Annotated in this window: 50 protein-coding genes, 1 tRNA gene and 1 riboswitch (1 of these 52 only partly in view); of the genes, 26 read left to right on the top strand and 25 right to left on the bottom strand. The window is 63.2% G+C overall.

What is annotated here, in order from left to right:
• The 8 genes from QQL79_RS14630 to cysG all read left to right on the top strand — a co-directional run.
• Positions 1–1,036, top strand: the 3' portion of a protein-coding gene (locus tag QQL79_RS14630; protein ID WP_284392085.1) for a CmpA/NrtA family ABC transporter substrate-binding protein. Its footprint begins 179 nt before the window's first position; 1,036 of the gene's 1,215 nt are visible here — the last part of the coding sequence; the start codon falls outside the window, past its left edge; it ends in the stop codon at positions 1,034–1,036.
• Positions 1,037–1,368: 332 nt separating this feature from the next.
• Positions 1,369–2,655, top strand: coding sequence for a CmpA/NrtA family ABC transporter substrate-binding protein (locus tag QQL79_RS14625; protein ID WP_284392084.1), 1,287 nt, complete (start codon positions 1,369–1,371; stop codon positions 2,653–2,655).
• A gap of 67 nt (positions 2,656–2,722) precedes the next feature.
• Positions 2,723–3,616, top strand: a complete 894-nt coding sequence (gene ntrB, locus QQL79_RS14620; protein WP_284392082.1) for a nitrate ABC transporter permease — start codon at positions 2,723–2,725, stop codon at positions 3,614–3,616.
• Positions 3,617–3,626: 10 nt separating this feature from the next.
• Positions 3,627–4,418 (top strand): ABC transporter ATP-binding protein, encoded by a 792-nt coding sequence (locus QQL79_RS14615; protein ID WP_284392081.1) that lies wholly within the window; start codon positions 3,627–3,629, stop codon positions 4,416–4,418.
• The gene (nirB, locus tag QQL79_RS14610) at positions 4,419–6,869 is read left to right on the top strand and encodes a nitrite reductase large subunit NirB (RefSeq protein WP_284392079.1); all 2,451 of its coding nucleotides are present in this window, start codon (positions 4,419–4,421) and stop codon (positions 6,867–6,869) included.
• 5 nt (positions 6,870–6,874) lie between these two features.
• Positions 6,875–7,207 (top strand): nitrite reductase small subunit NirD, encoded by a 333-nt coding sequence (nirD, locus tag QQL79_RS14605; RefSeq protein WP_284392077.1) that lies wholly within the window; start codon positions 6,875–6,877, stop codon positions 7,205–7,207.
• A gap of 8 nt (positions 7,208–7,215) precedes the next feature.
• Positions 7,216–9,840 (top strand): nitrate reductase, encoded by a 2,625-nt coding sequence (locus QQL79_RS14600; protein ID WP_284392075.1) that lies wholly within the window; start codon positions 7,216–7,218, stop codon positions 9,838–9,840.
• Complete coding sequence (gene cysG / locus QQL79_RS14595; RefSeq protein ID WP_284392074.1) at positions 9,812–11,320, top strand: siroheme synthase CysG; 1,509 nt, start codon at positions 9,812–9,814, stop codon at positions 11,318–11,320. Before QQL79_RS14600 ends, cysG begins: the two co-directional genes overlap by 29 nt.
• Here cysG and QQL79_RS14590 read toward each other — a convergent pair.
• Entirely contained in the window at positions 11,213–12,244 is a 1,032-nt protein-coding gene (locus tag QQL79_RS14590; RefSeq protein ID WP_284392072.1) for a LacI family DNA-binding transcriptional regulator, read from the bottom strand. The genes cysG and QQL79_RS14590 overlap by 108 nt on opposite strands.
• A gap of 145 nt (positions 12,245–12,389) precedes the next feature.
• Between QQL79_RS14590 and QQL79_RS14585 the strand changes: the two genes are divergently transcribed.
• The 5 genes from QQL79_RS14585 (at position 12,390) to QQL79_RS14565 (ending at position 19,007) form a co-directional block, all read left to right on the top strand.
• Positions 12,390–14,756, top strand: coding sequence for an alpha-L-rhamnosidase (locus QQL79_RS14585; protein ID WP_284392071.1), 2,367 nt, complete (start codon positions 12,390–12,392; stop codon positions 14,754–14,756).
• Positions 14,757–14,816: 60 nt separating this feature from the next.
• Positions 14,817–16,112, top strand: coding sequence for an ABC transporter substrate-binding protein (locus QQL79_RS14580; protein ID WP_284392069.1), 1,296 nt, complete (start codon positions 14,817–14,819; stop codon positions 16,110–16,112).
• 68 nt (positions 16,113–16,180) lie between these two features.
• Positions 16,181–17,092: a carbohydrate ABC transporter permease gene (locus QQL79_RS14575; protein WP_284392067.1), complete on the top strand. Its 912-nt coding sequence runs from the start codon at positions 16,181–16,183 to the stop codon at positions 17,090–17,092.
• Positions 17,089–17,916 carry a carbohydrate ABC transporter permease gene (locus tag QQL79_RS14570; RefSeq protein WP_284392065.1) on the top strand — a complete coding sequence of 276 codons (828 nt, stop codon included), beginning with the start codon at positions 17,089–17,091 and terminating at the stop codon, positions 17,914–17,916. The genes QQL79_RS14575 and QQL79_RS14570 overlap by 4 nt, the downstream gene beginning before the upstream one ends.
• A gap of 5 nt (positions 17,917–17,921) precedes the next feature.
• The gene (locus QQL79_RS14565; protein ID WP_284392063.1) at positions 17,922–19,007 is read left to right on the top strand and encodes an ABC transporter ATP-binding protein; all 1,086 of its coding nucleotides are present in this window, start codon (positions 17,922–17,924) and stop codon (positions 19,005–19,007) included.
• A 43-nt stretch (positions 19,008–19,050) separates the two neighbouring features.
• Here QQL79_RS14565 and QQL79_RS14560 read toward each other — a convergent pair whose 3' ends face one another.
• Complete coding sequence (locus QQL79_RS14560; RefSeq protein WP_284392062.1) at positions 19,051–19,302, bottom strand: YMGG-like glycine zipper-containing protein; 252 nt, start codon at positions 19,300–19,302, stop codon at positions 19,051–19,053.
• 240 nt (positions 19,303–19,542) lie between these two features.
• On the opposite strand from QQL79_RS14560, the gene QQL79_RS14555 reads away from it, so the two are divergent.
• Entirely contained in the window at positions 19,543–20,217 is a 675-nt protein-coding gene (locus QQL79_RS14555) for a response regulator transcription factor (protein WP_284392060.1), read from the top strand.
• On the top strand, positions 20,214–21,611 hold the full coding sequence (locus tag QQL79_RS14550) for a sensor histidine kinase (protein ID WP_284392058.1): 1,398 nt from the start codon (positions 20,214–20,216) through the stop codon (positions 21,609–21,611). Before QQL79_RS14555 ends, QQL79_RS14550 begins: the two co-directional genes overlap by 4 nt.
• 24 nt (positions 21,612–21,635) lie before the next feature.
• On the opposite strand, the gene QQL79_RS14545 is transcribed toward QQL79_RS14550, so the two are convergent.
• A tRNA-Gly gene (locus tag QQL79_RS14545) sits at positions 21,636–21,709 on the bottom strand.
• Positions 21,710–21,830: 121 nt separating this feature from the next.
• Between QQL79_RS14545 and QQL79_RS14540 the strand changes: the two genes are divergently transcribed.
• Positions 21,831–22,094: a DUF2934 domain-containing protein gene (locus QQL79_RS14540; RefSeq protein WP_284392056.1), complete on the top strand. Its 264-nt coding sequence runs from the start codon at positions 21,831–21,833 to the stop codon at positions 22,092–22,094.
• A gap of 40 nt (positions 22,095–22,134) precedes the next feature.
• Here the strand turns inward: QQL79_RS14540 and QQL79_RS14535 are convergent, their stop codons facing one another.
• The 4 genes from QQL79_RS14535 to QQL79_RS14520 all read right to left on the bottom strand — a co-directional run bounded on the left by QQL79_RS14535 (position 22,135) and on the right by QQL79_RS14520 (position 26,817).
• Positions 22,135–23,184, bottom strand: a complete 1,050-nt coding sequence (locus tag QQL79_RS14535) for an HlyD family secretion protein (protein ID WP_284392054.1) — start codon at positions 23,182–23,184, stop codon at positions 22,135–22,137.
• A gap of 18 nt (positions 23,185–23,202) precedes the next feature.
• Positions 23,203–24,873 carry an MFS transporter gene (locus QQL79_RS14530; RefSeq protein WP_284392052.1) on the bottom strand — a complete coding sequence of 557 codons (1,671 nt, stop codon included), beginning with the start codon at positions 24,871–24,873 and terminating at the stop codon, positions 23,203–23,205.
• Positions 24,870–25,340: a MarR family winged helix-turn-helix transcriptional regulator gene (locus QQL79_RS14525; RefSeq protein WP_284392050.1), complete on the bottom strand. Its 471-nt coding sequence runs from the start codon at positions 25,338–25,340 to the stop codon at positions 24,870–24,872. The genes QQL79_RS14530 and QQL79_RS14525 overlap by 4 nt, the downstream gene beginning before the upstream one ends.
• A 364-nt stretch (positions 25,341–25,704) precedes the next feature.
• On the bottom strand, positions 25,705–26,817 hold the full coding sequence (locus QQL79_RS14520) for a 2'-deoxycytidine 5'-triphosphate deaminase (RefSeq protein WP_284392048.1): 1,113 nt from the start codon (positions 26,815–26,817) through the stop codon (positions 25,705–25,707).
• A gap of 77 nt (positions 26,818–26,894) precedes the next feature.
• Positions 26,895–26,970: riboswitch (SAM riboswitch) on the top strand.
• A gap of 36 nt (positions 26,971–27,006) precedes the next feature.
• On the opposite strand from QQL79_RS14520, the gene metZ reads away from it, so the two are divergent.
• Both metZ and QQL79_RS14510 read left to right on the top strand, forming a co-directional pair.
• On the top strand, positions 27,007–28,215 hold the full coding sequence (gene metZ / locus QQL79_RS14515; protein WP_284392046.1) for an O-succinylhomoserine sulfhydrylase: 1,209 nt from the start codon (positions 27,007–27,009) through the stop codon (positions 28,213–28,215).
• A 74-nt stretch (positions 28,216–28,289) separates the two neighbouring features.
• Positions 28,290–29,189, top strand: a complete 900-nt coding sequence (locus tag QQL79_RS14510) for a transporter substrate-binding domain-containing protein (protein ID WP_284392044.1) — start codon at positions 28,290–28,292, stop codon at positions 29,187–29,189.
• Here the strand turns inward: QQL79_RS14510 and QQL79_RS14505 are convergent.
• Positions 29,186–29,599: a tellurite resistance TerB family protein gene (locus QQL79_RS14505; protein ID WP_284392042.1), complete on the bottom strand. Its 414-nt coding sequence runs from the start codon at positions 29,597–29,599 to the stop codon at positions 29,186–29,188. The two genes, QQL79_RS14510 and QQL79_RS14505, sit on opposite strands and share 4 nt — an antisense overlap.
• 150 nt (positions 29,600–29,749) lie before the next feature.
• On the opposite strand from QQL79_RS14505, the gene QQL79_RS14500 reads away from it, so the two are divergent.
• Positions 29,750–31,363, top strand: a complete 1,614-nt coding sequence (locus tag QQL79_RS14500; protein ID WP_284392040.1) for a lysine--tRNA ligase — start codon at positions 29,750–29,752, stop codon at positions 31,361–31,363.
• Positions 31,364–31,472: 109 nt separating this feature from the next.
• Here the strand turns inward: QQL79_RS14500 and QQL79_RS14495 are convergent, their stop codons facing one another.
• The 6 genes from QQL79_RS14495 to QQL79_RS14470 all read right to left on the bottom strand — a co-directional run bounded on the left by QQL79_RS14495 (position 31,473) and on the right by QQL79_RS14470 (position 35,746).
• On the bottom strand, positions 31,473–31,820 hold the full coding sequence (locus QQL79_RS14495) for a DUF2087 domain-containing protein (protein WP_284392038.1): 348 nt from the start codon (positions 31,818–31,820) through the stop codon (positions 31,473–31,475).
• A complete protein-coding gene (gene aac(6'), locus QQL79_RS14490) occupies positions 31,817–32,269 on the bottom strand; it encodes an aminoglycoside 6'-N-acetyltransferase (RefSeq protein WP_284392036.1) in 453 nt (150 codons plus the stop codon). The genes QQL79_RS14495 and aac(6') overlap by 4 nt, the downstream gene beginning before the upstream one ends.
• A complete protein-coding gene (locus QQL79_RS14485; RefSeq protein WP_284392034.1) occupies positions 32,266–32,907 on the bottom strand; it encodes a S24 family peptidase in 642 nt (213 codons plus the stop codon). Before QQL79_RS14485 ends, aac(6') begins: the two co-directional genes overlap by 4 nt.
• Before the next feature lie 142 nt (positions 32,908–33,049).
• Complete coding sequence (locus QQL79_RS14480; protein WP_284392032.1) at positions 33,050–34,066, bottom strand: zinc-dependent alcohol dehydrogenase family protein; 1,017 nt, start codon at positions 34,064–34,066, stop codon at positions 33,050–33,052.
• A 28-nt stretch (positions 34,067–34,094) separates the two neighbouring features.
• Positions 34,095–34,559 (bottom strand): cyclophilin-like fold protein, encoded by a 465-nt coding sequence (locus QQL79_RS14475; protein ID WP_284392028.1) that lies wholly within the window; start codon positions 34,557–34,559, stop codon positions 34,095–34,097.
• Positions 34,556–35,746: an MFS transporter gene (locus QQL79_RS14470; RefSeq protein WP_284392027.1), complete on the bottom strand. Its 1,191-nt coding sequence runs from the start codon at positions 35,744–35,746 to the stop codon at positions 34,556–34,558. The genes QQL79_RS14475 and QQL79_RS14470 overlap by 4 nt, the downstream gene beginning before the upstream one ends.
• A 161-nt stretch (positions 35,747–35,907) precedes the next feature.
• Between QQL79_RS14470 and QQL79_RS14465 the strand changes: the two genes are divergently transcribed.
• Positions 35,908–36,804 (top strand): LysR family transcriptional regulator, encoded by an 897-nt coding sequence (locus tag QQL79_RS14465; protein ID WP_284392025.1) that lies wholly within the window; start codon positions 35,908–35,910, stop codon positions 36,802–36,804.
• A 63-nt stretch (positions 36,805–36,867) separates the two neighbouring features.
• Here QQL79_RS14465 and QQL79_RS14460 read toward each other — a convergent pair whose 3' ends face one another.
• The 3 genes from QQL79_RS14460 to QQL79_RS14450 all read right to left on the bottom strand — a co-directional run bounded on the left by QQL79_RS14460 (position 36,868) and on the right by QQL79_RS14450 (position 40,170).
• A complete protein-coding gene (locus QQL79_RS14460; RefSeq protein ID WP_284392023.1) occupies positions 36,868–38,094 on the bottom strand; it encodes a hypothetical protein in 1,227 nt (408 codons plus the stop codon).
• 175 nt (positions 38,095–38,269) lie between these two features.
• Positions 38,270–38,701, bottom strand: coding sequence for a GtrA family protein (locus QQL79_RS14455; RefSeq protein WP_284392022.1), 432 nt, complete (start codon positions 38,699–38,701; stop codon positions 38,270–38,272).
• Complete coding sequence (locus tag QQL79_RS14450; RefSeq protein WP_284392021.1) at positions 38,701–40,170, bottom strand: UbiA family prenyltransferase; 1,470 nt, start codon at positions 40,168–40,170, stop codon at positions 38,701–38,703. Before QQL79_RS14450 ends, QQL79_RS14455 begins: the two co-directional genes overlap by 1 nt.
• 338 nt (positions 40,171–40,508) lie before the next feature.
• Between QQL79_RS14450 and QQL79_RS14445 the strand changes: the two genes are divergently transcribed.
• Positions 40,509–40,865, top strand: coding sequence for a DUF952 domain-containing protein (locus QQL79_RS14445; RefSeq protein ID WP_284392020.1), 357 nt, complete (start codon positions 40,509–40,511; stop codon positions 40,863–40,865).
• Complete coding sequence (locus QQL79_RS14440; RefSeq protein WP_284392018.1) at positions 40,862–41,971, top strand: quinone-dependent dihydroorotate dehydrogenase; 1,110 nt, start codon at positions 40,862–40,864, stop codon at positions 41,969–41,971. The genes QQL79_RS14445 and QQL79_RS14440 overlap by 4 nt, the downstream gene beginning before the upstream one ends.
• A 147-nt stretch (positions 41,972–42,118) precedes the next feature.
• Here QQL79_RS14440 and QQL79_RS14435 read toward each other — a convergent pair whose 3' ends face one another.
• From QQL79_RS14435 to QQL79_RS14425, 3 genes are read right to left on the bottom strand one after another with little or no spacing between them, the layout of a single operon-like run.
• On the bottom strand, positions 42,119–42,328 hold the full coding sequence (locus QQL79_RS14435) for a hypothetical protein (protein ID WP_284392015.1): 210 nt from the start codon (positions 42,326–42,328) through the stop codon (positions 42,119–42,121).
• A 2-nt stretch (positions 42,329–42,330) separates the two neighbouring features.
• Entirely contained in the window at positions 42,331–43,002 is a 672-nt protein-coding gene (locus tag QQL79_RS14430; RefSeq protein ID WP_284392013.1) for a nucleoside/nucleotide kinase family protein, read from the bottom strand.
• Entirely contained in the window at positions 43,002–43,295 is a 294-nt protein-coding gene (locus QQL79_RS14425; RefSeq protein ID WP_284392011.1) for a DUF6460 domain-containing protein, read from the bottom strand. Before QQL79_RS14425 ends, QQL79_RS14430 begins: the two co-directional genes overlap by 1 nt.
• A 318-nt stretch (positions 43,296–43,613) precedes the next feature.
• On the opposite strand from QQL79_RS14425, the gene QQL79_RS14420 reads away from it, so the two are divergent.
• On the top strand, positions 43,614–46,100 hold the full coding sequence (locus QQL79_RS14420) for a ligase-associated DNA damage response DEXH box helicase (RefSeq protein ID WP_284392009.1): 2,487 nt from the start codon (positions 43,614–43,616) through the stop codon (positions 46,098–46,100).
• Between the two features lie 38 nt (positions 46,101–46,138).
• A complete protein-coding gene (gene pdeM / locus QQL79_RS14415) occupies positions 46,139–46,804 on the top strand; it encodes a ligase-associated DNA damage response endonuclease PdeM (protein ID WP_284392007.1) in 666 nt (221 codons plus the stop codon).
• 17 nt (positions 46,805–46,821) lie between these two features.
• Here pdeM and QQL79_RS14410 read toward each other — a convergent pair whose 3' ends face one another.
• The 4 genes from QQL79_RS14410 to QQL79_RS14395 all read right to left on the bottom strand — a co-directional run bounded on the left by QQL79_RS14410 (position 46,822) and on the right by QQL79_RS14395 (position 53,584).
• The gene (locus QQL79_RS14410) at positions 46,822–48,114 is read right to left on the bottom strand and encodes a rhodanese-like domain-containing protein (protein ID WP_284392006.1); all 1,293 of its coding nucleotides are present in this window, start codon (positions 48,112–48,114) and stop codon (positions 46,822–46,824) included.
• A 124-nt stretch (positions 48,115–48,238) separates the two neighbouring features.
• The gene (locus QQL79_RS14405) at positions 48,239–48,997 is read right to left on the bottom strand and encodes a TIGR02186 family protein (protein ID WP_284392004.1); all 759 of its coding nucleotides are present in this window, start codon (positions 48,995–48,997) and stop codon (positions 48,239–48,241) included.
• Positions 48,994–49,920 carry a sulfite exporter TauE/SafE family protein gene (locus QQL79_RS14400; RefSeq protein ID WP_262169752.1) on the bottom strand — a complete coding sequence of 309 codons (927 nt, stop codon included), beginning with the start codon at positions 49,918–49,920 and terminating at the stop codon, positions 48,994–48,996. Before QQL79_RS14400 ends, QQL79_RS14405 begins: the two co-directional genes overlap by 4 nt.
• A gap of 136 nt (positions 49,921–50,056) precedes the next feature.
• The gene (locus tag QQL79_RS14395; RefSeq protein ID WP_284391995.1) at positions 50,057–53,584 is read right to left on the bottom strand and encodes a peptidoglycan-binding protein; all 3,528 of its coding nucleotides are present in this window, start codon (positions 53,582–53,584) and stop codon (positions 50,057–50,059) included.
• Between the two features lie 205 nt (positions 53,585–53,789).
• Here QQL79_RS14395 and QQL79_RS14390 point away from each other — a divergent pair, with 205 nt between their 5' ends.
• Positions 53,790–54,461, top strand: coding sequence for a response regulator (locus tag QQL79_RS14390; protein ID WP_284391993.1), 672 nt, complete (start codon positions 53,790–53,792; stop codon positions 54,459–54,461).
• 13 nt (positions 54,462–54,474) lie between these two features.
• Here the strand turns inward: QQL79_RS14390 and QQL79_RS14385 are convergent, their stop codons facing one another.
• Positions 54,475–56,097 carry an ATP-binding response regulator gene (locus QQL79_RS14385; RefSeq protein ID WP_284391991.1) on the bottom strand — a complete coding sequence of 541 codons (1,623 nt, stop codon included), beginning with the start codon at positions 56,095–56,097 and terminating at the stop codon, positions 54,475–54,477.
• 175 nt (positions 56,098–56,272) lie between these two features.
• Here QQL79_RS14385 and mscL point away from each other — a divergent pair, with 175 nt between their 5' ends.
• Positions 56,273–56,707 carry a large conductance mechanosensitive channel protein MscL gene (gene mscL, locus QQL79_RS14380; RefSeq protein ID WP_284391988.1) on the top strand — a complete coding sequence of 145 codons (435 nt, stop codon included), beginning with the start codon at positions 56,273–56,275 and terminating at the stop codon, positions 56,705–56,707.
• Positions 56,708–56,967 lie beyond the last annotated feature (260 nt).

The following is a 56,967-nucleotide window of genomic DNA, read 5'->3' as shown; positions in this document are numbered from 1 at the left end:
GCTGGCGCCCATGCCCCTGGCGTCAAGCCTGGGGCTCACTCCGCTCGCCACCCCGATGATCGCGCCCATCGTGCTGGGTCTGGGCAATAATGCCATTACCGTCAGCGGCGCCCTCTGGCAGGCCATGGCGGGGCAGGGCGCCCCGGGCAATCTTGACCCCACCCCGACCGGCGCGGCCCTGGCCAAAGTGGTCAAGGCCTCGCCGCGCAAGCTGCGGTTTGGGGTCGTGCACCAGACCTCCTCGCACAATTACGAATTGCGCTACTGGCTCTCGGCCAGTGGCATCATGCCCGATCGCGATATCGAAATCGTCGTCCTGCCGCCCCCGCTTCTGCCCGATGCCCTGGGCAGTGGCGGCATCGATGGCTATTGCGTGGGCGAGCCCTGGAACAGTGTCGGCGTCGCCACCAGGGGCGGTCACATCGCCACCGTCAAGGCGCTGATCTGGCAATCGAGCCCCGATAAGGTCCTGGGCATGCGTGAGGCCTGGGCCGATGCGCATCCCGATCTCGTCGCCTCGGCCATCCGTGCCGTTTATCGTGCCGGCCTCTGGTGCGCCGATCCGGCCAACCACCCCGAAGCCGCCGCCATCATGTCCGGGGCCGCTTACCTTAATCAGCCGCCCGCGATTGTCGGGCGCGCCCTGACCGGCATGCTCGATATCGGCAATGGCGTACTGCAACAGGTGCCCGGCTACTATATTCCCCATGCCAGCGCGGCCAACTTCCCCTGGAAAAGCCACGCCCTCTGGTACTATTCGCAGATGGTGCGCTGGGGCGAGGTTACTGCCAGCGAGAGCCATGCCGCCATCGCCGCCGCCTGCTTCCGTCCCGATCTCTATCGGCAGGCGCTCGCCCCTCTGGCCGCGCCGCTCCCGTTGGCCGATTTCAAGACCGATGGCGAGCATGCCCGGACGCACAACATCCTGGCCGAAAACGGTCCCCTGTCGATGGGCCCGGATCGCTTCTTCGATGGCGCGATTTTCGATCCCGAGGCGCTGGACCGCTACATTGCCAGCCAGTTGGCGCAGCGCTGACTCTATTTTCATCACTGCATACTAGTGCGCATATTTTAGGCGAGTTGGCGTCGAATTGACCCATGCCTGCCCCGGGCCGGTTTTGCGGTCCTGGCTTCAAGTTTCGCCAATATACTGAAACTGCAAGGAAAATAGCGCCACAACGCACTTGGCACGCTTCATGCAATGTCATTGGCGAAGCAGCACGTTTCCCCCAAAGCGTGCGCACATATCAGCGTCCAACGATGGGCGTTACAGGCAAAGCTGCCAACAGGTCTCGCTCCCGGTCCCCCTCCGACCGCGCGCCGCCCGTTGGCAGCTTTTTTGTTTTTCTCTTGCAGCTGGAGAATTCGATGACGCTAAAGACCACCCGCCGCTCCTTCCTCAAGGGTGCCACGGCTACGACCGCCACCCTGCTTGCGGCCAGGGCCCTGTTCCCCTCGGGCGCCTTCGCGCAAGGCGCGGGCCCCGAGGTCACCAGCGCCAAGCTGGGCTTTATCGCGCTCACCGATGCGGCGCCCCTGATCATCGCACTCGAGAAGGGGCTTTTCGCTAAGCATGGCGTTCCCGATGTCCAGGTTCAGAAGCAGGCATCCTGGGGTGCCACGCGCGACAATCTCGTGCTGGGTGGTGCTGCCAACGGCATCGATGGCGCCCATATTCTTACGCCAATGCCCTATCTGATGAGCCTGGGCACCGTAACCAATGGCGTGCCGGTGCCGATGTCGATCATCGCTCGCCTCAACTATGACAGCCAGGGCATCTCGGTGTCGCAGGAATACAAGGATGCTGGCGCCGGGCTCGACAGCGCGCCGCTCAAGGCGGTTTTTGCCGAGCGCAAGGCCGGCGGTAAGGAGGTCAATATCGCCATGACCTTCCCCGGTGGCACCCATGATCTGTGGATTCGCTATTGGCTGGCCGCGGGCGGCATCGACCCCAATAGCGAGGTATCGGTCATCACCGTGCCGCCTCCGCAAATGGTCGCCAATATGAAGGTTGGCACCATGGATGCCTTCTGCGTCGGCGAGCCCTGGAATGAGCAATTGGTCAATCAGGGCATCGGCTTCACGGCCACAACGACGGGTGAATTGTGGAAGCACCACCCCGAAAAGGCGCTGGGCCTGCGCAGCGATTTCGTCGAGGCCAATCCCGTGGCCACCCAGGCCATGCTCATGGCCGTTATGGAAGCCCAGCAATGGTGCGATGCCATGGAAAACAAGGATGAGATGGCCACGATCCTGGGCAAGCGCAGCTGGTTTAATGTCCCGCCGGTCGACGTCGCAGGGCGTCTCAAGGGCGACATCAATTACGGCAATGGGCGCGTCGAAACCGCCACCGGCCTCGAAATGAAGTTCTGGAAGGACCACGCCTCCTATCCCTTCAAGAGTCACGACGCCTGGTTCCTCACCGAAAATATCCGTTGGGGTTATCTGCCCGGCTCCACCGACATCAATGCCTCGGTCGATGCCGTCAACCGCGAAGACATCTGGCGCTCCGCCGCCGCCGCCCTGGGCGTGGCCGCCGCCGACATCCCCGAAGGCACCTCGCGCGGCGTCGAAACCTTCTTCGACGGCAAGGTCTTCGACCCCGCCAACCCCAGCGCCTATCTCGACAGCCTCGCCATCAAGGCAATGGTCTGACCCCAATTGATGGTGCGGGGTGTGTCCCCGCACCCTTTCCCGGCATCGCCCCGAAAGGACCAAATCCATGTCCGCCACCGTCCAGCGCCTCGCCCCAGCCTCCGCCCCGCAGCCCGCGGCCGCAGCCGAAGTCTTCGCCCTGCCCATGCCCGCTGCCCGCCCCGGCGCCTGGTCGAAAACCCTCGCCAACATCGCCGCCAACGTTGTGCCGCCGCTCGTCGTTATCGCGCTGATCCTGGTGGTCTGGCAGATCATCTGCGGCTCGCCCGGCGCCTCGCTCCCTGCGCCCAGCCAGGTCTGGACCGATGCGGGCGAACTGATCGTCAGCCCATTCTTCGACTACGGCCAGGGCGATATCGGGCTGGGCCTGCGCGTGCTGACCTCGCTGCAACGCGTCGCCATCGGCTTCGGCATTGCCGCCGTGGTGGGCGTGGCGGTCGGCGCGGTTATCGGCCAATCCATCTGGGCCATGCGCGGGCTCGATCCGATCTTTCAAATCCTGCGCACCGTGCCGCCGCTCGCCTGGCTGCCGCTCTCGCTCGCCGCCTTCATGGATTCCGCGCCCTCGGCCATTTTCGTGATCTTCATCACCTCGGTCTGGCCGGTGGTCATCAATACCGCCGTGGGCGTGCGCAACATCCCCCAGGATTACCGCAACGTGGCGCGCATCCTCCAGCTCAACCAGGCCGAGTTCTTCTTCAAGATCATGATCCCGGCCGCCGCCCCCTACATTTTCACCGGCCTGCGGATCGGCGTCGGCCTGTCCTGGCTCGCCATCGTCGCCGCCGAAATGCTGACTGGCGGCGTGGGCATCGGTTTCTTCATCTGGGACGCGTGGAACAGCTCGCGCCTCTCCGACATCATCGTGGCGCTGGTCTATATCGGGGTCGTGGGGTTCATCCTCGACCGGCTGGTAGCGGCCGTCGGCGCCTTCGTCACCCGCGGCACAGCTGCGAACTGAGGAGCTTTTCATGACCTATCTCAGCATTGAAAACGTCGACAAGCATTTCGACCGTGGCGGGGTCCGCTCCGAGGTCCTCAAGGATGTCAGCCTCGATATCGCCCAGGGCGAAGTGATCTCGATCATCGGCCATTCCGGTTGCGGCAAGTCCACCCTGCTCAACCTGATTGCAGGCCTGACCGAAGTGTCCTCCGGCGGCATCCAGCTCGAAGGCCGCGAGGTCAATGGCCCCGGCCCCGAACGCGCCGTGGTGTTCCAGAACCATTCGCTGCTGCCCTGGCTCACCGTCTATGAAAACGTCAACCTGGCCGTCGCCAAGGTGTTCGGCCGCACCAAGACCGGCGCCGAACGCCATGACTGGATCATGCACAACCTTGATCTGGTGCAGATGAGCCACGCCAAGGATAAGCGCCCCACCGAGATTTCGGGCGGCATGAAGCAGCGCGTCGGCATTGCCCGGGCGCTGGCCATGCAGCCCAAAATCCTGCTGCTCGACGAGCCCTTCGGCGCGCTGGACGCCCTCACCCGCGCCCATCTGCAGGATGCCGTCATGGATATCCAGAAGCGGCTCGGCAACACCATGATCATGATCACCCATGACGTGGACGAGGCCGTGCTGCTCTCCGACCGCATCGTCATGATGACCAATGGCCCCGCCGCCCGTATCGGGGAAATCCTCCCCGTCCCGCTGGAGCGTCCGCGCAACCGCATCGAGCTGGCTGGCGATCGCACCTATCTCAAATGCCGCGAGGCAGTGCTCAAATTCCTCTACGAGCGCCATCGTTTTGTGGAAGCCGCGTAAATGACCGAAAAACTCGTCATCATCGGCAATGGCATGGCGCCGGGCCGCGCCCTCGAAAAGCTCTTCGAGACCGATCCCGGCCGCTACAGCGTCACCATTTTCAACGCCGAACCGCGCGTCAATTACGACCGCATCATGCTCTCGCCAGTGCTCTCGGGTGAAAAGACCTTCGAGGACATCATCATCCATGGCGACCACTGGTATATCGAAAACGAAATCCTGCTCTACAAAGGGCACAAGGTCACCGAAATCGACCGCGAAAACCGGATCGTCCGCTCCGAACAGGGCGCGTCAGCCGAATATGACAGACTGATCATCGCCACTGGCTCGGTGCCCTTCATCATCCCGGTGCCCGGCCACAAACTGCCCGGCGTGCTCTCCTATCGCGATCTCGACGACGTCCACGCCATGATGCTGGCCGCCAAATCGCGCGGCCATGCCGTGGTCATCGGCGGGGGCCTGCTCGGCCTCGAAGCCGCTGCGGGCCTGATCAATCAGGGCATGAGTGTCACGGTCCTGCACATCTCGCCCACCCTGATGGAGCGCCAGCTCGATCCGGCCGCCGGCTATCTGCTGCAAAAGGAGCTGGAGCGTCGCGGCATCCAGGTCATCACCAAGGCCAATACCAAGGAAATTCTCGGCGAAAACCGCGTCGAAGCCGTGCTGCTCGACGATGGCACGACCATCAAGGCCGACCTCGTCATCATGGCCGTGGGCATCCGCCCCAATGCTGCGCTCGCCAAGGAAGCTGGCATTGCCGTCAATCGCGGCATCGTCGTCAACGATCAGATGCAGACCTCCGACCCCGCCATCTACGCGCTGGGCGAATGCGCTGAAGTCGGCGGCACCTGCTATGGCCTCGTCGCCCCGCTCTATCAGCAGGCCAATATCGTGGCGGCGCATCTGGGCGGCGATCATGGCGCGACCTTCGTGCCGCAATATACCGCCACCCGCCTCAAGGTCACCGGCATCGATCTCTATTCGGTCGGCGATTTCGGGGAGGGCGAAGACCGCGAGGAAATCGTGCTGCGCGACGCCAATGCCGGCGTCTACAAGCGCCTGATCCTGCGCGACGAAAAGATCATCGGCGCCGTGCTCTATGGCGAAACAGCAGACGGCCCCTGGTTCTTCGATATGCTCAAGAACCAGACCGACACAAGCGAAATGCGCGATACATTGATCTTCGGCCAGGCCTATCAGGGGGGCTCCCCCCTGGACCCTATGGCGGCCGTTGCAGCCTTGCCGGATGAGGCAGAGATCTGTGGCTGTAACGGCATTTGCAAAGGCAAGATCACCGGCGCCATCACCGCCAAGGGCCTGACGACCCTCGACGGCGTGCGCGCCCACACCAAGGCCTCGGCCTCCTGCGGTTCCTGCACCGGCCTGGTCGAACAGCTGCTGCACGCCACCCTGGGCGATGCCTATAATCCCGCGGCCGTACAGCCCATGTGCCCCTGCACCGAACTGGGCCATGATGACGTGCGTCGCCTGATCATCGCCAAGTCGCTCAAATCCATCCCTGCCGTGATGCAGGAATTGGAATGGAAAACCTCCTGCGGCTGCGCCAAGTGCCGCCCGGCGCTCAATTACTATCTCGTGGCCGATTGGCCCGGCGAATATGAGGATGATGGCCAGTCCCGCTTCATTAATGAACGGGTCCACGCCAATATTCAGAAAGACGGCACCTATTCGGTCGTCCCCCGCATGTGGGGCGGCATGACCAATCCCAAGGAATTGCGCGCCATTGCCGATGTGGCCGACAAATTCCACATCCCCGCCGTCAAAGTCACCGGCGGCCAGCGCATCGACCTGCTCGGCGTCAAAAAGGAAGACCTGCCCGGCGTCTGGGCTGATCTGAATGCCGCTGGCATGGTCTCGGGCGCCGCCTATGCCAAGGGTCTTCGTACGGTCAAAACCTGCGTCGGCTCCGACTGGTGCCGCTTCGGCACGCAGGATTCTACGGGCCTGGGCATCCGCATCGAAAAGTTCATGTGGGGCGCCTGGACCCCGGCCAAGCTCAAACTCGCCGTCTCCGGCTGCCCGCGCAATTGCGCTGAGGCCACCTGCAAGGATATCGGCGTGGTCTGCGTCGATTCTGGATACGACATCCACTTCGCCGGCGCCGCGGGCCTCGATATCAAGGGCACCGAATTGCTCTGCCACGCCGACAGCGAGGACGAGGCCCTCGAAATCATCGTCGCGCTGACCCAGCTTTATCGCGAACAGGCCCGCTATCTCGAGCGCATCTACAAATGGGCCAAGCGCGTCGGCACGCCTTCGATCCTGGCCAATGTCGTCACCGACCACGACAAGCGCCGCGCCTATTACGAGCGCTTCGTCTATTCGCAGACTTTTGCCCAGATCGACCCCTGGGAAGAACGCGTCAACGGCAAGGACGCCCACGAATTCGCCGCCATGGCCGAATTCGGCATGCCGGTCGCAGCGGAGTGAAGGCCATGACCAACTGGATCGAAATCGGCGATATCAACGCCATCCCCCGCCGCGGCGCCCGCTGCGTCAACACGCCAAACGGCAAGATCGCCGTCTTCCGCACCCAGGAAGACCAGATATTCGCCATCGAAAACCGCTGCCCCCACAAGCACGGCCCGCTCAGCGAAGGCATCGTCCACGGCGCCTCGGTCACCTGTCCACTGCATAACTGGGTGTTCGACCTCGCCACCGGCGAGGCTCAGGGCGCCGACGAAGGCTCGGTTCGGACCTACCCAATCGACGTGGTCGACGGCCGCATCTTCATGGCCGCCGATCTGGCAATGGTGGCGGCGGAGTAGGGGATGGCATGACGACCACCCGCACCACCTGCCCCTATTGCGGCGTCGGCTGCGGCGTCCTCGCCACCCCGAACCCGGACGGCACCACCGCAATCGCCGGTGACCCCGACCACCCAGCCAATTTCGGCCGCCTCTGCTCCAAGGGCTCCGCGCTAGGCGAAACCCTTTCCCTCGATGGTCGCCTGCTTCACCCTGAAATCAACGGCGCCCGCGTTAGCTGGGACGACGCGCTGAACCTCGTCGCCACCACATTCCAAACCACCATCGCGGAACACGGCCCCAACTCCGTCGCCATCTACGGCTCCGGCCAACTCCTCACCGAGGATTATTACGTCGCCAACAAGCTGATGAAGGGCTTTATCGGCTCGGGCAATATCGACACCAATTCGCGCCTCTGCATGGCCTCCTCCGTCGCCGGCCACAAACGCGCCTTCGGCTCCGACACCGTCCCCGGCAATTATCAGGATCTCGAACTGGCCGATCTCATCGTGCTGGTCGGCTCCAACCTCGGCTGGTGCCACCCCGTGCTCTACCAGCGCATCGTCGCCGCCAAAGCAAATCGCCCCGATATGCGCGTCGTGCTGATCGATCCCCGCCGCACCGTCACCGCTGACATTGCCGACCTACACCTGCCCGTCCAATCCGATGGCGATAGCGCGCTTTTCGTTGGCCTCCTCGCCCATCTCTCCCGCAACGGCATCGCCGCGCCCGATTTCGTGGCCGATCACACCTCTGGCGCCGAAGCCGCGCTGCTGGTGGCCGAGGATTGGCCCATCACCCGCGTCGCTGCTGCTACCGGCGTCTCCGAACACGCCATTACCTTGTTCTATGACTGGTTCGCCCGCACCGAAAAAACCGTCACCGTCTATTCCCAGGGCGTCAATCAATCCGCCTCCGGCAGTGACAAGGTCAACGCCATTATCAATTGCCACCTACTCACCGGCCGCATCGGCCGGCCGGGCATGGGCCCGTTCTCGGTCACCGGCCAGCCCAATGCCATGGGCGGCCGCGAGGTCGGGGGGCTGGCCAATATGCTCGCCGCCCATATGGATTTCACCCCCGAAGCGTTGGATAGGGTAGGGCGCTTCTGGAACAGCCAGACAGTCGCCCAAAATCCCGGCCTCAAGGCCGTCGATCTCTTCGCCGCCATGGCGCGTGGCGAGGTCAAAGCTGTCTGGATCATGGCGACCAACCCGGTCGATTCCATGCCCGAAGCCGACGCCGTCCGCGCCGCACTCGCGGCCTGTCCCTTCGTCGTGGTCTCCGATATGTCGGCCCGCACCGATACGGGCCTTGTGGCCCATGTCCGCCTGCCGGCCGCCGGCTGGGGCGAAAAGAACGGCACCGTCACCAATTCCGAACGCCGCATTTCCCGCCAGCGTCCCTTTCTGCCACTACCCGGCGAAGCCCGCCCCGATTGGTGGATCATCAGTCAGGTCGCCCACCGCATGGGCTTTGGCGCCGCCTTTGCCTATGCTAGCGCTGCCGACATTTTTGCCGAACACGCCGCCCTCTCGGCCTTCGAAAATGACGGCACCCGCGACTTCGATCTCACCGGCCTCATCGGCGCCGATTATGACAGCCTGACGCCCACCCAATGGCCCATCCGCGCCAAGCCCGCCGCCCGCCTGTTCGGCAATGGCGCCTTCTACACGCAGGATGGCAGAGCCCGCTTCGTGCCCGTCCTGCCGCCGCCGCCCTTCGCGCCCGCGCCGGGCAGCTTCATCCTCAATACCGGCCGCGTGCGCGATCATTGGCACACCATGACCCGCACCGGCAAAGCCGCGCGCCTCTCCGCCCATTACGCCGAGCCCTTTGCCGAAATCCACCCCCAGGACGCCGAAGCGCTCAACATCCGCCGTGCTACCCTGGTCCGCCTCAGCAACAATCACGGCACGGCCATCGTCCGCGCCCTGGTCACCGACCGGCAGCGGCGCGGCCAAATCTTCGTGCCCATGCATTGGACCGATCAATTCGCCTCCCATGGCCGCGTCGATGCGCTGGTCACGGCCAAGATCGATCCCGTCTCCGCCCAGCCCGCGCTCAAAATGGCACTCGTCCATGCCGAGCCCGTCGCCGTGCGCCTCTATGGCTTTTTCGTCGCTGCCAACCGGCCCGCGCTCGACAGCGTCGATTATTGGGCCATTGCCGAAGCCCCCGGCGGCCTGCGCGGCGAGTTGGCCTGGTTCGACGAACCCAGCGATTGGGAAGCCTGGCTGCGCACCGCCTTCGCTCTGCCGGAAACCATCCGCGTACTTTCCGCCCTCGACTCCCGTTCGGGCCGCCGCAGCTTCGCCGCCATGGCCGATGGCAAGCTGATCGCCGCGCTCTACACCGCGCCCGATCCGGTGCTGGTTTCCCGCCAATGGGCCGTGGGCCTGCTCACCGCTGCCCAGCTCGATGGTTCCGCCGTTCTTGCCGGCCGCCCCGGCGCCGACATGCCCGATGCCGGTGCCATCGTCTGTTCATGCTTTTCCGTTGGGATCAACACCATCACCGCCGCCGTCACTGGCCAAGGCTGCACCACTGTCGAAGCCGTCGGCGCCTGCACCAAGGCCGGCACCAATTGCGGCTCCTGCCGCGCCGAAATCAGGGGGATCATCGATGCACATCGTCTCGCCGCCGCCGAGTAAATCGCGCTACGATCGCATGGCTCCGCTCGCCGTGTTGCCGGTATTCTTCGGCCTGCAAGGCAAGCGTGTGATTGCCATTGGCGGCTCCGAACCCGCCACCTGGAAGATCGAATTGCTGGCTGCCGCCGGTGCTCATGTCCAGGTGCTGGCCCCCGTCACCGAGTGGTGCGACGAGCTGATCGCCTTGGCCGAAACCGGCGCCTCGGCGGGCACGATCAGCTTGGTCGATTGCCACTGGGCGCCCTCCGACCTCTCCGGCGCAGCGCTCGCCGTAGCCGATATCGAAGATGACGCGGAGGCTTTCGCCTTTACCGAAGCCGCCCGCGCCGCAGCCGTCCCCTATAACGTCATCGACCGCCCCGAATTCTGCCAGTTCCAGTTCGGCTCCATCGTCAATCGCTCGCCCATCGTGGTGGGCATCTCCACCAATGGCGCTGCGCCCATTCTGGGCCAGGCCGTCCGCCGTCGCATCGAAACGCTGCTGCCCCAAACCCTCTCCACCTGGGCCCAACTTGCCCAGGATATCCGCGGCAAGGTCATGGCCGCACTCGAGCCCGGCCCACAGCGCCGCGCCTTCTGGGAGCGCTTCACCGAGCGCGCCTTCACAACCCAATCAGAACCCGTACATCTCGACGACGAAATTGCGGCAATCGCCGCCGCGCCCCCCGCCGGCCGCGTCACATTGGTGGGTGCCGGACCGGGCGATGCCGACCTCCTCACCATCAAAGCCGTCCGCGCCTTGCAGTCCGCCGATGTTATTCTATTCGACGATCTGGTCTCCGCCGAAGTCCTCGAACTCGCCCGCCGCGAGGCCAAGCGCCTGCTGGTCGGCAAACGCGCCGCGCGCGAGAGCTGCCGCCAGGAAGACATCAACGCGATGATGCTGAACCTGGCCCGTCAGGGCAAACATGTCGTCCGGCTAAAGTCTGGTGATCCAATGATTTTTGGTCGCGCCGGGGAGGAAATCGAGATGCTGGAACGCCACGGCATCGCCGTCTCCGTGGTCCCTGGCATCACCGCCGCTTTGGCCCTGGCATCCCGCCTCGGCGTCTCGCTGACCCATCGCGATCACGCCCAATCCGTGCGCTTCGTCACCGGCCATTCCCGCCAGGGCGTGCTGCCCGATACCCTTAATTGGCAGGCCCTGTCCGACCCCGCCACCACCAGCGTCTACTACATGTCCCGCCGCACCTTGCCGGCCATCGTCGCGCAGCTGGAAGGGCAGGGCATGTCCCTCGCCACCCCCGCCATCATCGCGGGAAATGTCGGCCGCGCCGACGAACAAATCTGGCGCGGATCGCTCGGTCAAGCCGTTGCTGCCGTTACGGATTTCCCGCTTGGTGCTCCCACCATTTTCTCCGTAGGCGACGCCCTAAACCGCCCGCCGTTTGGAGCTGTTGCGGGCAACGACGCGCGGCGTGACGACGAAATGCTCCGCCTCGCCCCGGCCCCGCACCCGCTCGATCAGCAGGCGAGCTGACTGCAATCCCAGAAGCTCCCCGGACTGATCGACGCTGGTCAAGGCATTCTGCGCAAAGTCGCAATACATCGTATTGTCATAGCCCACGATCGCCAGATCGCCGGGAATGCTGAGCCCCAGCTCGGTTGCCACGCTGATCACCTCAAGCGCAATGAAATCGGTCCAGCAGAACAGCGCTTCGGGCCTGTCCGGGCCGCCCAGCAGCCGTCGCGCCGCAATCTGCACCTCGCGCAAGGTCTGGGGTGAGCGCACGATATTGATGTTCTCTCCCACCCCCTGTTCGATCATCTCGCGGCGATAGCCCAGCTCCCGCTCCGCCAGGATGGTCGATGTCGTCGTCGCCAGACTCAGCATGGCGATATTGCGAAAACCGTTGGCCAGCAGGTGCTTGACCACCAGCCGGGCCCCCAGCTGATCGTCATTGTTCACCGTGTCAAAATCGGTGTTGCTCTTGGCATGATGGCCGATAGCCACCAGCGGCTTCTGCCGCGCGAGGTGGCCGAGCCGATCCACATATTTGGTGGTACCGATCAGGATGATGCCGTCCATCTGCCGGTCGATCATCGCCTCGATCATGGCTTCCTCGGCCGGGCCATGCGAATGGCTGGTGCCCATCATCAGTTGATATTGTGTGCGCTCCAGCGCCGAATTCACCCCCGCCAGGATATCGGCAAAGAACGGGTTGCGGATATCGGGCAGGATCAGCCCCAGCGTATAGGTCTGCCCGCGCATGCCGCGCGCCGAGGCCAACGGCCGGTAGTTCAGCTTGTCCATCGAGGCGCGCACCTTGTTGCGCAGGCTCTCGCTGACCCCATAAGCCTCGCGCAAGACCTTCGAGACTGCGGCGACCGATACGCCCGCATCCTCGGCCACTTCGCGGATCGTGACCCGGTCGCTTTTTTTTCCCGGTTTTGCTTCAACCATTTACGCGCCTTTCAGACCCGAAACCGGGCCATTCCCCTTGTGTCATTATTCGCCGCAAATGCCTATTGCCAAACAAATGAAAATGTAGAACGCTATACGTAGAACAGTACACACTCGGAAAACACCGAGCTAGAGGGAGGATGAAATGCACGACACTCTGGATAAGCGCGCGCCGGGTCAGGCCCATGCGGGCTGGGTCGCGCAGATGGTCCATCCCCTGGCCGACCAGGGCGTCGGCACGCCCGCATCCTTTATCAGCAAGCAATTCGACCTCGCTTCCATTGCCGGAGATGAGGTGCTGGCCATCAGCGCGCTCGGCCTCTATCGCTGCTTCATCAATGGCAAGCGGGTCGGCGATGACCTGATGACGCCGGGTTGGACCAGCTATGATGCGCGCCTCAGCTACCAGACCTATGCCGTCGCCGATCTGCTCGTGCCCGGCCAGAACCGCATCGAAATCTGGCTCGCCGATGGCTGGCTGCGCTCGCAATTGATGTGGGGCGGTCACCCCATCTTCAACACCTGGGGCGACAAGATCGCCGCCATCGCCGAATTGCGCAGCGGCGAAAACGCCCTGCTCGTCACCGACGCCAGCTGGCAAAGCGGCGCCCTGCCGATCCGCAAATCCGGCATCTATTTCGGCGAGGTTTTCGACGCTCGCGTGCCCGCCGCCGTCTCGTCCGGCACCGAGGCGCTGCCCTTCGATCCCGCCATCCTCGTCGCCCATGAAACCACCCCGGTCCGCGAACTCGCCCCGCTCGCCCCGATCAAGTCCTGGGCCGATGCCGAAGGCCGCACGGTCTATGATTTCAGCCAGAACATGGGCGGCTATGTCGCCTTCACCGTCACCGGCGATGCCGGCGCCACGGTCAGCATCGAGCATGCCGAAGTGCTCGATCAGGATGGCACCTTCTACAACGGCAATTACCGCACTGCCGAAGCCCGCATCGACTACACCCTCGCCGGCACCGGCGAAGAACATTACCGGCCCCACTTCACTTTCCAGGGCTTCCGCTATGCCCGCGTGACCATCACCGGCAATGCCCGGATCACGGCCATCGAAGCGGTGCCGATCAGCTCGGTCACCGAGGTCAAGGCCAGCTTCACCTCGGGCAACAAACTGGTCGACCGGCTCGTGCTCAACACGCTCTGGAGCCAGCGCGCCAATTTCATCGAAGTGCCCACCGATTGCCCGCAGCGCGACGAGCGCCTGGGCTGGACGGGCGACGCCCAGGTCTTTGCCGGCACGGCGTGCTATCTCGCCGATAGCCACGGCTTCCTGACCAAATGGATCCGCGACGTCATGGTCGATCAGCGCGAAGACGGCGCCGTGCCCCATGTCGTGCCCGATCCGACACGCATGCAGCCCGAGCACTATCCGGGCTTCTTCGGCAGCACTGGCTGGGGCGATGCCATCGCCATCGTGCCCTGGCAGCTTTACCTGCACTATGGCGATGCCGCCATTCTGCGCGAAGCGCTGCCGGCAATGGTCAAATGGGTCGATTTCGTCTGGTCGATCAGCGACGGCCCCATCGTCAATCCGCCACGCTTCTGGGGCGCACGCGGCTTTTCCTTTGGCGATTGGCTGCAGCCCAAGGGCCCCTCGGCCAAGCCCCTGCCCACCATTGGCGATGATGCCGCGGCAACCATCTACCTCTTCATCACCTCGTCCCTTGTCGGCCGCATCGCCACCATCACCGGTGACAAAGCGCTCGCCAGCCGCATGGAAAAGATGGCCGCCGAGGTCAAGGCCGCCTTTGCCCGCGAATTCATCACCGCCTCGGGCCGGCTCTGCTATGACGATCAGACCTCCTATGCCCTGGCATTCCTGCATGACCTGATCCCGGCCGAGCATGTCGAAGCCGCCAAGCGCTATTTCAAGTCGACCATCGGCCGTTCCGAAGGCCGCATCGGCACGGGCTTTATCGGCACACCGGCTCTGCTGCCGGCCCTGGTCAAGATCGGTGAACCGGGCCTCGCCGCCAGCGTGTTCCTTCAGGAGGAAGTGCCGGGCTGGCTCTACCAGGTCAAGAAGGGTGCAACCACCATCTGGGAACGCTGGGACGCCATCCAGGCCGATGGCTCGATCTACAATCCGCAGATGAATTCCTACAATCACTATGCTTATGGCGCAGTGTGCCAATGGTTGTTCGAAGGCGTCGCCGGTTTCCGCCCCGATGCCAATGATCCGGGCTTTGCCACCGTGGTTTTCGAGCCGACCATCATCCCCGAGCTGTCGCCCGTCGCGGCGAGCCACGACAGCAAGAACGGCACGATCCGCGCCGGCTGGTCCATGGATGGCGACAAGGTCCGCTACGAGATCGAGGTGCCGCAAGGCGCCCGCGGCCTGCTGCGCCTGGCGCCCGATTATCGCGATGCCATGGTCGATGGTCAGCCGCATAATGGCGCCGATCGCGAACTGGCGCCCGGCAAGCATCTCGTCACCTTCACCTATGCCGCGCCACAGCGCGAGGAGATTGCCGCCTCGAGAGTCAATGCGCGCACGCCATAAGGCGGCGCGATCGGGAGAGAGAATCTGTCCACACCGGACAGCTAAACATGGGAGGAAACTATGTTGAATAAGACTGCAAAACTGCTTACCGGCCTCGCTGCCGGGCTGCTGACTGTGACTGCCCTGTCTGGCGCCGCCTTCGCGCAAAGCGTCAATCTCACCTATCTGATCCCCAGTGGCCCGGAAAACCAGGTCATTGCCGACGAAGTGGTCAAGGCCTTCGAGGCCGCCAATCCCGATATCAATGTCGATATCGAGACCCGGCCCGGCGGCTCGGAAGGCGACAACCTGGTCAAGACCCGGCTCGCCACCGGCGCCATGGCCGATGTGTTCCTCTACAATTCCGGCTCGCTGTTCCAGGCCATCAATCCCCAGCAATTCCTGGTCGATCTCACCAATGAGCCCTGGCAGGCCGATGTGCAGGCCAGCTTCAAGCCGGTGGTGACAGCGCCCGACGGCACCATTCGCGGCGCGCCTGCGCGCGCGGCCATGGCCGGCGGCATCTACTACAACAAGAAGGTCTATGAGGAATTGGGCCTGTCGGTTCCCAAGACCTGGGCCGAATTCATGGCCAATAACGAAAAGATCAAGGCCGCCGGCAAGGTCGCCGTGATCCAGACCTATGGCGATACCTGGACCAGCCAGCTCTTCGTTCTGGCCGATTTCTACAACGTCCAGGCCAAGGACCCGCAGTTTGCCAGCCGCTACACGGCCAACGAGGCCAAGTTCGCTACTGATCCGGCGGCGTTGCGTGGCTTCGAAAAGCTGCAGGAAACTCATGATGCCGGGTTCTTCAACGAGGATTTCGGCGCCGCCAAATATGACGACGGCATCCGCATGCTGGCGGCGGGCGAGGGCGCGCATTACCCCATGCTCAGCTTTGCCACCACCGCCCTGGCCCAGGCCTATCCGGACAATATTCAGGATATCGGTTTCTTCGCCCAGCCGGGTGATGAAGCCGAGCTCAATGGCCTTACCGTCTGGATGCCCGATGGGGTCTATATCGCCCAGACCACGCCCAATCTGGATGCGGCCAAGAAGCTGGTGGCCTTCATTGCTAGCCCCGAGGGTTGCGATGCCCAGACCCGTGCCGGTGGCGCTTCGGGCCCCTACCTCATCAATGGTTGCACCCTGCCGGCCGACGTGCCGCCTGCGGTGAGCGACCTGCTGCCCTACTTCGCCGAGGGCGGCCAGAATGGCCCGGCGCTCGAATTCCTCTCGCCCATCAAGGGCCCGGCGCTCGAGCAGATCACGGTGGAAGTTGGCTCGGGCATCCGTCCGGCCGCCGATGGCGCGGCCCTCTATGACGAAGATGTTCGCAAGCAGGCTCAGCAGCTCGGCCTCCCTGGCTGGTAAGCACTTGCGATCGGGCGGCCCGGGGTATTCTGCGCCCCGGGCCGCCAGCTGTTTGAGGAGGAACAGTGATGACTGCATTGTCTGAAGCGGGCTCTGCCATATCCCATGGCGGCGGCCGGGCGATCCGCCGTTCGCCCTATCCGGGCTGGTTTTTCCTGCCCGCCGCGCTGGTCTATGGCATCCTCTTTCTGGCGCCGACCCTGGCTTCGCTCTATTTCAGCCTGACGCGCTGGACGCTGTTCAACTCCACCTTTATCGGCCTCGACAATTTCGCCCAGTTCTTCCGCGAGCCCTTCCTGGTTCAAGGCCTGGTCAATACGGTGATCTATGCCGTGGTGACTTCGGGGCTCAAAGTCGTGCTCGGCATGCTGCTGGCCCTGCTACTGACCTCGGCGGTCATGGCGCGCGGCTATCTGCGCTCGGTGGTTTTCTTCCCCGTTCTGGTCTCCACCGTGGGCGTCGGCATCACCTTTACCGTCCTCATGCACCCCACCCAGGGCATGATCAACGAGGCCCTGGCCCTGTTGGGCGTCAAGGGCCCAGGCTGGCTGGTCGATCCCAAGCTGGCGCTGCTTTCGGTCGCCTTGGTCGATGTGTGGAAGGGCGTGGGCCTAGCCACCGTCATCTACATTGCCGGCATCGTCGCCATCCCCAAGGATTACTACGAGGCCGCCCGCATCGATGGCGCCACCAAGTGGCAGAACTTCCTCTATGTGACGCTGCCGCTGAGCCGTCCAGCCACGGCCACCGTCATCACGCTCAGCTTTATCGGCGGCCTTCGCACTTTCGATCTCATCTGGGCCATGACCCGGGGCGGCCCCGGCTTCTCCTCCGATACCATCGCCTCGGTGATCTACAAGCAATACCAGGCCGGCTTTTATGGCCTGTCGACGGCTGGCAATGTGGTGCTCTTCATCCTCATCGCCATTCTCGTCGTGCCGCTGACCATGCTCCTCAATCGCCGGCAGGGCCACGAATGACCAAGCTCTCCTCCCGCCTGATCGGACTTGCCGCCATTCTGGTTTCGGCCGTGGTTTTCCTCGTGCCCTTCATCTTCATCATCATCACGGCCTTCAAGGACAAGCAGCAGGCCGCCCTGCTCGATTTTTCCTGGCCTAATGGCTTCCACCTGTGGAGCAATCTGGTCGAGGTGGTAACCACGCGGAACTGGATGATGGTCACCGCCTTCATCAATTCCACCATCCTGACCGTCGCCAGCGTGACCCTGCTGGTCATCTTTGCAGCCATGGTCGGCTTCGTGCTGGCCCGCCGCAAGACCAGGTTCAATGGCCTTATCGAATTCCTGATCCTTGCGGGCCTCATGATCCCGCCCGCCGTGGTGCCCACCATCTGGTTGCTGCAGGGCATTGGCCTCTTCGGCAAGCTGCATGGGCTGATCCTGATCGAAGTGGCCTATGGCCTGCCTTTCTCGATCATCCTCTATCGGGCCTTCATCGCCACCATTCCGCGCGAGCTGGATGAGGCGGCGATCATCGACGGCGCGCGGCCGCTCGACGTCTTCTTCCGGGTCATCCTGCCGCTGCTCTGGCCAGTCACCGTCACCAATATCGTGGTGCAGTCGGTGGGCGTGTTCAACGACTTCACCAACCCGCTCTATTACCTGCCGGGCAATGCCAATGCGACCGTGCAGCTGACGCTCTATAATTTCCAGAGCCAGTTCAACACGTCCTACAACCTGCTCTTCACCAATATTCTGCTGATCACCATCCCGCCGCTGCTGGTCTTCCTGTTCTTCAACCGGCACATCGTCGCGGGCATGACTGCTGGCGCCGTCAAAGGATAAACGAAATGGCTGGCCTAACCCTCAAATCGCTCCGCAAGAGCTATGGCGAAGTCGAAGTCATCAAGGGCGTCGATCTCAATGTCGAGCATGGCGAGTTCGTCGTCTTTGTCGGCCCCTCGGGCTGCGGCAAATCCACCCTGCTGCGCATGATCGCGGGCCTCGAGGAAATCACCGCTGGCGATCTCTATATCGGCGATAAGCTGTGCAACGCCGTCGAGCCGCGCGACCGCGGCATCGCCATGGTGTTCCAGTCCTATGCGCTCTATCCGCATATGACGGTCTACGACAATGTCGGCTTCGGCCTCAAGCTCGCCAAGGCTCCCAAGGATGTGCGTGACAGGAAGGTCCGCGAAGCCGCCCGTATCCTGCAGATGGAACACCTGCTCGATCGCAAGCCCAGCCAGCTCTCCGGCGGCCAGCGCCAGCGTGTCGCCATCGGCCGCGCCATCGTGCGCCAGCCCGAAGTCTTCCTCTTCGATGAGCCGCTATCCAATCTCGATGCCGCCCTGCGCGTCGACATGCGCATGGAGCTCTCCAAGCTCCATCAGGATCTCGGCGCCACAATGATCTACGTTACCCACGACCAGGTCGAAGCCATGACCCTGGCCGATAAGATCGTCGTGCTCAATGCCGGCGTGGTGCAACAGGTGGGCAGTCCCATCGAGCTCTATCAGCGCCCCGCCAATCTCTTCGTCGCCGGCTTTATCGGCAGCCCCAAGATGAACTTCGTCGAGCTCACGGTCGAACAGCTTGGCTCCGACAGCGTTACCGTTTCCGGCAAGGACATTGGTCCCACCCAGGTCCCGGCCGATCCTGCCAGCCTCAAAGTGGGCGACACCGTCACCCTGGGCATCCGCCCGCATGACCTGCTCGAGCAATCCTCCGGCAATCTGGCGGGCGAGGTGAGTCTGGTCGAACGGCTCGGCAACGAAACCAATGTCAGCCTGCGCCTGCCTTCGGGCGCCTCCTGGCTCGCCGTGCTCGACGGCGACCATGAATTGCGCATCGGCCAGAGCCTGCCTCTGACCTTCGCCCCCGAACGGGCCGTCATCTTCGACAAGGCGGGCATGGCCCTGCACCCGCAGCAATGAAGAGGGCAGGGCGGGTGAAACCAATCAACCCGCCCGCTCCCTTCTAGCAGCGGCCGACATATTGGCGGCCATAGGGGTCGCGATAGAGGCATTCTCCGGGGCGGTCCGAAACGGCCCCTACCAGCGCACCCGTCGCACCGCCGGCGATAGCGCCAATCGCGGCTCCGCGCGCATCGCCGCTGACCAGTCCGCCCAGGATAGCACCCGAAGCCGCACCAACCACGGCGGTCTTTTCTGTCGTCGTGCAGGCAGTAAGTGAAGTCACCACAAGGGCGATAAGGAAAAACTTCGTCATGGGATTCCTGTGATTTGAAGTTGCAAGCCGCGGTCTGGATGTCGACAAGTATTTGCGCTATGCGGACGCCGCGATGATCTGCCTAGGCATCCAAGATTGCGGAAAACTTACAGGCCTTGGCGGGCGCTATTTGCGCTGAAGGTCGACCTGCCTGCATCTGCATCAGCGACAATATGGCTGTAAGGTTGCTGCAACGCAGATGCCGAAAAGGTGTGACTTTAGCTGCCATGGAGGCACAGCATGCGGCTGCTATTGGTCGAGGACGAGCCGGACATGGCCGCGCTTTTGCGCGACGAGCTGGATAGGCACGGCTATCTGACCGATTGCGCGCCTTCCATCGAAATAGCCATCGAGGCCATCGAAACCATTTCTCATGACCTGGTGATATTGGACCGGCAGCTGGGCGATGGGGATGGCGCTTCTCTGATTGCCCATCTGCGCAAGCGGCGGCCCAATGTGCCTATTGTCATTCTGTCTGCCCGCGGCTCGTCGGACGAACGCGTCGAAGGGCTCAATCTCGGCGCCGATGACTATCTGCCCAAGCCCTTCATCATCAGCGAATTGATCGCGCGATTGCGCGCCGTGTTGCGTCGTCCGGGCCAGATGGCCGAAAACCGCATCACCATCGGTAATCTGGCCTTCAACGTCATTCAGGCCGAAGTTTTCATCGATGATGTGCGCCTCGAGCTGCCAAGGCGAGAATACCTGGTTCTGGAAAGCCTCATGCGGCGCATTGGCCGGACGGTCCGCCGAGCCATCTTGTATGAGGAAGTCTATGGCTCGGATGACGAAATCCAGTCGAACGCTCTCGAAGCCCATATCTCGCGTCTGCGCCGCCGGCTGACGGATGCGGGCGCGTCGGTCACCATCCAGCCGGTGCGGGGCGTGGGCTATTACATGAAGCTTAATCCGTGAAAACATCAAAACCCAAACGTCTGGAGCGTAAGCTCACCATCCGCATGGTCCAGGTTCAGGCCCTGGCGCTGATCCTGTTTTTTGGCGCCGGCGTCTATCCCCTGGTCGTCTCGCCCATTCTGACGGCCCTCGGCGATGCCAGGCCTTTGGACGCAAATGTCATGACCATCTTTGCCCAAAGCCTGACGGGGATCGAGGGTGACCGGATTACGGCTAAGCCCAATATGGAGTTGGACAAGATCCACTCCGAGTATCCGACCATGTGGATCTATGCCGTTACCGAAGCCGGTGCCGCCGCTTCCTTCGGCACCTTGCCCGAACTGCTCGGCACCGCATCGGATCAGCTCTGGCAATTGGAAGCGCTGGAGGTGCGGCCCGTGGGCGGGGGCGAAGGCGCCGTCGCCTTGAAAACCGAAATATCGCCCATTGGCCCGGTCCGCGTCGTCACCGGCAATGGCCCCACCGTGGGCGCTGCCAGCATTATCGGCTGGATTTCTGCTTTTATCGCCGCAGCCATTGCCGCCGTGGTCTTGCTGGTATGTTCCATCGTCATTCCGATCGTCGTTCGACGGGAGATGCGCGGCCTCAAGATCGTCGCCGAACAGGCGCAGCTCATCCATATCGGGGCGCGCGGAACGCGCTTGTCTGCCGACGGCGTGCCGCAGGAGGTTCAGCCGTTGGTGAGTGCGGTCAATGGCGCGCTTGATCGCCTCGATGAATCCCATGCCGAGCGCGAGCGCTTTCTCGCCGATTCAGCGCATGAACTGCGAACCCCCATCGCCATCCTGCAGACCCGAATTGAGACTGAGGCCGCCTTTCCGGCAAAATCCCGCCTCCTGCTCGATGTGGCCCGGCTGTCGAGCCTTGCCGATCAGCTGCTCGATTTGCAGCGAATGGATTTGGCCGGCAATGTCTTCGTGCCCGTCGATCTGGTCGAACTGGGAGGCCAGGTTGTCGGTGACCTGGCGCCGCTGGCCAACGCCGCCGGATACGAATTGTCGCTCATGGCAACCGAAGCGCCCGTCTATATCAACGGCGACCCGGCCAGCCTGTCGCGGGCCCTGATCAATGTGGTGCAGAATGCCATAGCTTACGGCGGGCAGCGCGGAGAGATTCTTGTCGAAGTGAACAGGTACGGCACCATCGCCATCAGCGACGAAGGACCGGGCATTCCCCCTCCGGATCGGGACCGGGTTTTCGAGCCGTTTTTCCGCCTGAAGCCATCAAGCCGCGGTGCCGGCCTCGGCTTGAATCTGGTGGAAGCGATCATATCCCGCCATCACGGACGCGTCGCGATTGTGGACGCCGCCTCCGGCGGCGCCTGCGTCGTCATCGACCTGCCCCTGCTGGGCGCCACCAACAGGTCCGCCCTGCCCGGATGGGCGCGGGCCTAGCACTCTTCTGCCATTTGGGATTTTTGGAGCGGGTGAAGGGAATCGAACCCTCGTCGTAAGCTTGGGAAGCTTCTGCTCTACCATTGAGCTACACCCGCGACGGCGATCTAGATGCGGGAAATCGCCGCCGCCGTCAAGCCGGTCGAGGAGAGCTTCAGGCCGACACGCGAGGCAACCCTTCGGGATGTGTGGTGTTTCCTTTGAGAAGAGGAGAGCCCGATGCATTCAAACGACAGCGATTTCGAAAGAACGGTACGCGATACGGCCTATTTCCTCTGGGAAGCCGATGGGCGGCCATCCGGTCGGGATAAGGAATATTGGTTCACCGCCCTGGATAAATGCCGCCGCCAGAGAGAAGCGGATGACAGCACCGGGCAGGCCGCCGACGACAATATTGACGATCTCGGCCGGCCCGTGAACGATCCCGGCGGCAAGCGGCTGGAACAGCCGACCGGCCGGCGGGGTGTTCAGGACGAGCCGTGATCGGCCGCTAAACGCGCCGTCAAGCCGCTCCTGAGCGGCCCTATAGCATCGCCGCCGTATCCACCGACACTTCAACCGACATGCCCGGCAGCAGCCGCGCGATCATGTCCTGGCCCGGGTCCAGTTCGATCCGCACGGGAATGCGCTGGGCGATCTTGGTGAAATTGCCGGTGGCATTGTCGGGCTTGAGCACGCTGAATTCCGAGCCGGCCGCCGGGGAAATCTCCGAGATATGGCCCTTGAGCGCGCCATGACCCAGCGCATCGACCACGATATTGGCCGCTTGCCCCACAGTGATGCCGGCCAATTGGGTTTCCTTGAAATTGGCGATCACCCAGGTCTGGGGTGGCGTCACCGAGGTCAGTTGGGTGCCGATCGACACATATTGCCCCAGCCGCGCGGCAACCTCGCCCAGAACGCCGTCGACCGGCGCCACGATCCTGGTATTGGAAATATTGATCCGCGCCAGTTCCACACTGGCCTCGGCGCCCTTGACCGCGCCTTCCAGCGCCGGCTTGCCGCCTTCGACCAGCGACAGGTTCTGCTCGGCAATGCTGACCGAGGCCATGGCCTGGTCGACGCTCGATTGCGCCTGGGCCAATGCCGAATGCACCTGATCGACCGTCGATTGCGGAGAAAGGCCAGAAGCGAGCAGGGAATCGGTGCGCGTCGCGTCGGCCTGCGCCTTGTTCAGCGCTGCCTGTGCTGCCGCAAGCTGCGCCTTGGCCAGATCGACGCTGGCCTGCTTGGACGCAAAATTCTGGCCGTAATTGGCCAGCGCATTCTGCTGCTGCACGAGGCTCGCTTCGGCCTGCGCCAATTGCTGCTGATAGATGCGGTCGTCGAGCTGCACCAGCACCTCGCCCTTGTGCACGCTCTGGTAATCGGTGACCGGCACATCAACCACATAGCCCGCCAATTGCGGCGCGATCAGCGTCACCCGGCCTTTGACATAGGCATTGTTGGTGCTTTCGACACTGGTGGTGAAGGGTGGCAATTGCCAGGCATAGAGCACCGCGCCGATACCGATAAGGCCGGCAATGAGGGCGGGAATTGTCGCCTTGGACAAAACAAGTTCTTTGATACGCATAGCTTTGGTCTTTCGAAATCAGGCGGGCTGCGCCTGGAGCGGGGCGGCGGACTTGCTGAGAGCGGCAAGCGCCAGATGGGTGAGCAGCACGGCGATGGCCACGAGGGTCGCTGCGAAAATCAGTAAAAACAGATCGTTATAGGCCAGTACATTGGCCTGCTGGCTGGCCGATTGGCCAAGCAGCGCCAGCCCCTTGGCATCGCGCTGCGCCGGGTCGGTCAGCACACGTGCATAGGCGCCGCCATAGGCCTGGACGCGCTGGGCCACCAGCGGATCGAGCAGGGTGATCCCCTGGGCGATCACATTGGAATGGAATTGCTCGCGCACCGTAACGAATGTGCCGAATATGGCCGAACCCAACAGGCCCCCCAGGCTCTGCGTGGTGAGAAACACCGTGAGGAACGACAGGATATATTGCGGTCCCCGCGCCAGTGCCCGCAGAAAGCCATGCAACATGGCCGGCGGCAGGAACAAGCCGGTGGCGATCCCGATCAGCGCCTGGCTGATATAGAATTGCTCGGGGCGGCTGAGCACCGTGCTTTGGGAATCCATCCAGGCGGCAATGGCGATCAGCACCAGCGCGATCAGGTGAAAGATCGGCACGCGATTGGGTTTCATCACCATGCTGAGCCCGGCCGTGGCCGCGAAAGTGGCGACCCCCACCAGCCCGAACAATCCGATCAACTGGTCATTCTGCAGGTTGAGCACGGTGAACAGGCCAAACACCCCCACCGATTGTTCCGATAGCAGCAGCCGCAGCACGATCAGCGAACCGGCAAAGATCAGCATGTCGCGGCTGAACAGCCAGCGCAGGTCGATAATCGGGTTCTTGCGATGCAATTCGACCAGGCAAAACGACACCAGCGAACCGATGCCAATGGCCAGCAATACGCCGATCCACGGCGCCTCGAGCCACCAATAGACCCGCCCCATGCCCAGCACGATGGCCATGGCGGCAAAACCCGCTGCCATGAGCGGCAGGCTGACAAGGTCATCCTTGTCGAACACCTTGGCGCGCGGCGGCGGCACCAGCGGCACAAGAAACACGATGGCCAGGCTCACCAGGGCCAGGCCCGCCTCGACCATGTAAAGTCCTTGCCAATCGCCCAAGGCGAGCAGGTCCGGCGAGATCACGCGGGCCAGCGGCAGTGAGAGAGAGCTGCCCAGCATGCCGAAGCAGAGGCCAATGCTCATCTTCTTGGCCGGGGGCAGCCATTCGAGCATGTAGAAAAAGGCCAGCGTGCTGAGCGGCGCGGCGGCAATCCCCATGATCGCCCGCACCCAAATGGCCGATTGCAGGTCATGGACGAACAGATGCGCCAGAACGATCAGCGCATAGACAATGATGCCCAGCTCGGCAAAGCGCCGCATGCCGAACTGGCTGCGGATTTTGAACATGACGATGGTGCCGGTCATATTGGTGGCAAAATAGACCGTGGGCAGCCAGGCCATTTCGGTGGCCGTGGCCCCGAACGAGGCCTGGAGCCCGGTAAGATTGGCCGTCACCAGATTGAGCCCCAGCCCCTGGGTAATACCCAGCACGATCGAGCTGATCACATAGATCACGTTCCACGGCAGCGACTTGGGCACGAAGGGCGGCATGCCCGGCCGCGCTTCTTGCGCTGGCCGCCGCGTTTCTTGCGCTGGCTGCTGCGCTTCGGCAATAGCGATGGGAGCATTGGCGTTCATGGCGCGCTCTCCCCCTCGGTTTCGTCATCGTTCAGAGGCTTGAGCGCCAGGATGCGGTCGAGCAGCACGGCGAGAATGCGGTTGGTCGTCGCAAGGTCGCTCGCGCTCAACCCCTCCATCAATTGCGCATTGAGCCGGTCGGTCAGCACGCCCACCTCTTCGGCCAGCGGCCGGCCCGCCTTGGTCAGCACGATCAGCTTGGCGCGCCGGTCATGCGGAGCAGGCTCGCGACGAATATGCCCCAATCCCTCCAGACCATCGAGAATCCGTACTGCCGTTGGATGTTCCACGCCCAGAAATTCGGTCACTGCTGCCTGGCTCACCCCTTCGGGGCTGCGCACCAGCAATAGCAGCACGCGTGCGCGCGCCGAAGTCAGCCCCAGGCTTTTGAGCTGGGCGTCAAAACCCGTACTCAATTCCCGGGCGACCCGGCCGACGATACGCAGCAGATTGGGGTTGGAAGGCATTATGTAGACCAATACAATGTAGCATGCTACTTATATTGGCGAGATGTATGCCTCCCCTTGCATCCTGTCCATAACCGTTTTCGTCATGGCTCCCTTGCAGGTGGCATGCATCGGCTTTTCGCCTGCACGAACCCAACCCCGACGTGGTGAAAACCCCCGCATTCTCCACCACCACAATCGCCTTCCTCGGGCTTGACCCGAGGACCACTCGCCGCTTGTGCCGAGTTGAGAGCGGCCCTCGGGTCAGGCCCGAGGGAAGCGCGGTGGTTGGGAAGGGGTGAGAATGAGGGTAGGGTCCGAGCGTGCGCCCAACCAAGATGTCATTCCCGCGCAGGCGGGAATCCATTCTCCTCGTTGCCGTACCTTACGGCGTATACGGCTTGAAATGCTTGGACAACTTCAGCGTCTGCGCCTGATAGTTCGAGCCCAAAGCCGTGCCATAGAGCCGGTCCGGCGCCTCGGCCAGCGTTTCGTAGATCAACCGCCCAATGGTCTGCCCATGCCCCAGCAAAAACGGCACTTCCCGGCTACGCACCTCTAAAACCGCCCGGCTACCGCTACCGCCTGCCGGCGAATGCCCGAAGCCGGGGTCGAAGAAGCCCGCATAATGCACGCGGAATTCGCCCACCAACGGATCGAACGGCACCATTTCGGCCGCATGGGTCGGCGGCACATGCACCGCCTCGTCGCTGACCAGGATGTAGAATTCGTCGGGGTCGAGGATCAGCTCTTCCCGCCCGCGATTGGTCAGCGGCTCCCAGAAGTCGAGCACATCGAGCGCCGCCTTCTTGTCGACATCCACCACCGCCGTATGCCGCTTGGAGCGGAAGCCGATCAGCCCGTTGCGGCCCTCGCCCTTGAGGTCGATGGACAGCGCCACGCCTTCCCCCACCGGATAATTGCCACCAAAGACCAGATTATCGGTGTCATGCAGCGCCCGGTGTGCGGCCACAGATAGTCGCGTATCGCCCGAGCGGAACCGCATCTGGCTGAGCCGCGATCCCGTCCGCACCAGCACGGGAAAGGTCCGCGGGCTGACTTCGAGATAAAGCGGGCCCTTATAGCCCTCCGGCATCTGGTCAAAACCCCGCGCCCGGTCCCCGATCACGCGGGTGAACACGTCCAGCCGCCCCGTCGAGCTCTTTGGATTGGCCGAAGCGCTCACCGCCTCGGGCAGGTCCAGGCTCTCCTGCAGCGGCACCAGATAGACGCAGCCCCGCTCCAGCACCGCGCCATTCGTGAGGTCGATTTCATGCAGCTTGAGCGCTTCGATGCGCTCGGCCACCGAATGATTGGGCCCGGGCAGGAAGCTCGAGCGCACCCGATAGGCCACATCGCCCAATCGTAGGTCGAGGCTCGCCGGCTGCAACTGATCGTGATCGAAGGCGCGCGCCGAGATGATCGAGCCCTCACGCGCCAGTTTTTCGATCAACCGCGCCGGAAACACGCCCCGCGGCCATGCCTGCTGCTTGTCCATGTTACCTTCGCGTGCCCATCTGAGCTCTAGTCCCTACCAATCCCTGCAATTGACGCCAACAGCCAATTGCCCTTAGATCACAGCCCAGTGGTGATTTGGCCGGTCGGTTGCAGCCACTTTAAAGAAATCGCTAAAGACCGTTTTCAACCGGCCGCCCTCGTGCGCCGGTTTTTTGTTGAAAGTGCCGTCATGTCCAAGACGAACAATCCGCTTCTCGACCCGACCCGCCTGTCGCCCGAAACCCAGCTGGTCCATGGCGGCGGCAAGCGCACCGATTTCAACGAGACCAGCGAAGCGCTGTTCCTCAATTCCGGCTATTCCTATCCCAGTTCCGAACATGCCGAGCGCCTGTTCCAGGGCAAGATTCCCGGCGGCCATAATTATTCGCGCTTCGCCAATCCTTCCGTCGACATGTTCCAGGAGCGCATGGCGTTGCTCGAAGGCGCCGAAGCCAGCCGCGCCTTCGCCTCGGGAATGGCCGCGGTCACCAATGCGGTGATGAGCCAGGTGCGGGCAGGGGACCATATCGTGGCCGCCCAGGCCCTGTTCGGCGGCTGCCGCTATGTGGTGGAAGATTATGCGCCGCGCTTCGGCGTCGCCTCGACCCTGGTCGATGGCCGCGACCCCGAAAATTTCGCCCGCGCCATGCAGCCGAACACCAAGGTCGTGTTCATCGAAACCCCGACCAATCCGACGCTCGAACTTGTCGACATCAAGGCCGTCGCCGAGATCGCCCACGCCCATGGCGCCAAACTCATCGTCGACAATGTCTTTTCCACCGCCCTCTACCAGAAGCCGCTCGAACTGGGCGCCGACCTCGTCACCTATTCGGCCACCAAGCATATCGACGGGCAGGGCAGGGTGCTGGGCGGCATTGTCCTCGGCTCCAAGGCCCTGATCGAAGGCGACGTCCACACCTTCCTGCGCCAGACCGGCGCGACGCTGAGCGCCTTCAACGCCTGGGTGCTGCTCAAGGGGCTGGAAACCTATGCCCTGCGCGTCGAGCGCATGACCGACAGTGCCGAAAAACTCGCCGCGGCCCTCGCCAGCCACCCCAAGGTCGAGCGCGTCATCTATCCGCACCACCCCAGCCACCCGCAATATGATCTCGCCAAGCGCCAGATGACCCGCGGCTCCACCCTGCTCGCCATCGACGTCAAGGGTGGCCAGGAAGGCGCCTTCGCCTTCTGCGACAATCTCGCGGTGATCCTGATTTCCAACAATCTGGGCGACGCGAAATCGCTCATCACCCACCCCCGCACCACCACCCATGTCCGCCTCACCGAAGAAGTGCGCCTCGAAACCGGCGTCACCCCCGGCCTCGTCCGCCTCTCGGTGGGCCTCGAATCCAGCGACGACCTCATCGCCGACCTGATGTACGGCCTAGACCAGGTGTGAAATGGCCTGTCGTAAGGGCGGTGTTCATGACTAGACCGCATGGTGAGCCCGTCGAACCACGAGGTCGTGCCGCGATGTCCTTCCTGTCTCTTGCCCGATTTGGCTGGATGCAGTCCCACCCACGGAACGACACCTCCCCCTCGATGGGGGAGGCCAGGAGGGGGTGGGGCCGCACGCTCATCGCCTTGTTCGCAACGCTGCTGATGCTGCCCGCCTTCGCCCAAACCCTCCCCTATCACACCGATCCCAGCGCGCGGGAAATCCTGCCGAGCCTCTCCCCCATTCCGGCCATCCGCTTCCTCACCACCACCGATTTTCCACCCTTCAATTTCCGCGATGCCGGGGGCGAATTGATCGGCTTCAATGTCGATCTGGCCCGCCGCATCTGCACCGAGGTCAATGTCGCCTGCACCATCCAGGCCTGGCCTTGGGAACAGGCGGCCGATGCCCTGGCCGACAATCAGGGCGATGCGCTGATCGCCGGGCTCGACATGTCCCCCGAAAACGGCGCGCGCTTCGATTTCTCCGCCACCTATCTGGCGCTGCCCGGCCGCTTCGTCACCCGCTCTGCCGATATCGCCACTTTCGATCCCGCGACCTTGACCGGCAAGACCATCGCCGTGCGCACCGGCAGCACGCATGAAGCCTTTGTGCGCCGCTATCTGCCTCGCGCCAATGTCGTGCCCTTTGCTACCGAGGTCGAAGCCCTGGCCGCCGTAAAAGATCGCGCCGCCGATCTCTTCTTCGGCGATGCCATGCGGGCCTCGTTCTGGCTCAATGAAAATCTCGATTGCTGCGGCTTTGTCGGTGACGCCTATTTCCGCCCCGCCCTGTTCGGGGAGGGCCTCGCCATCGCCGTCCCCGCCGGCAATGACGCCGTGCGCCACGCCATCGACTGGGCCCTGGTCAAGCTCAAGGACAATGGCACCCTGGACGAACTCTACCTGCGCTGGTTTCCGGTGGGGTTTTACTAATTCGGCATCCGCCGATGCCGCGCCCGCGCCGCCGCTTCGATGGCGGCCGTCGTCAGCCGGTCCAGCGCCAGCTTGTCGCGCAGCATTTCGAGAAACCGCAATTCCTCCTGCTCAAGATGGAGGTCCACCGCCGTCACCTCCACCGCCACGGCATAGGCGGTGTCCTGCAGCTTGGCCGGCAGCGCGGCAATGGCGTCGTCCAGCACCTTGTCCAGCCCGCCCGGCCCATTGAGCTTGTCGGCACAGGCATTGGCCACCGCCGTCAGCCGGCTCTTGTCGAACCCCTCGAACACCGGCAGCCGCCCCACCAGCGCCTGGATGCGCACCAGCTCCCTTTCGGTCATGGCGCTGTCGGAAGAGGCGGCGACAAGCATCAGGTGGATCAGGGCGTCATGGGCGGCAAGGGTCATCGTGGTTTCCGTTTCTGGCAATCTCGTTTAGCTAGGCAGGCTTCCGGTCCCCAGCAAGCGCCTGCGGCCAAATATCTGCGACATTGACGCAAGCCTGCTGGAATGCAACACACCTCCCCGCCTCCCACAAAATACCGAAAGGCTGGTTCCTTGTCGCCCGCTCCTTTGCCCCCACTCGATCCTGCGTTTTTCGACGCTGCCCAGACTGCCCGCGCCTGGCCGTTTGAGGAAGCCAAAAAACTGGTGGCCCGGCTGGAGAAAACCGGCAAGGGCGAAGCCGTGTTCGAAACCGGCTATGGCCCCTCGGGCCTGCCCCATATCGGCACCTTTGGCGAAGTGGCGCGCACCACCATGGTCCGCACCGCCTTCCGCTTGCTGACGCGCGATCAGGTGCCGACAAGGCTGATCTGCTTTTCCGATGATCTCGATGGCATGCGCAAGATTCCGGATAACGTGCCCTCCAAGGAGGCCATGGAGCCGCATCTGCAAAAGCCGCTCAGCGCCGTGCCCGATCCCTGGACCAATGAATATGCCAGCTTCGGCGATCACAACAACGCCATGCTGCGCCGGTTCCTCGACACTTTCGGCTTCGATTACGAATTCGCCAGCGCCACCGATTACTACCGCTCCGGCAAGTTTGACGCCGTGCTGCGCCGCGCTGCCGAGCGCTATGACGACATCATGGCCGTGATGCTGCCCACGCTAGGCGCCGAGCGGCAGGCTACCTACAGCCCCTTCCTGCCCATCTCGCCCATTTCCGGCCGCGTGCTCTATGTCCCCATGAAGGAAGTCGATGCCGTCAACGGCACCGTCACCTTCGAGGACGAAGATGGCCGCGACACCACTGTCCCGGTCACCGGCGGCCATGTGAAGATGCAGTGGAAGCCCGATTTCGGCATGCGCTGGGCCGCCCTTGGCGTCGATTTCGAAATGTTCGGCAAGGATCACCAGACCAACGCCCACGTCTATGACAAGATTTGCGAAATCCTCGGCGGCAAGGCACCGGAGCACTACGTGTTCGAGCTCTTCCTCGATTCCGAGGGGCAGAAAATCTCCAAGTCCAAGGGCAATGGCCTGACCATCGACGAATGGCTGACCTATGCGGGCAATGAAAGCCTGGGCCTCTACATGTTCCAGAAGCCCCGCACCGCCAAGCGCCTGCATTTCGATGTCATCCCGCGCGCCGTGGACGAATATTATAGCTTCATTTCCGCCTATCAGGGCCAGGACGTGGCCGCGCGCCTCGAAAACCCGGCCTTCCACGTGCATTACGGCAATGTGCCAAACCCCGAAGTGCCGCTGAGCTTTGCCCTGCTGCTCAATCTGGTGGCCACGGCCAATGCCACCGATACCAAGGTGCTCTGGGGCTTCATCTCGCGCTATCTGCACGGCGCGACGGCCCAGACCCATCCCGAAATCGATCGCCTTGCCGCCTATGCCGTGCGTTACTTCAATGACAAGGTAAAGCCGAACAAGGTCTATCGCGCCCCCACCGATCAGGAACGCGCCGCCCTGCAGGACCTGCACGATCAGCTGGCCGGCTACGAAGGCTCGACCGATGGCGGGGCGCTGCAGGACTTGGTCTATGCCATCGGCAATGCCCACAAGTTCGAGCCGCTGCGCGACTGGTTCAAGGCCATCTATCAGGTGCTGCTGGGTGAAGATCAGGGGCCTCGCTTCGGCTCCTTCATCGCCCTGTTCGGCGTCGCCGAAACCCGCCAGCTCATCGAAGATGCCTTGGCGGGAAAAATGCTCAAGGCCTAGCGGCTTCAGATCGCTGCGCCGCCCACGCTGTCATCCCTGCAAAAGCGGGACCTCTGTTTCCATATCCAAACAGAGGTTCCCGTTTTCGCGGGAATGACCCGGTGCAGACTTACCTTTCCCCACCGCTCCTGACGCGTTCCGCCAGCGCCATGGCCTCCGCCGGCATGTCCTGCGAAACCTTGCGATAAACCCGCCCATTGGGCGTGCGCCGCATCATGCCCAGATCGCACAATTCGCGCCGCAGCAGCGCATAATCCTCATAATCGTGCCAGTCCCGCAGCATGGAGCTAACCTCGGGCTCGCTCAATTGCTGATCGTCCGGCAGATAGGACCACACCACCCACAGCACCAGCAATTGCTCGGCCCGCTTGGAGGGCCAGCGCTGTAACCGGCCGCCGGCATCGAAACAGCGGGCCGCGCTGGCGATCCGTTTGCTGTCGATTGGCGTATCCGTCATTGCTGGTTCAGCAGCTTGCGAAAATAGACGACCCGCTGGGTTTCGCTAAAGCCCAATGCGCCATGCATCTGATGGCTGCGCACATTGTCGAGCGCAGCGTCCGAGGCGAATTCCGTGCAGCCTTGCGCCCGCGCCCAATCCTCGACCGCCGCCACCAATTGGCCGGCAATGCCGCCGCGGCGATGTTCGGGGCTGACAAAAATACCCTCGAGAAATGCCACCGGCGAAGTATTGCAGCCATTGACATAGTCGTGCCGCAAGCTGGCCTCGGCCAGGCCCACTGCCTGGCCATCCGGCATGCGGGCGATAAGGTTGATCCTGTCCCCCGGCGCCGCCAGCGCATCGGCAATCTGGGCGGTATGTCCCGCCAGGCCATGGCGCGGCCAGAGCGCCTGGCGCAGCTCCGCCCAATCGGCACTGTCTGCCTCTGTCGCAGCAGCGATCTTCATTGGCTGGCCCAGATGATGCGGGCGATCCATTCTATATCGGCCACATCGAGCAGCCGCGGCTCATAGGCCGGGTTCAGCGAATGCAGTTCGATCTGCTTGGCGCTTTGCCGGGCCAATATCTTGGCCATGACCTCGCCATCCCGCGTGCGCACCACCACCCGGTCTCCGCGCCGCACCTGCTCGGTGGGCGAGACCACGATGCGGTCTCCCTCCCGGTACAGCGGCTCCATGGAATCGCCCTGCACTTCGAGGGCATAAATACCCGCTTCGCCGGGCGAGGGCAGGGCCACTTCATCCCAGCCCTGTCCGGCCGGAAAGCCCGCACTATCGAAAAAGCCGCCCGATCCGGCCTGGGCCAGGCCCAGCAGCGGCACGGTCTGGCCGCTTTCATGCGGGCTGATTTGCATATAAGCGCCCGTGCCATGCAGGAAGCTGTCGAAGCTCTCCCCCGTCGCCTCCAGAATTTTGGAAATGCTCTCGGTCGAAGGCCAGCGTTCGCGGCCATCCTTGTTGATGCGCTTGGAGATATTGAACGCGGTGGCGTCGAGCCCCGCGAGCTTGGCCAATGCCGACACAGAATGCCCATGCCGGCGCGCCAGCGCGTCAATGCCGTCCCATATGGCCCTGTGTGATAGCATGATTCAGGAAATCTATCTTATGTCGCGGAAATAAGTCCTATTTCTAATCGCCTCCCGCCCGCTTGTAAAGAGCCGCTCCCGCCCAAAGGAAAAGGGCCACCGCATCGGTGGCCCCTTGTGCAGTCGAGATCATGCCGGCGTCCTAGACGCGCAGCAATGTCTTGATGGCCCGCCGCTCGTCCATGGCCCGATAGCCTTCCGCCACATCCGCAATCGGCAATTCGAGGTCAAAGACCTTGCCGGGATTGATCTGCCGGGTCAGCACCAGATCCATCAGATGCGGCAGGAACCGCCGCACCGGCGCCGGGCCGCCCATCATGCCGGTCTGGGAGAAGAAGAGCTGCTGGCCATCGAGCTGCACCCCATGGGGCACTCCGACATAGCCGATCATGGCGCCAGGCCGGGCGGCATGGATCGCCTGCAGCATGGATTCCTGCGTACCCACGCATTCGAGTACCGCATCGGCCCCGATATTGCCCGTCAATGCCTTGATCCCGGCGACGCCGGCATCCCCGCGCTCGGTTACGATATCGGTAGCGCCATATTCCAGCGCCAGTTCCTGCCGGCTCTTGTGCCGGCTCATTGCGATAATGCGTTCGGCGCCCATCTGCTTGGCCGCCAGCACGCCCATCAGGCCCACAGCGCCATCGCCAACCACGGCCACCGTCATGCCCTTCTGCACCCGCGCCGCGTCGGCCGCATACCAGCCCGTGCCCAGCACGTCGGAAGCCGCCAATAGGCTGGGGATCAGATCGTCGGCCGGCATTTCCGCCGTCGCCACCAGCGTACCATCCGCCAGGGGCACGCGGGCATAGCTGGCCTGGGCACCCGACATGAATTCGCGCTGCTCGCAGGATGAGTGAAAGCCGTGCTGGCAATGGGGGCACGTATTGTCGGAGGTGGCAAAGGAGCCGACCACGAACTGGCCGGGCTTGACGGTTTTCACCGCGCTACCGACTTCCACCACAACGCCACAATATTCGTGGCCCATATGCTGGGGCGCGGTAACCGGGCTCGCGCCACGATAAGGCCAGAGGTCGGACCCGCAAATGCAGGTCGCCGAAAGCTTGATGATGGCATCGGTCGGATGAAGGATTGTGGGCTCGGCAACGTCCTCATAGCGAACGTCTCCGGGGCCGTGCAAAACTGTGGCAAGCATGGAAAAGCTTCCTTTCGATTGGAGGCGGTCAAACCGCCTCGATGTGCAGGGGGAATTCGCCGCGCGTCAGCAGCGGCTCGAAACCGCTATCGAACCGGCCGAGCCGGACCAGTCCGCTCGACCAGCGATAGCCGGCATAAAACAGAGCCAGGTTGCCCCATGGCGCGAAATAGCAGAGATCACCCGGCCGCTCGTTGCCAAAGGGACCGCTGGCCTCCTCGGTGAGCCTGCGTGGGAGGTAGGCGATCTTTTCGTTCTGCGCGTAATTGTCGACCGTCAGGTCCAGCGGCAGCATGGCGTAGAAATCGCGGGCCGAGGGATTGTCGTAGAGCGTGGCGGTCAGCGTCTCGCCATTGAAGCTGAAGCGAACTTGCATATGGGTTGCCTCCTGGCTCGCCGGGTCCGTGCCCTGCTGCCCCCACGCCACACCCGGAAGTGTCATGGCAAGGGCAGCGCCTAGTAGAGTACGCCGGTGGATCGATCCCGATGTCATAGCGGCCGCCTCGCCAGCGCCGCCGCTGCCACCCAGGACAACAGGGCCGAGGCGAGCAGCAGGCCCGCGCCCAGGGCAAAGGAGCTCCACCAGCCGGCGGCGTCGAACAGCAGCCCGCCCGCCGAAGCGCCGAAAGTGATGGCGAACTGGATCAGCGCCACCTGTAACCCCCCGCCCGCTTCCAGGTCATCGGGGATCACCCGGGTCATCCAGGTGCCCCAGGCCACCGGGATTGGCGTGCTGAAAAAGCCCCAGAGCATCAGCAGACCCGCCGTCGCCAGAGCAAAGGGCCCGGCGGCGATCAGCAGCAGCGCGATGATCATCAACGCCGTTGGCAGCCCGATCAGCACCGCACCCAGATGTGAACGCAGCACAAAGCCCACCACCGATGTTCCGAGGAGTCCCGCCAGACCCAATCCGAGCAGCACCATGGAAAGCGCGTTCACATCGAGACCGGTGACGTTTTCCAGGAACGGCCGCAAATAGGTCGAGAGCGAGAATTGCCCCATAAAGGCCAGCGCCGTTGCCGCCGTGCCGATGGCAAAGACACGCCGGCGCAGGAGGCCGAACATCTGCCCCACTGATCCCGAAGCCCGGGGCGGCATTTTGGGAAAGACCGCAAATTGCCAGGCCAGCGCGGCAAGCCCAATGGGAACCACGATGAAGAAAGCGCCCCGCCAGCCGATCAGCCCGCCCAGAAAACTCCCCAATGGTGCTGCGACGACCGCTGCGAAAGCCGTGCCGCCCTGCAGCATGGCAATGGCCTTGGGCAGGTCTTCGCTCGCAACGATGCGCGCCAGGATCGCCGTCGACAGCGACCAGAAGCCGCCGATCGAAATGCCGATCAGCGCCCGCCCGATCATGAAGACCAGATAATTGGGGGCGAACGTGACCAATAGACCCGAAACCACCAGCACCGCCGTATAGAGGAAAACCACGGTCCGCCGGTCCAGCCTGCGCAGCAGGCTATTGCCGAAGAGACTCGTGATAACGGCGAAAAAGCCTGAGATCGAGATCGCCTGGCCGGCCTGGCCTTCGCTGATGCCCAATTCGCCGGCAATCGGCGTCAACAGGCTCACCGGCATGAATTCGGAGGCGACCAGCACGAAAGTCAGCAGCGACAGGCAGGCCACCGCACCCCAGGCACTGGGCGTTTTCACCATCTGGCCGTCAAAAGTGGTGTCCATGACATATCCGCGGGGTCAGGAATGAAGGGAAATGACGCGAGCCGGGCGCTTTCCGCTCCAGCTTCGTATGGCCCTCATATAAAGCGCCATGCTCCTGGTGATTAGTTGGGATAATTCGCATGGACCTATCGGTCTGTGATATAAATCACTCGGAGGTGCCCATGCAGCGACAAGACTTGAACGACATGCTGTTTTTCATGGCCGTGGCCGAGGAGCGCAGCTTTACCCGGGCCGCCGCCCGGCTCGGCACCTCGCAATCCTCGCTCAGCCACACCATCAAGCGGCTTGAGGAACGCCTGGGGCTGCGCCTGCTGTCGCGCACCACGCGCAGCGTCTCACCCACCGAGGCCGGCGAACGCCTGTTGCGCTCTCTTGCGCCCCGCATCCAGGATATCGAGAGCGAGGTGGATGCGCTCATGGCCTTCCGCGACAAGCCGTCCGGCGCCGTCCGCATCACGCTGTCCGATCATGCCCTGCAATGGGTGGTCTGGCCCCGGCTCAAGCCCATGCTGCTCGATTATCCCGATATCCATGTCGAATTCGATATCAACAATGGCTTCCGCAATATCGTCGAGGAACGGTTCGATGCCGGCGTGCGCCTGGGCGAAAGCGTCGACAAGGATATGATCGCGGTGCGCATAAGCCCCGATTGGCGGCTGGTGGTCGTGGCTTCGCCCGCCTATCTCGCCCGGTACGCCACCCCGCAAATGCCCCAGGACCTGGTCGGCCACAATTGCATCAACCACCGGCAGGTGACGAGCAGGGGCCTTTATGCCTGGGAATTTGCCCGGGATGGCCGGGAGCTGCGCGTGCGGGTCGAAGGACAGCTCACCTTCAATTCGACCCTGGCCATGATCGATGCGGCTATCTCCGGCCTGGGCGTCGCCTATCTGCCCGAAAGCCAGGTCACCCGGCATATCGCGTCCGGGCGGCTCGTCCAGGTGCTCGACGATTGGTCGCCGATGTTCGACGGCTATTTTCTCTATTATCCAAGCCGGCGGCAGAATTCGCCGGCCTTTGCCGTCGTCATGAACGCGCTGCGTTCCCCCGCCACCTGATCACCTCTCCCTTGGGGGAGAGGTCGGCCCGAAGGGCCGGGTGAGGGGCCTTCCCCCCTTCGTTCAGCCTGCCAGAATGCCGCCAATGGCCAGCATGGAAAGCGTCACGCCCATCGAATAGGTCAGCAGCAGCGCAAAAGGCCCTGTCCATTCCGGCTTGAGCCCCCGGCCGAGGAAAACCAGCAGGATCGGCAGCCAGTCCAGCGCATAGCGCTGAGCGCTATATTGGGAAAAGCCGTTCGAATGGTAGAGCAGCGTCAGCCCCATGATGAGCCCGCAGGTTGCCAGCCCGAACCAGAAGGCGCGGTCCCACTTGCCCAAAAAGGCCAGCAGTAATAGCGGCGTCACCAGAAACAGCGAAGCGCCATTGATGTCGAAACCCGCCATCTCGGTCATATAGCGCCCGGCAAAATCCACATGCGGGCCGGCGATGAACATATAGATGGCGTTGAACAGGAAATAATCGGGCGAGAAAATGCCAAGCTCGCGCACCCGCAGCCGCAGGAAGAAGCCACCGCTATTGGCCACATCTCCCGAGACCGGGAAAATATAGGAATAGCCAGTTTCCAGCGGCGAGCCGAAGCGAACGTAATTATAGGCGAAATAGATCAGGATCGCGATGATCGGGAAGACTGCGAGCGACAGCGCCCGTTTGATGGCCGCCAGGTCAATGCGATACCAGGCCGTATTGGCCTCGAGCAGCAGCACATAGAGCACCGGCAGGTAGAGAATGGTCATCTGCCGGCACAAAAAGGCCATGCCGATAAAGAGCCCCGTCAGCAGGGCATTGCGGCGCACCAACGCGCAATAAAGTGCCGCCGTGGAGAAGAAAAAGCCCCAGCTTTGGGCAAAGAACCAGATCCCATCGCCGCGCAGCACCACAAAGGCCAGCGGCGTCGCGAACAGCGCCAGCAGCACCAGCAGAATGGCCTGGTCGCGCCCGGCCTCTTGCCGGCGGAAAATCTGCCACCAGAGCCACCCGCTGCCGGCAAAGGCAAGAGCGCTCAGTACCGTGAAAAAGCGGAAATCGCTGCCGAACAGCGCGACGAAGGGCAGGGTGATGACGCCGGGTAGCGGCGGGAAGATGATATAGGTCAGCCCGTTATAAAGGGCGCAGTCGCCATCAAAGCATGCGTCGGTATCAAACCGCCCATTGAGCCAGCCTTCGGCCAATAGGGCATAGGAATTGCTGCCCGGCGCCTCGCGCAGAATGGCCAGGGCAAGCACCCCGACAAAGGCCAGCACCAGGCCGCCCAGAATGGTTGTGATGGCAATGCGCTTTACGGTCACGGCTGCAAATCCCCAAACGTCTGCAGATAGGTCGGTTCAAGATTTCAACAATTCTGATGGGCTATCCCCACCACCGGCCCATACCTTCCCCTTTGATGGGGCTGGGAGGTGGTATGAGGAGCAGGCCCCAAATGCGGTCCGGCTTATCCCATTTCCATGAAGATCGGCTGAATCACTATCCGGCCGCGCGGGGCGCCAAGCGGAAGGTCAATTGCTTGTGGCCGATGAAATTGATCACCGCGCCGATGCCGATGGCGGCGCCATGCGCCAGGCCCTCCCGCACCATGTTCGGCCAGGGCGCGGCGGCCAGCAGATGCAGGAACAGTGTCGTCAGCCCCAATACGACAACCGCGCCGATCAGGTTGACCCCGATAAAGGTCATGGTCTGCTCCATCAGCGGGCGCGTGGAGCCGGGAAAGACATATTTGCGGTAAAGCGTGAAGCCCGCGCACATGCCGATCATATAGGCCAGCACCACCGCGGCCCCCATCGGCATCACCGCCGAAAGGGGGAAGCGCACCAGCCAGTTGATGGCCGCCGCCGTTCCACCCAGCAGCAGGAACCGGAAAACCTGGTTGCCCGCCAGCTGCTGCAGCATTGCACCCATCAGAGCAGCCAGCCGGCCAGGAACGCCGCGCCCATCAACCCGCCCAGGGCAATGCTGATCCGGTCGCGAATGGCAAAGGCCACCGGATCGTCATTGAGTTCTTCGCGGTGGCACAAAAGCCAGATGCGCGACACCCACATGAACAAGGCTGCCGGGAAGACCCAGAGATAGCCGGGGTGGTTGTAGAAATCGGCGCTGTAAACGTCGTTCATGATGTAGAGCACCATGATGGTGATGGCCGCCATGGCCGTCGCCACGCCCATTGCCACAACCATGCCGGCATCGGTGCCCAGATACCCGCGCCCATTGACCGCCAGCCGCCCCTTGGCGACGCTTTTCTGGATTTCGGTCTGCCGCTTGGCAAAGGAGAGCGAGGTAAAAAGGAACATCGAGAACACCAGCAGCCACGGCGAGGGAACCGCGCCCACCGCGGCAATGCCGATCCCCAGGCGCATGGTGAACAATGCCGCCAGGGTAAAGGCGTCAACAATGGGCTGGCGCTTGATGTAGAAAGAATAGAGCAGGGTAATGGCCATATAGGCGACCAGAAGCCCCAGCGTTGCCGGCCCGATAAGGGCCGCGATACCAAGCCCGCCCACGATGAGCGCGACCGAAGCGGGAACCCCGTGCTTGATGCGCAGATTGCCCGATGCCAATGGCCGGTTGCGCTTGGTCCAGTGCAGCCGGTCATCGGTCAGGTCGAACAGGTCATTGAGCAGATAGGTGCCCGAGGCCATCAGCGAGATGGCGACAAAGGCGCCGAATGCGGCAACGACCGCAACCGGGTCGGTGACCATGCCCGACAGCACCAGCGGCACGAAGACCAGGGCGTTCTTGGCCCATTGGTGTACGCGCAGCGCCTTGAGCCAGCCGCGCAGGCCCAGCTTGGGGCGGGTGAATTCGGCTTCCACCGGCTTGCCCAGCGCCCGCGCCTTGGCCGCGATATCGGCCGAAGCGCCCGAGAGCACGATGGATTGCGCCTTGTCCCACACTTCAAGATCGGCCCGGCCATCCCCGGCATAGGCAAAGCCCTCGGGGAAGCGCTCGACCAGGGCCGCCGCCTTGTTGGCGCCCTTGAGATTGCGCGTGCCATTGCTGCCAATGGTGAAGTCGATGAAATCGAAACGGCGCGCCAGGCGCAGCGCCAGCAATTCGTCGGCTGCGGTCGCCAGGCCCACCGGGCGCCCCTTGTCGTGCTCGGCGCGGGCAAAGGCCACCAGTTCCTCATTGACCGGCAGGCTGTCCACATCGATCGGCACCTGCTCGCTCAGCTTGCGCTTGAGCGTGGCCTTGCCCTGCAGCGTCCACAGCACCAGGTTGAACACCCGCAGCGGATTGGCCCGGAAATAGGCCACCGCCGTTTCATGCAGCAGGTCCGTGCGGATCAGCGTATCGTCGACATCGAGCACGAGCGGGAGAGCGGCGCTGGCAGTTTGCAGGTCAGCGGCGGGATGATTGGCAGCGGTCATATCAATCACTCAAGTAACGCGTTGCCGCTATAGCTATCAGGCGCGCGCCAAGACACAATTGCTCGCTCAAGATATTATGAATGCATAAAATTTTACTTGTTGGCGGTCTCTTTGTGCCTGTCCATCCACGGTGTCATTCCGGCGCAGGCCGGAATCCATGCTGTGCCCTCTCCCCACGCTGGATGGTGTTGATGACCTTCAGCATGGATCCCGGCCTGCGCCGGGATGACACCGCGTTTTAGACACGCTCAGAGGGATACGTTTACCGCCACGAAAAAACCGCACAACCACCATTTCACCGTTTCAACGCAACGGCGAAATGCTCTAGGGTCGCGCGCATGACCACGCCAGATTTGATCTACAAGATTGCCACCGAGGCAGCTTACGCCCCCGCGCGCAACGCATCCGGATTTGCCGGCATGCCCATCGATGCCGCCGACGGCTATATGCACTTCTCCACCGCCAGCCAATTGGCCGAAACCCTGCGCCTGCACTTCGCCGGCCAATCGGGCCTGGTCATTCTGGCCGTGCGCACATCCGATCTCGGTGACAACCTGGTCTGGGAAGCCTCGCGCGGCGGTGCGCTCTTCCCCCATCTCTATGGTGGCCCGCTGCCGGCCTCCGCCATCGCCTGGGAAGCCCGGGTCGATGTCGCCGCCGATGGTTCCACGACGCTGCCCGAGGCGGTCCGATGATCTTTTCCGCCTTCTCGCCTTTGCTGCGCCTGCCCGCTCTGGCCGGTCTCACTCAGCAGACCCTGCTCAAGATGGATGCCGAAACCGCCCATCGCGCCACCATCACCGCGCTGCGCTTGGGCCTCGCCCCCGAGCAGACCCAAGCCGAAGCGCCCGAATTGGCGACAACCCTCTGCGGTATCGAGCTTAAAAACCCCATCGGCATGGCCGCCGGCTTCGACAAGAATGCCGAAGTGCCGCGCCCGCTCGCACTGATGGGTTTTGGCATGGTCGAGATCGGCACCGTCACCCCGCGCCCGCAATCGGGCAATGCCAAGCCGCGCCTGTTCCGCGTGCCCGGCGCCGATGGCGTTATCAATCGAATGGGCTTCAACAATGAGGGCCATGACGCCGCCTTCGCCCGCCTCAAGGGCCTGCGCGTGCCGGCCGCGCTCGGGGTCAATATCGGCGCCAACAAGGACAGCGCCGATTTCGTCGCCGACTATGTGCTGGGCGTCAAACGCTTTGCCGATCTGGCCGATTATCTGACGGTCAACATCTCCTCGCCCAACACGCCCGGCCTGCGCAATCTGCAATCCGACGAGGCGCTGCGCCGCCTCCTGGCCGAAGTGCTCGATGCCCGCGCCAAAGCCAAAATCCGCGTCCCGGTCTTCCTCAAGATCGCGCCCGATCTGGATAAAAAGGAACTCGACGCCATCGCCAAGGTCGTGCTCGCCACCGATCTCGATGGCCTGATCGTCTCCAACACCACCGTCACGCGCGACACCATTGCCGGCCTTGAAAACGCCGCTGAAACCGGCGGCCTCTCCGGCAAGCCGCTGTTCGATCTATCCACCCAGCGCCTCGCCCAGATGCGCCAGCGCGTTGGCGCTTTGCCCATTATCGGCGTCGGCGGCATCCATTCCCCGCAATCGGCTCTCGCCAAATTCGAAGCCGGCGCCGATGCCATCCAGCTCTATTCCGCGCTGGTCTTTGGCGGCCTCGACCTGCTCGACCGCATCAAGCGCGGCTTGGTCGCCGCCGTGCGCGCCGACGGCAAGACCAATATCAGCCAGCTCACCGGCAGCAAGACAGCCGATTGGGCCAAGGGCAAGGTCAAGCTTTAAGGGCGGGCCGGGAGTCCTAGCCTCCCCTGATAGGGGGAGGGACAGCTCAGTGCCTAAAACTCGATCCCGCCCAAACGCGGAAGGATACCTCCCCCTATCAGGGGGAGGCTAGGAGGGGGTACTCCCATGCCCCAGCCTTTACCGAAGTCACCCTTCCGAACCCGCGCACATCTGCGCCGCCTGAAATTCCACATCCCGCGGATCGATCGAAGCGCCATTGGCGGTGCCCCGGCTTTCGATTTCGTCACTCACAATGCCAATGCATTGCTGGAACCCCGTCGGCCGCAGCAACACGGCCGCCGCTATGATCGACGTCCCCAGCAAAATCGACAATGCCAGAACCAGCGTCTTGCCCATGCTCATCGCTCCACCACCAGTTCGATCACCACATCGGCCCGGTCCTGCGACGCACTGACCAGGTCATAATTGGGCAAGTCGTTGCGTTCGATATGGGCCGCATTGCGCTCGGGAGTGAACAATCCCTCTTCGCCATGCCGCTTCATCAGCCTCTGGCGCACCAGCTCGCGCGGCACATGGATGAACACCGCATAATCCAGCAGCGGCCTGACCCCGGCAAACGGCCCTTCGCTCAGCAACAGATAATTGCCTTCCACGACAAGCACGCGAACCTCGGCCTGCACCGTAAAGGCATTCTCCACCACATCTTCTATTTTGCGCGAATAGCCCGGTCCGCTCACCGGGCCTGTCGCATTTTTGAGATGGTGCAGGAAGCTGACGAATTCGGCGCCCTCAAAGGTGTGCGGTGCGCCCTTGTAATCGGTCTGCCCCATGGCTTCGAGCTTGGCATGGCGCATGTGAAAGCCGTCCATTGGCACCAGCGCCGCGCTGCTTGGATGGGTCGCATTGAGCATGGTGACGATCTCGGCTGCCAGCGTCGATTTTCCGGCGCCCGGTCCGCCTGCCAGCCCCACGACGATCCGCCGATGCGCCTGGCTTTCCATATCCAGAATATGCGGCACCAGCCGCGACAAAGCCTGTTGGGGCGTGAGCTTCAGCCGTGCGGCGCCCATCAACGCCTCTTGAGCAGGCGCAGCACGATCCAGATCGGCACTACCAGGGCAGCGCCCGCCAACGTATAGCGCACCAGATTGCCCAATAGGCCCGTGCCGTCGCGCAGGGCGTCTTCCACCATGCGCACCGCGCTCTGGAACACATAGCGGGCATCGATCCCCAGCACCGCCATGATAAAGCCCACGATCAGCGACAGTACGACGAGCCGGATGACCAATCCGCCCGGCCGCTCGCCCAACAGACGCTCAAGCCCGCTGCGTTCGCGCGGCTGGCTTTCGGATTGCTCGCTCATCGGTGAACCCTCGCATACTCTGTTGAGTTAGTCGGCGATCATATAGGCTCTTTTATGATTTGCAGAAGGGGTTGCCTTGATCACGCCTTCCCGAGCCGAGAGCCCGGATGCACGGGCCGTCCCTCCCTCCGCCTTGAGGGGAGGGCCGGGGAGGGGGTCGTTGGTGCATTTGAGCAGAAGCTGCACGACCCCCACCCTCATTCCCTCCCCTCAAGGGGGAGGGACGCGCAGACTGCGGGCTCACGGCTCCATCGTCTCCCTCCCCCTTGAGGGGAGGGGACAGGGGTGGGGGTCTCTTAGGCTTGGGGCACAAACACCTTGACTGCCATCCTCCCGCCCATCATCGCCAACTGGTTCGCCGCCAAAAACTGGTCTCCCCGCGCCCACCAACTCGATGTGCTCGCCAGTTGGCAGGCCAATGCCTCCGCGCTCCTCATCGCGCCCACCGGCGCCGGCAAGACCCTGGCCGGGTTCCTGCCCACCCTCGCCGATCTGGTGGACGGCAAGTTCGATGGCCTGCACACTCTTTATGTCTCCCCGCTCAAGGCGCTGGCGGTCGATGTGCAACGGAACCTGTCCACCCCCATCGAGGAGATGGGCCTCAAGATCAAGGTCGAAACCCGCACCGGCGACACCCCCGCATCCCGCCGCGCCCGCCAGCGGATCAATCCGCCGCAAATCCTGCTGACCACGCCCGAGCAATTGGCCCTGCTGATCAGCCATCCTCATGCCGAACTGCTGTTCGGCTCGCTCCGCCGCATCGTGCTCGACGAGCTGCATGCCCTGGTGACATCCAAGCGTGGCGAGCTGCTCTCGCTCGCCTTGGCCCGCATTGCCCGGCTCGCCCCAAACCTGCGCATCACAGCCCTCAGCGCCACCGTCGCCCGGCCCGATCTGCTGCGTGACTGGATCGCCCAGCCCCTTCAGGAGGTCGAAACCCACCTGCTCACCACAACAGGCGGCGCACCTCCGGTTCTCTCGATCCTCCAAACCGAACAGCGCCTGCCCTGGGCCGGTCACTCCGCCAATTACGCCCATCGTGATCTCTATGAGACCATCAAGCAGCACAAGACCACGCTGCTTTTCGTCAATACGCGCAGCCAGGCCGAAATGCTGTTTCAGGGCCTCTGGGCCATCAATGACGACATGCTGCCAATTGCCCTCCATCACGGTTCGCTGTCCGTCGAACAGCGCCGCAAGGTCGAAAGCGCCATGGTCTCCGGCGCGCTCAAGGCGGTGGTCTGCACCTCAACCCTCGATCTGGGTATCGACTGGGGCGATGTCGATCTGGTCGTCCAGGTCGGCGCGCCCAAGGGCAGCTCCCGCATGCTCCAGCGCATCGGCCGCTCCAATCACCGCCTCGACGAACCCTCCAAGGCCGTGCTCGTGCCCTCCAACCGCTTCGAAGTGCTGGAATGCGAAGCCGCGGTCGAAGCCGTCGCCGAGCGCCATCAGGATAGCGAGGACCCGGTCTCGGGCGGCTACGACGTGTTGGCCCAGCATATTCTGGGCATGGCCTGTGCCGGTCCGTTCACCGCCGACGATCTTTTTGCCGAAATCAGCCATGCCTGGCCTTATCGCGATCTGCCGCGCACCCAATTCGATCGCATTCTCGATTTCGTCGCCACCGGCGGCTATGCCCTGCGGGCCTATGAGCGCTATGCGCGCCTCAAGCTGACCGCCGATGGCACCTGGCGCATCGCCAATCCGCAGGTCGCCCAGCAATACCGGCTCAATATCGGCACCATTGTCGAAGAGCCCATGGTCCGCGTCCGCCTGGTACGGGGCAGGGGCTTCAAAAAAGGCCAGACCACCGGTCCCATCGGGGCAGGCGGTCGCGTGCTGGGCGAAATGGAGGAATATTTCTTCGGCACGCTCCTGCCCGGCGATACCTTCATGTTCGGCGGCGAAATCGTGGCCTTCGAGGGCATGAAGGATAACGAGGCCTTCGTATCGCGCGCCCAGGCGGCCAATCCCAAAATCCCCTCCTATATGGGCGGCAAGTTTCCGCTCTCGACCTATCTGGCCGAGCGTGTCCGCCGCATGCTCGATAGCCCGCAGAGCTGGGGCGTGCTGCCCGATCAGGTCAGCGATTGGCTGCGCCTGCAACGCGATGTCTCGGTGCTCCCCGGCCGCGATAGCCTCCTGGTCGAGACCTTCCCCCGCGGCACGCAGAATTTCATGGTCTGCTACCCCTTCGAGGGGCGTCTGGCGCATCAGACCCTGGGCATGCTGCTGACCCGCAGGCTTGAACGCGCCCGCGCCCGCCCCCTCGGCTTCGTCGCTAGCGAATATGCCCTGGCCATCTGGGGCCTGGGCGATCTCTCCGTCCTGATCAAGACCGGCCGCCTCTCGCTCGATGACCTCTTCTCCCAGGACATGTTGGGGGATGATCTGGAAGACTGGCTCGATGAATCGGCCCTGATGAAACGCACCTTCCGCAACTGCGCCATCATCGCCGGGCTGATCGAGCGCCGCCATCCCGGCAGGGAAAAGACCGGCCGCCAGATCACCATGAGTTCCGACCTCATCTATGACGTGCTCTATCAGCACGAGCCCGACCACATCCTGATCCAGGCCACGAGACGCGACGCCGCGCGCGGCCTGCTCGATATCGAACGGCTGGGCGATATGCTGGCTCGCATCCGCAACCACATCGTCCACCAGCCGCTCGAGCATATTTCCCCGCTTGCCGTCCCGCTCATGCTCGATATCGGCCGCGAGCCGATTTTCGGGGAAGGCCGCGAATCGGCTATGGCAGATGCTGCAGATGAATTGATGCGCGAGGCTCTCGGCCAATCTTGAGCCAGCCGCTATACCAAGCTCAGCAAATGGAGACCCCGTTGCTGCGCTTTGCCGGACACAATTTCGAGCCGCTCTCCTCCGGCGCCCTCTATTGGCGCGCCGAAGCCACTTTGCTCGTCGCCGATCTGCATCTGGAAAAGATGAGCAGCTTTGCCCGCGCCGGCCAGCTTCTGCCCCCCTACGATACCGGCCTCACCCTGGCGCGGCTCGAAGCCGATCTGCGCCGCACCGGCGCCCAGCGGCTGATTTCACTCGGTGACAGTTTTCACCGCGCTGATGCTAGCAGTCTGTTAACCAATGCCGACCGGATGCGCATCGATGCGCTGACCGATAATGTCGAATGTATCTGGCTGTCCGGCAATCACGATCCCGCTCCGCACGCCCTGGGCGGCAGCTGCCGGCCCAGCCTCGAACTGGCCGGCCTTACCCTGTCGCACGAACCGCGGCGCGGCGTTTCCGGCTTGATTTCCGGGCACTTGCACCCCGCCGCCCACATCGTCATGGCCGGCCGCTCCACCCGCCGTCCCTGCTTCGTGCACGACAATCGCCTGATGATCCTGCCCGCCTATGGCAGCTCCACCGGCTCGATCAACATTCTATCCCCGCCCTTTATCGGCCTGCTACACTGGCCGGCGCTGGAAGTCACGATGTTGGGAAAAGACCGGACTTATCCGGTCAGCACCAAGAGGTTGGTGCGGGGCTAGACCCCGCACCCCCGGGATTACACTGCCGGCCGGAAGGCGCCGTTCTGCCAGCCTTCGAACTTGCCGGTGAAGAAGTCGATATCGCTGAAGCCGAGCAGGTTGAGCACGGTGAAACTGTGCGACAATTGCAGGCCACCACGGGTGAAGAGCACGATCCGCTTTTCCGGCGTCACCCCGGCCTGGGCATAAAGCGCCTGCAATTCCTCGACCGGCTTCAGCACGCGATCGCCATCGAAAGTATCGTCCCAGAAGACATTGACCGAACCGGGAATGTGCCCGGCGGCATAGTCGGAGGGCGAGCGCACATCGACCACGACGACATTGGGATCACCGGCCAAAGCCTTGACGGCATCGGCATCGAGGAAGGCCGGACCATTGCCGGTCAGCGGCGTGCCCTCGAAGGTGTAATTGGCGAGGGAGACCTGCTGGCCGGCGCGCGGATCGCGGCTCCATTCGTCCCAGCTAGCATCGTAAAGCACGACATTTTCATAGCCGAGATTGCGCAGCGCCAGATAGTTATTGGCCGCCGCAACGCCGCTGCCGCAATAGGAAACAACCTCGCGATCGGGGCTGACGCCGGCCGTATCGAGCAGCCGTTGCAGCACGGGCTGGGACTGTAGAATAGCCGTTTCGGTCAAAAGGCTCGACGCCGGCAGCGCCTGCGCCCCCGGGATATGACCATCCTCATAGGCATCGAGATTGCGGCCATCGATGATGACCGACGCGGCATCGCCAACCTTGGCGGCCACATAGTCCTTGTCGACGCGGATATCGTTCTTGCGGGTCAGCGCGAATGTGGTTGCCGCGACCTGCGGCACATCCTTGGTCAGCCCGCCCTGCCAGGCGCCGATGCCGCCATCGAGCACATGCACATTTTCGAAGCCGGCATAGACAAAGGCGACATAGGCGCGGCCGGGCAGGGCCGTGGTGTCGTAGATCAGGATCGTGTCGTCATAGCTGAGGCCGGCTTCCCCGAGCAGCCGCTCAAATTCAGCGTCGCCGGCAAATTCGTTGCGGATGCCATCGCTCTCCGAAACGTTGAGCGCCTGCCAGGGCAGGTTGATGGCGCCAGCCACATGGCCTTCGGCATAGGCCGTGGGCGAGCGCACGTCGATGAGCTTTGCGCCCTCGGCGATCAGCGCCTCGAAGTCCGCCTGGCCGGTAATGATGGAGGCCTGCGTCTGTGCCTGGGCCGCAACCGTCATCAGGGCCATGCCGGCCGGGGCCATGCCAAGAGCCAGGGCATTGAGCGACAGGGCCGTGAAGGCGGAGCGCAGGAAGGGTTTGACGGGGGAACGGTGTGCAGTCATTTCAGCCTCCAGATGTGGACGCCTGATTATCGACTAACTCCATAGACATTCACAGCGCATGGCTTTGCGTATGTTCCGGCCAGAGGAATATCGCTTTCTCCACAAAGCCATAGCGCGGAAAAAATCAGCGCTTGAACAAAACACCGCCCAGCCAGCCGGTAAACAGCGCCAGCACTACGCAGACCAGCCCATAGAGCAGCGGCTGCTGCACCGCCGACAGGGCCAGAAACCGCTCGAAGCCGATCTTGCGCACCGCAAACCCTTCCGATTTGCGCGCAATCACCTGCCCGTCCTTGAACACATAGGTCAGCGCGATATAGGGCCCCGGCGGCGCATTGCTGGGCAGGGTCAGCCGGGCCGAATAGAAATTGTCCGAGAGGAAATTGACGCCGCCCTCATTGACGCCGAACAGCCCCTGCTCGGTCATCAGCCGCACCAGTTCACGTCCGAACACGGCAGTCTTCCACCAGCCCGCATCATTGGCCACCAGCGTATGCGCCTCGGGCAGGATATATTCGGTGGTCAGCGTCGTGATGTCGGTGATGTCGCGCAGCCGCGCGCTCGACAGTACGTGGAAATAGCTCGGGAAATTGTCGAATTCGACCTGGTCGGTATTGAGCCAGACGCCGAAATTATTGGTCTTCTGCCGCGCCACCCGGTTCTGCGTCGGCCCCAATACAACGACCACCACATGGAATGGGCCGGTGACGAATTTCTGGTCCGATCCGGCATCGGGCATGATCGTCCCGAAGAAATTCATCCGCTCGCCATCGAAGCTCGAGGTGATCTCGATATTGTCGTTGGACAATTGCGACACCAGTCGCTCGGCCTGCGCCGGCATGCCAAGCAGAAGCGCCATGACCAGGGCGAGCCACCACTTCATCGTGCGCCCCCCAATACCGCCATGCTGAACGGATCGGCCGGCGCCAATATCAGCGACAGCCCGAAGCGGATGGCCACGGCCAGCACCAGGATGGCCAGCAGCCCCCGCAATTGCTCGCCGCGCAAATGCTTGCCCGCTGATGCGCCGAACTGCGCTCCCGCCGTGCCGCCCACCATCAGGCAGAAGGCCAGCATGATGTCGACGCTCTGGCTTTGTACGGCATGCAGGATTGTCGTTGCCGCCATCATGGCCACCACCTGCGCCAGCGAGGTGCCGATCACCACATTGCCCGGCACCCGCAGCAGGTAAACCAGCGCCGGCACCATGATAAAGCCACCGCCAATGCCCAGGAGCGAACCGACAAAGCCGATGAAAAGCCCGATGATCAGCACCGGCAACACGCTGATATAGAGCCGGGATTTCTTGAACCGCACGCGCATCGGCAGGCGATGCATCCAATTATGCTGGTTGGGCAGCCGCTCGCGCACCACCACGCCCTTGCGCTGCTTGATAATGGCGCGGATGGCCTCGTTGAGCATCAGCGTGCCCACAAAGCCCAGCAAAACCAGGAAACCGACCGAGATGAACAGGTCGAGCTGCCCGGCATCGCGCAGCACGGCAAAGGTTGCCACGCCGCCAAAAGCCCCCAGAACGCCCGAAAGCACCAGATACATGGCCAGATGCAGATCAATGCCGCCGCGCCGGTAGTGACTGAGCGCCCCCGATGTCGAGGCTGCCACCACCTGTCCGGTGACCGAGGCCACGGCGACCGGCGCCGGAACGCCGGAAAAAATCAGCAGCGGCGTCAGCAGGAACCCGCCACCCACGCCGAACAGACCCGACAGAAAGCCGACCGCTCCCCCGATTCCCACGAGGAAGAAGAGGTTCATCGATAGCTCTGCGATCGGCAGATAGACCTGCAAGACCGTGGGTTCCGTTCAATAGACTCGTGGCCCGCACCCCCTTTTGAGTGCGAGCCACGACAACAATATGTCCGACCGGGTTAGCAGCACCTAAACCTTTGCAAGAAAAGGAGGCGCCGGCAGGTTTTCAAGCTGGCTAAACCGGCTGGCTGCCCAATACCGCCAGCAGCCGCGGATTGATCTTGCCGCTGGGAGCCATGCCCGTGCCCGTTTCAAAGGCCTTGATGGCCTCGGCGGTCTTGGGGCCGGCCAGGCCATCTGGCGCGCCGACATCGAAGCCCAGCTTGACCAGCGCCTGTTGCACCTTGGAAACCACGTCCCTGGTGCTGATGGCCTGGCCGGGATCGAAATCCTTGGCCCAGGTGCCCAGTGGGGCGAAATTGGCGGCCAGCTCGATCGGCTCGGCCTTCCATGCCGAGATATCGCTCCCAAGACGCTTGATGGCGTCGGCGGTGAGCGACTTGGCGATGTCGTCGCGCGCCTTGCCGGCATCGGCGTCGCCGCTGCGGGCGGCCAGCGCGAACCATTTGTAGGATTGCTCGAAGTCCTGATCTACCCCCAGGCCCCGCGCATAGAGCATGCCCAGGTTGAACTGGCTGTCGGTCATGCCGAGCTGAGCCGCCTTGGTGAACCATTCGGCGGCCGTTTCGAATTCCTGGTCGCCCAGCTGGCCGCTGGCGTAAAGCGCGGCCAGATTGTGCATGGCCATGCGGTTGCCCGCTTCGGCGCCGCGCTGATACCAGAGCTTGGCGACCTCAAGGTCCTTCTCGACCCCCGTGCCGGCCTCGTACAGATTGCCCAGCCGGTATTGTGCCGGAACGAAGCCCTGTGCAGCCGAGCGCTCATACCATTTGGCGGCCTCGGCATAATCCTGCTCGACAGCACGCCCTTCGGTATAGATCGCGCCGATCTCGAATTGGGCCCGTGCATCGCCATCGGCGGCGGCCTGGCGCAATTCAATGGGTCCCAAAGCCTCGGGCGGTAGCTCGAAGCTTTCTGCTGTCGCCTCCGCAATATCGGGGATGCGGTCGGCCGACGCCGTGGCTGCGGCAGCAGCTGGCACGAGACTGGCTTCCTCAGGCGCGTTCGCCGTCGTCAGCGGCGCCGGAATCGGCTCTGCCGAGGACCGGCTGAAGCTCATCGGCTTGCCCGGATTGATCGAGCCGACCTGGGTCGTGTCGATCATGTCGATCACCCGCGGCTCAGCCGAAGAAACATCGCCCACGGGCTGTTCGGCGGCCGGCGTGGGGTCAACCATCGTGCTTTCGACCGGTGCCGGATTGGCCGTGGCGCGGGCCGTGTTCATGCGCTGCATGACTAGGTTCAGGGCCAGCATCGAAACGGCGACCAGCGTTGCTGCCAGCAGCAGCGGCCGGCGGTGACGGATTAGGAAGCTCTGGCGCGGCGCGGTCTCTTCGCCTGGTAGCCCCGCTTCGGTCTGCTCCGCTGCGGCCTCGGCCTTCTTGTTTCGCTTTTCCTTTGGCGGCTTTACCGGCTTTTCGGCCTTCGTTTCGACGGGCGCCGCTGGCTCTTCGCTACCCGGCAGTTCGGGCGCCGCAGCGGGCTTGACCCGGGCCAGGGCGCGGCCGATCAGCGAATTGGTCGAGGGGCCGGCCGGTGGCGTTTCATGGCGTGCGCGCTGGGCGCGCCGCGCCGCGGCAACAAAGGTGCTGGTGCTGCTGGGAGCCGCGGGCGCTTCCACGCTGGGCGCGGGCGGCGGCTCCACCGGTTCACTGACAAAGGGATCGGTGCTGGTGCTGGTGGCAAAGCTCGATTGCGGCTGCGGCGGCCGCTCGACCTTGGCCGGGTCAAAGAACGGGCGCGGCGGCGTTGGCGCTACCGGCGTTTCCTCTGACATGGCAGGCGGGGCGACCCGGGCGCTGACCTTGGCATCAAGCGCTGCGCGTACCGGTCCGGCATCGGCAAAGCCGGGGTCGATCAACGGCGCTTCCGCCGCGGGATTGGCCGGCATGATGTCGCTGTCTTTGGCGGCCTTGACACCCGCCAGTGCGGCACGCACCTCGCTGAGGCTGTCTCCGCCCACCGGCTTGAGATCGGTGCGGAATGCCGCCAGCGGCCGGCCCGTATCCCGGCGATTGGCCAGCGCGGCCTCGAGCCGCGTCAGCCGTTCGGCCGTATCCTTGCCCGCGGTATTGAGCAGCGCTGCCATCCGGTCTTCGAGCGCCGAGAGCCCATCCGCGCTGATTTCCCCTGCCGTTCCCGCGGCGGGGCTGGCCTTGGTGACGGCCTCGGAGGCGCGTTCGGCGATCATATTGGCCAGCGTCTCGTAATCGGGCGTCTTGCCGGCGCTTTTGATCAGGCCGGTAATCTGGCTTTCAATGCTCTTGAGGCTGTCGGCGCTGAACATGGCGACCGGTGCGGGCGCCTTGCGCGTCATGGCATCGCTGGTGCGCTCGGCAACCATGGTGGCCAGCGCCTCAAGCCCGGCCGTGTCCTGCTGCTGGCCATAAAGCCTGGTGAGGCCATCGAGCTGGGCGCCGGTTTCGTCCATGCGCTGCATCAGCAGCTTGAGCTGGCTTTCGACCTGCCCCTCATCGCTCCGCTTGCTCAGCGCTTCGATCTGGGTCTCAATTTTAGCAAAGCGCGGCTCCATGCCGGCCAGCACCGCATCGCGCAGCGCCGAAATATCCTTCTTGAGGCCAGCGACATCGCCATTGGCGCTCTTGAGCCCGCCAATCTGGGTGGCCAGTGCATCGACCTTGCCCACCAGCACTTCGGGCTGGCCCGCGCCATCCTGCATTGCCCGGGTAAAGCCGGCCATTTCGGCAGTCAGTTTCTCGAAATCGCCTGAAGACAGGGCAACGCTTTTTTCGATGGCGTCGATCCGGTCATAGACATTGCGCACGCTTTCCTCGATCGCATGCATGGCCGGCGCCAGCGCGCCTGTGCCTTGCGCCTCTGTGGTCGCTACGCGATCCTCGCGGATGACCTCGCGTTCCATCTGCTGGGCCTGCAACTCGGCCAGCTTGGCAACGGTGACCGAAACGTCGTCGAGCCGTTTGTTGATGGCGCTGAGATCGACCTTGGGCGCTTCCTCGATCATGGCGCCCAGCGCCGCAATCTGCACTTCGAGCCGCTTGACCTGGCCGGTCTCGCCCACCGCACCGGCCAGCAATTCCACCACATGGGCCAATTGTTCGACCTGGCTGGCGACTTCCCGCACATCGCCATCGGCGGCGCGCTGCGCGTGCAATTCGTCTTCGAGCCGTTCCAGCCGCCCCGAAAGCCCGCCGACCAGGGCGCTCAGCTCGCGGAATTCAGGCATGTCGGCCGGGCGCCGGCCCAAAGCCGCCGCCGTTGCCGACATCTGCCGTCCGCGAATTTCGGCGATGGCCGAACTCAGCGGATCATGCTCGTTCTCGGGTTCCATGCCCCGGTCGCTGAAACGGTCTACTGCGCGCTTGACCGTGCGCAATGCTTCCTGCCGCCGCACCGTTGGTTCGGGACGCTCCACCTGGTCGCGCAGATTGCGCACCCGTTGCGTCAGACCACTCAGGGCCGGATCGACCCTTTCTGTCTGCGCGTAGCGCCCTTCCACCTGGTCCAGCAGTGCCACCAATTCGCCGCGGAGCGCCTGCCATTCGCCGGCTTGCGGCTCGTGGTCAGGGTCGGCGATGTCCGAAATCGGGTAGGCGCGGGCCATGGTCAGTCCCTGTCATGATGTGACGGACCCCTCGCGATTCAACACGAAGGTATGACGGTCACTCTTGGGAAAACATGGTAAAGAACCCGTTAAGCATTGCTGCAATATGCAAGACCAGCGAGCGATTTGCCCAGATTTCGGGGCTGCCGCCCGCGCGAATCCGCAGTATTGCTGATTTAGGTCCGCCACGGAGAGAGCCCGATATATGACCCGCCGTCGCATCATCATTGTCGATGACCATCCCCTGTTCCGTGCGGCGCTGCGGCAAACCCTGGCCGGGGGCGATGCCACGGTCAGCGTGGAGGAAGCCGGCGACCTCAATGGCCTCAGCGCCTCGCTCGAAGCCGATCGCGATTGCGACCTGGTCTTGCTCGATCTCAACATGCCCGGCGTGCGCGGTTTTTCCGGCCTCTTGCTGCTGCGGGCGCAATATCCCGATATTCCGGTGATGATCATTTCGGCGGTGGAAGACGGCACCGTCGTTCGCCGCGCCTTCGAACTGGGCGCCGCCGGCTATCTCCACAAATCGGTCGGCCCCACCGAAATCCGCCGCGCCATCGAAACGGTGCTGTCCGGCGAAGTTTTCGTGCCCGATGGCATGACGCTGGGTGGGGAAGACGACCAGACCGCCCTGATGCGGCGCCTCGCGACCCTCACGCCCCAGCAGGTCCGCGTGCTGATGATGCTGAGCGACGGGCTGATGAACAAGCAGATCGCCTATGAGCTCACCATCTCCGAGGCCACCGTCAAGGCGCATGTCTCGGCCATTCTGCAAAAGCTCGATGTCGATAGCCGCACCCAGGCCGTCATCGCCGCCGCCCGTATCGAAGAGGGCCAGTTCGAGGCCCTGTTCTCGACCGGTGGCGAGAAGGCTTAGGCGGCCAGCCGCCTCAAACCGCCCGTTTGGCCGCCCGTCCGCTCTGGTTGGCCAACCCGCTGATCGCCGCCCTTAGCGCGGCGGGCTTCACGGGCTTGGTCACCACTGCAATGCCACGATCCTCGGCCAGCGCCCGCACCGCCGGGCTGCGATCGGCCGTGACCAGCGCTGCCGGCAGGTGCCCGCCCAGATTGTGCCGCAGCCATTCGATGGCATCGAGCCCCGAGGTCTGGTCGAGGTGATAATCCATCAGCACCATATCGGGATACCAGCCCTCCAGCAGCCGCTCCCGGTCGATCTGCTTGAGCGATAGCGCCGTGCGCACATCGCATCCCCAATGGCTGAGCAGGCCTTCCATGGCCTCCAGGATCGCCCGCTCGTTGTCGACGCAGAGCACTTTGAGATCGAGCACGCCCACATTGGTTTCGCTGGGCTCGGGCCCGCTTTCAACGCTGTTCTGCTGCGCACGGGTGGCCGGCAGGAACAGCGAAAACCGCGATCCCTTGCCCTCCTGGCTGTCCAGTTCCAGCGTCAGCCCCAGGGCCGCCACGAGGCGCTGCACGATCGATAGGCCCAGCCCCAGCCCCTGGGCCATTCGTGCACCCCGCTCAAGCCGCGAGAATTCGGCAAAGACCAGCTTGTGCTGATCCTTGTTGAAGCCGATGCCGGTGTCGATCACATCGATCCGGATGCGATTGCCGCGCCGCCTGACCCCCACCAGAACCTTGCCGCCGCTGGGCGTGTACTTGACCGCGTTCGATACCAGGTTCTGCACGATACGGCCCACCAGCATGCGGTCAGCCAGCACCATGGCTTGGGTATTGACGATGCGCAGGGCAATGGCGTGCTCGCGTGCCATGGGCGCGAATTCCACCTCGATGCGCTTGAGCAGGTCGCGCGCACTCACCGCCGTCGGCGCCGGCCGCACCGCGCCGCTATCGATGCGCGAAATATCGAGCAGCGCCGACATGATATCTTCCACCGCCGTCAGCGAGGCCTCGATGGAATTGGCCAATTCGGCAAAAGCGGTCGATTTGGCCCGCTCGATCAGTGTCGAGGTATAAAGCCGCGCGGCATTGAGCGGCTGCAGCAGGTCATGGCTGGCGGCCGCTAGAAACCGGGTCTTGTCGTGATTGGCAGCATCGGCCTTGGCCCGGGCATTTTCGAGTTCGGTATTGACCCGCGTCAGTGCCGCGGTGCGTTCCTCGACCCGCCCCTCCAACGATTGGTTCACCCGCTCCAGCTCGCGCTCCGCCCGGATCCGCGCGGTCACATCGGAAAAGCTGATGACCAGGCCCCCATCGGGGAGGCGCGCCGAGTGGAATTCCAGCACCTGTCCGCCATTGCCCAGCCGCTGGGTCACGGTCGAGGGCAGGGCGGTCAAAAGATTGATGCGCTCGATCGCCAGCCGCGCGGCATCCCCGGGCCCCAGGTCGCCGCGATCGGCCAGAAACAGTGCAATATCGAATAGCGGCGTGCCCCGCCTGGTCAATTCGTCGGGCAGGCCCAGCAGCGAATTATAGCGCTTGTTGGATGTGACCAGCCGCAAGCCGCTGTCGAACACAGCCACCCCTTGGGGAATGTGATCCATCGCCTGGGCCAGATTGGCGGGCGTGATAGTGCGTTCGGCCGGCATGAAGAGGGTCTGACTGCTCCGTTATCGTATCGACTATCCGCCCCCCGGCAAAGCGGCGCAAGATCGACTCTCGACCCATTGCCTTGTTGCCGTTAGTAGTAAATCCTTAACCCACCACGGGTGCGGCGGCCGCCGACGGGGCGTGGTGGGTCAAAACAACGGAGTGAGGGCTCTCATGCTGAAAGAATTTCGTGACTTCGCCATCAAAGGCAACATGATCGACCTGGCCATCGGCGTGATCATCGGCGCCGCCTTTGGCGCCATTGTTTCATCGCTTGTCGACGACGTGTTCATGCCGATTATCGGCTTGATCATCGGCGGTATCGACTTCTCCAATCTGTTTATCGTGCTGCACAATCCCGGCGATGTCGCCGTGCCTTCGCTGGCCGCTGCCAAGGCCGCCGGCGTTGCAACGCTCAATATCGGCCTCTTCATCAATGCCGTGGTCAAATTCACCATCATAGCCTTTGTGCTGTTCATGGTGGTCAAGGCCATCAATTCGCTCAAGCGCGAAGCCGCCAAGGAACCGGTCGAAGAGACCCCAGCTCCGAGCAAGGAAGAAGTGCTCCTCACCGAAATCCGCGACGCCTTGCGCGCCAATCCGCGCTGAAAATGCAAAAGGGCCGGAAACATTCCGGCCTTTTTCTTGTCACGTTCGTAGGACGAAAGTCAGTTGACGGTGCAATTAAAGGTAAATATACCTAGCATGTAGGTAGTGACTCCTACGTGTTGTCCCGATGGGACGGCAGGAACACTTAGCGCAAACTACAGGGGCGATTTTCACCGACAGATTCCGTCTAGACGAAGCGGGGCGGGGGTGGCGGCGCGACATCTGATTTCAAGCTGCGGGTGAATTTTGGAAATAAGCGA

The organism is Devosia yakushimensis (genome assembly GCF_030159855.1).
Classification (GTDB): Bacteria; Pseudomonadota; Alphaproteobacteria; order Rhizobiales; family Devosiaceae; genus Devosia; species Devosia yakushimensis.
The sequence above is the reverse complement of the archived record's forward strand: the minus strand, read 5'-3'. Positions and strand labels throughout refer to the sequence as shown.

Bases quoted from the DNA above. Each gene is read 5' to 3' on its own strand.
- QQL79_RS14625 (WP_284392084.1), top strand. From the start codon at position 1,369: ATGACGCTAAAGACCACCCGCCGCTCCTTCCTCAAGGGTGCCACGGCT.
- ntrB (WP_284392082.1), top strand. From the start codon at position 2,723: ATGTCCGCCACCGTCCAGCGCCTCGCCCCAGCCTCCGCCCCGCAGCCC.
- QQL79_RS14615 (WP_284392081.1), top strand. From the start codon at position 3,627: ATGACCTATCTCAGCATTGAAAACGTCGACAAGCATTTCGACCGTGGC.
- nirB (WP_284392079.1), top strand. From the start codon at position 4,419: ATGACCGAAAAACTCGTCATCATCGGCAATGGCATGGCGCCGGGCCGC.
- nirD (WP_284392077.1), top strand. From the start codon at position 6,875: ATGACCAACTGGATCGAAATCGGCGATATCAACGCCATCCCCCGCCGC.
- QQL79_RS14600 (WP_284392075.1), top strand. From the start codon at position 7,216: ATGACGACCACCCGCACCACCTGCCCCTATTGCGGCGTCGGCTGCGGC.
- cysG (WP_284392074.1), top strand. From the start codon at position 9,812: ATGCACATCGTCTCGCCGCCGCCGAGTAAATCGCGCTACGATCGCATG.
- QQL79_RS14590 (WP_284392072.1), bottom strand. From the start codon at position 12,244: ATGGTTGAAGCAAAACCGGGAAAAAAAAGCGACCGGGTCACGATCCGC.
- QQL79_RS14585 (WP_284392071.1), top strand. From the start codon at position 12,390: ATGCACGACACTCTGGATAAGCGCGCGCCGGGTCAGGCCCATGCGGGC.
- QQL79_RS14580 (WP_284392069.1), top strand. From the start codon at position 14,817: ATGTTGAATAAGACTGCAAAACTGCTTACCGGCCTCGCTGCCGGGCTG.
- QQL79_RS14575 (WP_284392067.1), top strand. From the start codon at position 16,181: ATGACTGCATTGTCTGAAGCGGGCTCTGCCATATCCCATGGCGGCGGC.
- QQL79_RS14570 (WP_284392065.1), top strand. From the start codon at position 17,089: ATGACCAAGCTCTCCTCCCGCCTGATCGGACTTGCCGCCATTCTGGTT.
- QQL79_RS14565 (WP_284392063.1), top strand. From the start codon at position 17,922: ATGGCTGGCCTAACCCTCAAATCGCTCCGCAAGAGCTATGGCGAAGTC.
- QQL79_RS14560 (WP_284392062.1), bottom strand. From the start codon at position 19,302: ATGACGAAGTTTTTCCTTATCGCCCTTGTGGTGACTTCACTTACTGCC.
- QQL79_RS14555 (WP_284392060.1), top strand. From the start codon at position 19,543: ATGCGGCTGCTATTGGTCGAGGACGAGCCGGACATGGCCGCGCTTTTG.
- QQL79_RS14540 (WP_284392056.1), top strand. From the start codon at position 21,831: ATGCATTCAAACGACAGCGATTTCGAAAGAACGGTACGCGATACGGCC.
- QQL79_RS14535 (WP_284392054.1), bottom strand. From the start codon at position 23,184: ATGCGTATCAAAGAACTTGTTTTGTCCAAGGCGACAATTCCCGCCCTC.
- QQL79_RS14530 (WP_284392052.1), bottom strand. From the start codon at position 24,873: ATGAACGCCAATGCTCCCATCGCTATTGCCGAAGCGCAGCAGCCAGCG.
- QQL79_RS14525 (WP_284392050.1), bottom strand. From the start codon at position 25,340: ATGCCTTCCAACCCCAATCTGCTGCGTATCGTCGGCCGGGTCGCCCGG.
- QQL79_RS14520 (WP_284392048.1), bottom strand. From the start codon at position 26,817: ATGGACAAGCAGCAGGCATGGCCGCGGGGCGTGTTTCCGGCGCGGTTG.
- metZ (WP_284392046.1), top strand. From the start codon at position 27,007: ATGTCCAAGACGAACAATCCGCTTCTCGACCCGACCCGCCTGTCGCCC.
- QQL79_RS14510 (WP_284392044.1), top strand. From the start codon at position 28,290: ATGTCCTTCCTGTCTCTTGCCCGATTTGGCTGGATGCAGTCCCACCCA.
- QQL79_RS14505 (WP_284392042.1), bottom strand. From the start codon at position 29,599: ATGACCCTTGCCGCCCATGACGCCCTGATCCACCTGATGCTTGTCGCC.
- QQL79_RS14495 (WP_284392038.1), bottom strand. From the start codon at position 31,820: ATGACGGATACGCCAATCGACAGCAAACGGATCGCCAGCGCGGCCCGC.
- QQL79_RS14485 (WP_284392034.1), bottom strand. From the start codon at position 32,907: ATGCTATCACACAGGGCCATATGGGACGGCATTGACGCGCTGGCGCGC.
- QQL79_RS14480 (WP_284392032.1), bottom strand. From the start codon at position 34,066: ATGCTTGCCACAGTTTTGCACGGCCCCGGAGACGTTCGCTATGAGGAC.
- QQL79_RS14475 (WP_284392028.1), bottom strand. From the start codon at position 34,559: ATGACATCGGGATCGATCCACCGGCGTACTCTACTAGGCGCTGCCCTT.
- QQL79_RS14470 (WP_284392027.1), bottom strand. From the start codon at position 35,746: ATGGACACCACTTTTGACGGCCAGATGGTGAAAACGCCCAGTGCCTGG.
- QQL79_RS14465 (WP_284392025.1), top strand. From the start codon at position 35,908: ATGCAGCGACAAGACTTGAACGACATGCTGTTTTTCATGGCCGTGGCC.
- QQL79_RS14455 (WP_284392022.1), bottom strand. From the start codon at position 38,701: ATGGGTGCAATGCTGCAGCAGCTGGCGGGCAACCAGGTTTTCCGGTTC.
- QQL79_RS14450 (WP_284392021.1), bottom strand. From the start codon at position 40,170: ATGACCGCTGCCAATCATCCCGCCGCTGACCTGCAAACTGCCAGCGCC.
- QQL79_RS14445 (WP_284392020.1), top strand. From the start codon at position 40,509: ATGACCACGCCAGATTTGATCTACAAGATTGCCACCGAGGCAGCTTAC.
- QQL79_RS14440 (WP_284392018.1), top strand. From the start codon at position 40,862: ATGATCTTTTCCGCCTTCTCGCCTTTGCTGCGCCTGCCCGCTCTGGCC.
- QQL79_RS14435 (WP_284392015.1), bottom strand. From the start codon at position 42,328: ATGGGCAAGACGCTGGTTCTGGCATTGTCGATTTTGCTGGGGACGTCG.
- QQL79_RS14430 (WP_284392013.1), bottom strand. From the start codon at position 43,002: ATGGGCGCCGCACGGCTGAAGCTCACGCCCCAACAGGCTTTGTCGCGG.
- QQL79_RS14425 (WP_284392011.1), bottom strand. From the start codon at position 43,295: ATGAGCGAGCAATCCGAAAGCCAGCCGCGCGAACGCAGCGGGCTTGAG.
- QQL79_RS14410 (WP_284392006.1), bottom strand. From the start codon at position 48,114: ATGACTGCACACCGTTCCCCCGTCAAACCCTTCCTGCGCTCCGCCTTC.
- QQL79_RS14405 (WP_284392004.1), bottom strand. From the start codon at position 48,997: ATGAAGTGGTGGCTCGCCCTGGTCATGGCGCTTCTGCTTGGCATGCCG.
- QQL79_RS14395 (WP_284391995.1), bottom strand. From the start codon at position 53,584: ATGGCCCGCGCCTACCCGATTTCGGACATCGCCGACCCTGACCACGAG.
- QQL79_RS14390 (WP_284391993.1), top strand. From the start codon at position 53,790: ATGACCCGCCGTCGCATCATCATTGTCGATGACCATCCCCTGTTCCGT.
- QQL79_RS14385 (WP_284391991.1), bottom strand. From the start codon at position 56,097: ATGCCGGCCGAACGCACTATCACGCCCGCCAATCTGGCCCAGGCGATG.
- mscL (WP_284391988.1), top strand. From the start codon at position 56,273: ATGCTGAAAGAATTTCGTGACTTCGCCATCAAAGGCAACATGATCGAC.